54 protein-coding genes and 1 tRNA gene are annotated in these 56,428 nt (G+C 72.6%); 15 read left to right on the plus strand and 40 right to left on the minus strand.

The window, feature by feature from the left end:
- Positions 1-166 precede the first annotated feature (166 nt).
- A complete protein-coding gene (locus tag Ae505Ps2_RS06205; RefSeq protein ID WP_020622377.1) occupies positions 167-748 on the plus strand; it encodes a hypothetical protein in 582 nt (193 codons plus the stop codon).
- Here Ae505Ps2_RS06205 and Ae505Ps2_RS06210 read toward each other — a convergent pair whose 3' ends face one another.
- The 8 genes from Ae505Ps2_RS06210 to fbaA form a co-directional block, all read right to left on the minus strand.
- Positions 749-2,167: a WXG100 family type VII secretion target gene (locus Ae505Ps2_RS06210; RefSeq protein WP_075334003.1), complete on the minus strand. Its 1,419-nt coding sequence runs from the start codon at positions 2,165-2,167 to the stop codon at positions 749-751. It abuts the gene before it with no gap.
- A gap of 10 nt (positions 2,168-2,177) precedes the next feature.
- Positions 2,178-2,507 (minus strand): PE domain-containing protein, encoded by a 330-nt coding sequence (locus tag Ae505Ps2_RS06215; protein ID WP_075309456.1) that lies wholly within the window; start codon positions 2,505-2,507, stop codon positions 2,178-2,180.
- Positions 2,508-2,867: 360 nt separating this feature from the next.
- Positions 2,868-3,692 carry a transposase family protein gene (locus Ae505Ps2_RS06225; RefSeq protein WP_075553479.1) on the minus strand — a complete coding sequence of 275 codons (825 nt, stop codon included), beginning with the start codon at positions 3,690-3,692 and terminating at the stop codon, positions 2,868-2,870.
- 76 nt (positions 3,693-3,768) lie between these two features.
- The gene (locus Ae505Ps2_RS06230) at positions 3,769-4,137 is read right to left on the minus strand and encodes a hypothetical protein (RefSeq protein ID WP_075553480.1); all 369 of its coding nucleotides are present in this window, start codon (positions 4,135-4,137) and stop codon (positions 3,769-3,771) included.
- Positions 4,138-4,211: 74 nt separating this feature from the next.
- Entirely contained in the window at positions 4,212-4,889 is a 678-nt protein-coding gene (locus Ae505Ps2_RS06235) for a lysophospholipid acyltransferase family protein (RefSeq protein WP_075309452.1), read from the minus strand.
- 120 nt (positions 4,890-5,009) lie between these two features.
- On the minus strand, positions 5,010-6,149 hold the full coding sequence (locus Ae505Ps2_RS06240; RefSeq protein ID WP_249265224.1) for an FUSC family protein: 1,140 nt from the start codon (positions 6,147-6,149) through the stop codon (positions 5,010-5,012).
- A 5-nt stretch (positions 6,150-6,154) separates the two neighbouring features.
- Positions 6,155-6,568, minus strand: a complete 414-nt coding sequence (locus tag Ae505Ps2_RS06245) for a DUF3151 domain-containing protein (protein ID WP_020623386.1) — start codon at positions 6,566-6,568, stop codon at positions 6,155-6,157.
- A 71-nt stretch (positions 6,569-6,639) separates the two neighbouring features.
- Entirely contained in the window at positions 6,640-7,668 is a 1,029-nt protein-coding gene (gene fbaA, locus Ae505Ps2_RS06250) for a class II fructose-bisphosphate aldolase (protein WP_075309450.1), read from the minus strand.
- Between the two features lie 224 nt (positions 7,669-7,892).
- Between fbaA and Ae505Ps2_RS06255 the strand changes: the two genes are divergently transcribed.
- The 3 genes from Ae505Ps2_RS06255 (at position 7,893) to Ae505Ps2_RS34185 (ending at position 9,997) form a co-directional block, all read left to right on the plus strand.
- A complete protein-coding gene (locus Ae505Ps2_RS06255) occupies positions 7,893-8,582 on the plus strand; it encodes a sigma-70 family RNA polymerase sigma factor (protein WP_075554190.1) in 690 nt (229 codons plus the stop codon).
- Positions 8,579-8,923: a hypothetical protein gene (locus Ae505Ps2_RS06260; RefSeq protein ID WP_075309448.1), complete on the plus strand. Its 345-nt coding sequence runs from the start codon at positions 8,579-8,581 to the stop codon at positions 8,921-8,923. The genes Ae505Ps2_RS06255 and Ae505Ps2_RS06260 overlap by 4 nt, the downstream gene beginning before the upstream one ends.
- A 69-nt stretch (positions 8,924-8,992) precedes the next feature.
- The gene (locus tag Ae505Ps2_RS34185; protein ID WP_083695394.1) at positions 8,993-9,997 is read left to right on the plus strand and encodes a DedA family protein; all 1,005 of its coding nucleotides are present in this window, start codon (positions 8,993-8,995) and stop codon (positions 9,995-9,997) included.
- A 47-nt stretch (positions 9,998-10,044) separates the two neighbouring features.
- On the opposite strand, the gene Ae505Ps2_RS06270 is transcribed toward Ae505Ps2_RS34185, so the two are convergent.
- From Ae505Ps2_RS06270 to Ae505Ps2_RS06280, 3 genes are read right to left on the minus strand one after another with little or no spacing between them, the layout of a single operon-like run.
- On the minus strand, positions 10,045-10,692 hold the full coding sequence (locus Ae505Ps2_RS06270; protein WP_075309446.1) for an RNA methyltransferase: 648 nt from the start codon (positions 10,690-10,692) through the stop codon (positions 10,045-10,047).
- Positions 10,689-11,249, minus strand: coding sequence for an orotate phosphoribosyltransferase (pyrE, locus tag Ae505Ps2_RS06275; protein ID WP_020625733.1), 561 nt, complete (start codon positions 11,247-11,249; stop codon positions 10,689-10,691). The genes Ae505Ps2_RS06270 and pyrE overlap by 4 nt, the downstream gene beginning before the upstream one ends.
- Complete coding sequence (locus Ae505Ps2_RS06280; RefSeq protein ID WP_020625732.1) at positions 11,246-12,019, minus strand: SDR family oxidoreductase; 774 nt, start codon at positions 12,017-12,019, stop codon at positions 11,246-11,248. The genes pyrE and Ae505Ps2_RS06280 overlap by 4 nt, the downstream gene beginning before the upstream one ends.
- A 153-nt stretch (positions 12,020-12,172) precedes the next feature.
- Here Ae505Ps2_RS06280 and Ae505Ps2_RS06285 point away from each other — a divergent pair, with 153 nt between their 5' ends.
- Positions 12,173-13,774, plus strand: a complete 1,602-nt coding sequence (locus Ae505Ps2_RS06285) for an NAD(P)/FAD-dependent oxidoreductase (protein WP_139318887.1) — start codon at positions 12,173-12,175, stop codon at positions 13,772-13,774.
- A gap of 15 nt (positions 13,775-13,789) precedes the next feature.
- A complete protein-coding gene (locus tag Ae505Ps2_RS06290) occupies positions 13,790-14,317 on the plus strand; it encodes a MarR family winged helix-turn-helix transcriptional regulator (RefSeq protein WP_020625730.1) in 528 nt (175 codons plus the stop codon).
- Between the two features lie 4 nt (positions 14,318-14,321).
- On the opposite strand, the gene Ae505Ps2_RS06295 is transcribed toward Ae505Ps2_RS06290, so the two are convergent.
- The 10 genes from Ae505Ps2_RS06295 to Ae505Ps2_RS06340 form a co-directional block, all read right to left on the minus strand.
- Positions 14,322-15,305 carry an amidohydrolase family protein gene (locus Ae505Ps2_RS06295; RefSeq protein ID WP_075309444.1) on the minus strand — a complete coding sequence of 328 codons (984 nt, stop codon included), beginning with the start codon at positions 15,303-15,305 and terminating at the stop codon, positions 14,322-14,324.
- Between the two features lie 74 nt (positions 15,306-15,379).
- A complete protein-coding gene (locus Ae505Ps2_RS06300) occupies positions 15,380-16,372 on the minus strand; it encodes an adenosine deaminase (RefSeq protein WP_075309443.1) in 993 nt (330 codons plus the stop codon).
- Positions 16,373-16,402: 30 nt separating this feature from the next.
- A complete protein-coding gene (locus tag Ae505Ps2_RS06305; RefSeq protein WP_075309442.1) occupies positions 16,403-17,395 on the minus strand; it encodes an SDR family NAD(P)-dependent oxidoreductase in 993 nt (330 codons plus the stop codon).
- A gap of 89 nt (positions 17,396-17,484) precedes the next feature.
- The gene (locus Ae505Ps2_RS06310) at positions 17,485-18,132 is read right to left on the minus strand and encodes a hypothetical protein (RefSeq protein ID WP_020627000.1); all 648 of its coding nucleotides are present in this window, start codon (positions 18,130-18,132) and stop codon (positions 17,485-17,487) included.
- 80 nt (positions 18,133-18,212) lie between these two features.
- Positions 18,213-19,085, minus strand: a complete 873-nt coding sequence (locus Ae505Ps2_RS06315; protein ID WP_075309440.1) for a hypothetical protein — start codon at positions 19,083-19,085, stop codon at positions 18,213-18,215.
- The gene (locus Ae505Ps2_RS06320) at positions 19,082-19,420 is read right to left on the minus strand and encodes a type VII secretion target (RefSeq protein WP_075309439.1); all 339 of its coding nucleotides are present in this window, start codon (positions 19,418-19,420) and stop codon (positions 19,082-19,084) included. The genes Ae505Ps2_RS06315 and Ae505Ps2_RS06320 overlap by 4 nt, the downstream gene beginning before the upstream one ends.
- On the minus strand, positions 19,417-19,803 hold the full coding sequence (locus Ae505Ps2_RS33965; RefSeq protein ID WP_283160355.1) for a YbaB/EbfC family nucleoid-associated protein: 387 nt from the start codon (positions 19,801-19,803) through the stop codon (positions 19,417-19,419). The genes Ae505Ps2_RS06320 and Ae505Ps2_RS33965 overlap by 4 nt, the downstream gene beginning before the upstream one ends.
- Positions 19,800-22,421: an ATP-dependent chaperone ClpB gene (clpB, locus tag Ae505Ps2_RS06330; protein WP_075553482.1), complete on the minus strand. Its 2,622-nt coding sequence runs from the start codon at positions 22,419-22,421 to the stop codon at positions 19,800-19,802. Before clpB ends, Ae505Ps2_RS33965 begins: the two co-directional genes overlap by 4 nt.
- Before the next feature lie 224 nt (positions 22,422-22,645).
- Positions 22,646-22,975, minus strand: coding sequence for a hypothetical protein (locus tag Ae505Ps2_RS06335; RefSeq protein WP_020626996.1), 330 nt, complete (start codon positions 22,973-22,975; stop codon positions 22,646-22,648).
- A gap of 205 nt (positions 22,976-23,180) precedes the next feature.
- Positions 23,181-24,005 (minus strand): pyridoxamine 5'-phosphate oxidase family protein, encoded by an 825-nt coding sequence (locus tag Ae505Ps2_RS06340; protein WP_083695397.1) that lies wholly within the window; start codon positions 24,003-24,005, stop codon positions 23,181-23,183.
- 314 nt (positions 24,006-24,319) lie between these two features.
- On the opposite strand from Ae505Ps2_RS06340, the gene Ae505Ps2_RS06345 reads away from it, so the two are divergent.
- Entirely contained in the window at positions 24,320-25,492 is a 1,173-nt protein-coding gene (locus tag Ae505Ps2_RS06345) for a globin domain-containing protein (RefSeq protein WP_020626994.1), read from the plus strand.
- An 82-nt stretch (positions 25,493-25,574) separates the two neighbouring features.
- Here Ae505Ps2_RS06345 and Ae505Ps2_RS06350 read toward each other — a convergent pair whose 3' ends face one another.
- Genes Ae505Ps2_RS06350 through Ae505Ps2_RS06365 form a run of 4 tightly spaced genes read right to left on the minus strand, consistent with a single transcriptional unit; the run spans position 25,575 to position 29,748 of the window.
- Positions 25,575-26,384: a TauD/TfdA family dioxygenase gene (locus Ae505Ps2_RS06350; protein WP_158071546.1), complete on the minus strand. Its 810-nt coding sequence runs from the start codon at positions 26,382-26,384 to the stop codon at positions 25,575-25,577.
- 57 nt (positions 26,385-26,441) lie between these two features.
- Entirely contained in the window at positions 26,442-27,299 is an 858-nt protein-coding gene (locus tag Ae505Ps2_RS06355) for an ABC transporter permease (RefSeq protein ID WP_075553483.1), read from the minus strand.
- Complete coding sequence (locus tag Ae505Ps2_RS06360) at positions 27,296-28,237, minus strand: ABC transporter permease (RefSeq protein WP_075309436.1); 942 nt, start codon at positions 28,235-28,237, stop codon at positions 27,296-27,298. Before Ae505Ps2_RS06360 ends, Ae505Ps2_RS06355 begins: the two co-directional genes overlap by 4 nt.
- On the minus strand, positions 28,234-29,748 hold the full coding sequence (locus tag Ae505Ps2_RS06365; RefSeq protein ID WP_249265225.1) for an ABC transporter substrate-binding protein: 1,515 nt from the start codon (positions 29,746-29,748) through the stop codon (positions 28,234-28,236). The genes Ae505Ps2_RS06360 and Ae505Ps2_RS06365 overlap by 4 nt, the downstream gene beginning before the upstream one ends.
- Before the next feature lie 311 nt (positions 29,749-30,059).
- On the opposite strand from Ae505Ps2_RS06365, the gene Ae505Ps2_RS06370 reads away from it, so the two are divergent.
- Positions 30,060-31,250 carry an MFS transporter gene (locus tag Ae505Ps2_RS06370; RefSeq protein WP_139320138.1) on the plus strand — a complete coding sequence of 397 codons (1,191 nt, stop codon included), beginning with the start codon at positions 30,060-30,062 and terminating at the stop codon, positions 31,248-31,250.
- A 97-nt stretch (positions 31,251-31,347) separates the two neighbouring features.
- On the opposite strand, the gene Ae505Ps2_RS06375 is transcribed toward Ae505Ps2_RS06370, so the two are convergent.
- The 4 genes from Ae505Ps2_RS06375 to dnaK form a co-directional block, all read right to left on the minus strand.
- On the minus strand, positions 31,348-31,803 hold the full coding sequence (locus tag Ae505Ps2_RS06375) for a helix-turn-helix transcriptional regulator (protein ID WP_283160292.1): 456 nt from the start codon (positions 31,801-31,803) through the stop codon (positions 31,348-31,350).
- Between the two features lie 5 nt (positions 31,804-31,808).
- Positions 31,809-33,041 carry a molecular chaperone DnaJ gene (dnaJ, locus tag Ae505Ps2_RS06380; protein ID WP_075334008.1) on the minus strand — a complete coding sequence of 411 codons (1,233 nt, stop codon included), beginning with the start codon at positions 33,039-33,041 and terminating at the stop codon, positions 31,809-31,811.
- Between the two features lie 88 nt (positions 33,042-33,129).
- On the minus strand, positions 33,130-33,816 hold the full coding sequence (grpE, locus tag Ae505Ps2_RS06385; protein ID WP_075312626.1) for a nucleotide exchange factor GrpE: 687 nt from the start codon (positions 33,814-33,816) through the stop codon (positions 33,130-33,132).
- Positions 33,817-33,854: 38 nt separating this feature from the next.
- The gene (gene dnaK / locus Ae505Ps2_RS06390) at positions 33,855-35,726 is read right to left on the minus strand and encodes a molecular chaperone DnaK (protein ID WP_075309431.1); all 1,872 of its coding nucleotides are present in this window, start codon (positions 35,724-35,726) and stop codon (positions 33,855-33,857) included.
- Between the two features lie 275 nt (positions 35,727-36,001).
- Here dnaK and Ae505Ps2_RS06395 point away from each other — a divergent pair, with 275 nt between their 5' ends.
- From Ae505Ps2_RS06395 to Ae505Ps2_RS06410, 4 genes are all read left to right on the plus strand, one after another.
- Positions 36,002-36,526, plus strand: coding sequence for a DUF3558 family protein (locus Ae505Ps2_RS06395; protein WP_158071547.1), 525 nt, complete (start codon positions 36,002-36,004; stop codon positions 36,524-36,526).
- Positions 36,527-36,603: 77 nt separating this feature from the next.
- The gene (locus Ae505Ps2_RS06400; RefSeq protein ID WP_075550158.1) at positions 36,604-36,930 is read left to right on the plus strand and encodes a PE domain-containing protein; all 327 of its coding nucleotides are present in this window, start codon (positions 36,604-36,606) and stop codon (positions 36,928-36,930) included.
- Positions 36,931-36,961: 31 nt separating this feature from the next.
- Entirely contained in the window at positions 36,962-38,329 is a 1,368-nt protein-coding gene (locus Ae505Ps2_RS06405; RefSeq protein ID WP_075334011.1) for a PPE domain-containing protein, read from the plus strand.
- Positions 38,326-39,147, plus strand: a complete 822-nt coding sequence (locus Ae505Ps2_RS06410) for an ESX secretion-associated protein EspG (protein ID WP_075309423.1) — start codon at positions 38,326-38,328, stop codon at positions 39,145-39,147. The genes Ae505Ps2_RS06405 and Ae505Ps2_RS06410 overlap by 4 nt, the downstream gene beginning before the upstream one ends.
- 234 nt (positions 39,148-39,381) lie before the next feature.
- On the opposite strand, the gene Ae505Ps2_RS06415 is transcribed toward Ae505Ps2_RS06410, so the two are convergent.
- Genes Ae505Ps2_RS06415 through Ae505Ps2_RS06445 form a run of 7 tightly spaced genes read right to left on the minus strand, consistent with a single transcriptional unit; the run spans position 39,382 to position 47,383 of the window.
- Positions 39,382-39,777, minus strand: coding sequence for a hypothetical protein (locus tag Ae505Ps2_RS06415; RefSeq protein ID WP_226361536.1), 396 nt, complete (start codon positions 39,775-39,777; stop codon positions 39,382-39,384).
- A gap of 28 nt (positions 39,778-39,805) precedes the next feature.
- Positions 39,806-40,831 (minus strand): C40 family peptidase, encoded by a 1,026-nt coding sequence (locus Ae505Ps2_RS06420; RefSeq protein ID WP_075309419.1) that lies wholly within the window; start codon positions 40,829-40,831, stop codon positions 39,806-39,808.
- Entirely contained in the window at positions 40,828-41,424 is a 597-nt protein-coding gene (locus Ae505Ps2_RS06425) for a hypothetical protein (protein WP_075312624.1), read from the minus strand. Before Ae505Ps2_RS06425 ends, Ae505Ps2_RS06420 begins: the two co-directional genes overlap by 4 nt.
- Positions 41,414-43,324 (minus strand): hypothetical protein, encoded by a 1,911-nt coding sequence (locus Ae505Ps2_RS06430; RefSeq protein ID WP_075309417.1) that lies wholly within the window; start codon positions 43,322-43,324, stop codon positions 41,414-41,416. The genes Ae505Ps2_RS06425 and Ae505Ps2_RS06430 overlap by 11 nt, the downstream gene beginning before the upstream one ends.
- Positions 43,321-46,422 carry an ATP-binding protein gene (locus Ae505Ps2_RS06435; RefSeq protein ID WP_249265226.1) on the minus strand — a complete coding sequence of 1,034 codons (3,102 nt, stop codon included), beginning with the start codon at positions 46,420-46,422 and terminating at the stop codon, positions 43,321-43,323. The genes Ae505Ps2_RS06430 and Ae505Ps2_RS06435 overlap by 4 nt, the downstream gene beginning before the upstream one ends.
- On the minus strand, positions 46,409-47,101 hold the full coding sequence (locus Ae505Ps2_RS32485) for a hypothetical protein (protein WP_075309415.1): 693 nt from the start codon (positions 47,099-47,101) through the stop codon (positions 46,409-46,411). Before Ae505Ps2_RS32485 ends, Ae505Ps2_RS06435 begins: the two co-directional genes overlap by 14 nt.
- Before the next feature lie 3 nt (positions 47,102-47,104).
- Positions 47,105-47,383 (minus strand): hypothetical protein, encoded by a 279-nt coding sequence (locus Ae505Ps2_RS06445; protein WP_020622502.1) that lies wholly within the window; start codon positions 47,381-47,383, stop codon positions 47,105-47,107.
- A gap of 512 nt (positions 47,384-47,895) precedes the next feature.
- Between Ae505Ps2_RS06445 and Ae505Ps2_RS06450 the strand changes: the two genes are divergently transcribed.
- Positions 47,896-50,379, plus strand: a complete 2,484-nt coding sequence (locus tag Ae505Ps2_RS06450; protein WP_075309413.1) for a (Fe-S)-binding protein — start codon at positions 47,896-47,898, stop codon at positions 50,377-50,379.
- 63 nt (positions 50,380-50,442) lie between these two features.
- Here the strand turns inward: Ae505Ps2_RS06450 and Ae505Ps2_RS06455 are convergent, their stop codons facing one another.
- Complete coding sequence (locus tag Ae505Ps2_RS06455; protein WP_075553484.1) at positions 50,443-51,612, minus strand: hypothetical protein; 1,170 nt, start codon at positions 51,610-51,612, stop codon at positions 50,443-50,445.
- A 31-nt stretch (positions 51,613-51,643) separates the two neighbouring features.
- Positions 51,644-52,024, minus strand: coding sequence for a nuclear transport factor 2 family protein (locus tag Ae505Ps2_RS06460; protein ID WP_020621990.1), 381 nt, complete (start codon positions 52,022-52,024; stop codon positions 51,644-51,646).
- Positions 52,025-52,129: 105 nt separating this feature from the next.
- Here Ae505Ps2_RS06460 and Ae505Ps2_RS06465 point away from each other — a divergent pair, with 105 nt between their 5' ends.
- A complete protein-coding gene (locus tag Ae505Ps2_RS06465) occupies positions 52,130-52,429 on the plus strand; it encodes a helix-turn-helix domain-containing protein (protein ID WP_020621989.1) in 300 nt (99 codons plus the stop codon).
- A gap of 2 nt (positions 52,430-52,431) precedes the next feature.
- Here the strand turns inward: Ae505Ps2_RS06465 and dcd are convergent, their stop codons facing one another.
- Both dcd and Ae505Ps2_RS06475 read right to left on the minus strand, forming a co-directional pair.
- On the minus strand, positions 52,432-53,016 hold the full coding sequence (gene dcd / locus Ae505Ps2_RS06470; protein WP_075309409.1) for a dCTP deaminase: 585 nt from the start codon (positions 53,014-53,016) through the stop codon (positions 52,432-52,434).
- A gap of 26 nt (positions 53,017-53,042) precedes the next feature.
- Complete coding sequence (locus Ae505Ps2_RS06475) at positions 53,043-54,224, minus strand: UDP-N-acetylglucosamine 2-epimerase (RefSeq protein WP_075309407.1); 1,182 nt, start codon at positions 54,222-54,224, stop codon at positions 53,043-53,045.
- Between the two features lie 163 nt (positions 54,225-54,387).
- On the opposite strand from Ae505Ps2_RS06475, the gene Ae505Ps2_RS06480 reads away from it, so the two are divergent.
- Positions 54,388-54,461, plus strand: a tRNA-Gly gene (locus Ae505Ps2_RS06480).
- Positions 54,462-56,428: the final 1,967 nt, after the last annotated feature.

Raw genomic sequence — 56,428 nt, forward strand, 5'->3', positions numbered from 1 at the left:
GGACCCGGGCGTGATTTCCGGTTTCCGCGGCGAGGAGGGTACTCGATCAGTGGTTCCGACCGATCCCGAAGCGGTGCTCCTCGACTGCCTGCCGCAGCGGCGTCACCGTCTTCCCTTCCACGGTATCCGGCCCGGCGCGCGGCGGGAACGCCCACCGTCGTCGCTGGTGTCCGATCCCGCGGTGCGTTCGGTCACCGTGGGTCCGCGCCCCGGGAAGGCGGAGGTCGACGCCCTCCTCCCGGCGCGGCGGCTCATCGTGCACGGTGACGACGCCGACCTCGCCGCCGTGCTTGTCCGGTTGCTGCGTCGCGACGCCCTCGACACCGAGGTCGCCTACCTGCCGGTGTCGCGCCGGTCCCGCGCCGCCGCGAACTGGGGACTCCCGACCCGGTTCGACGACGCCGTCGCCCTGGCCCGGTCCGGCGCCGCCCGCGAGATGCCGCTGGTGCGCGACGACAACGGCGGTGTCCTCGCCGGCCGCGGGGAGATCCCCGACCTCTACGGCGAGGCCTACTGCGATGCGACGCGGGTGCTGCACGGCCGCGTGAAGACGCTCGTCGTCGACGCAGGGCCGGAGGGAGTCCAGGTGCGTGCGGGGCGTGGGGTGACCGGAGCGACCGGGCGGGCGATCCAGATCGGGACGACGGGTGCGACGCCCGTCCGGGACGGCGTCCCGCACCCGCGGGAGATCAAGCGCTGGGCCTGGTACAAGCACACCGAGCCGTGGCGACCGGTGCTGCCGGGCTGATCAGCGGCCGGGGTCCTCGGGGGCGAGGACGGCGTCGGTCGCGGTGACACCGACGTCGAACACCTCGTCGGTGGGGACGACGTAGCGGTTGCGGTGGTCCTGCCCGTCCGCACGACCTCCCGGGACGCCACCGGTCATCGGGCCGTAGCCGGCGGCGCCACCCCGTGCCTCCGACGCCCGGGTGCCGGTCCACGGTTCGGCCGCACCGCCGCTCCGCGGGCCGGTGGTACGGGGCTCGGTACCCCACGCCGTCCCGGACCCCACACGGCTCCCCGGCGAGTGCGGCTCGGCCGAGCCCCCCGGCAGCCGCGCGGTGCCGCGGGACTCGCCGAACGGGGAGCCGTAGCCGCCCCGGCCCGCACCGGTGCCGCCACCGTAGGAGCCGGTCCCGCCGGGGCGGGGCTCCGCGACGGGCCGGACGAGCTGCTGCCGCCGGGCCTGGTCACCGAACCGGCGTGCGAGGTCCTCGCGGGTACGGGCGGCATCCGGCACCGGGGCCCGGGGCGGGATCCGCGTGCGGTCCGGAGCGGGCGGGGTGCGGAAACCCGGGGCCGGGACACCCCCTCCACCGGTGCTCGACGCCGGTCCGTTCGCCAGCGGAACGACGGGCGAGGGCCCGCCACCGGATCCGGCCGCGGGTCCGGCCGCCGGTCCGGGACTGCCACCCGGCCCTCCCCCGAGGGCTCCGCCTGCCCCGCCGACCGCCGGGCCGGGGGGCGCCGAACCGCCCGGGGGAAGCCCGATCCCGGCCGGTCCCGGCACCGCGGCGGAGCCGCTGTCCGGAGGGACGGGGACGTTCGCGCCGACGGACACGCCGGGCTGCGGCCCCGATGCCCCGCCGCCCCCGGACGTCGCATCCGGGGTCGAGCCGGCCGGGGGCGCGGCGGCGGCCTCGGTGGTGAAGCGGTCGTCGATGGCCGAGGTCTCGGACTCGTACTGCTGGAGCGCGCGGTTCGCGATCTCGTCGTTGATCTGGTTGTGCTCGGCGATGGTGACGTGGTCCGTGCCCCGGCCCTGGAGGGACTGCCAGGCCTCGCTGATGTTGTCGCCCGCGCGCTGGATCCAGGAGAACTCGGCCGGGTCCATGAACCGGACCTGACCGCGCATGCGCTCGAACGCGCTGCCGTGGTCGAGCATGCGGTCGGCGCCGTTCTGGGCGACGGTCGCGGTGCCGTCGACGCCGGTCGCGGTGCGGTCCAGGGATTCCTGGGCCGCCTGTGCGGCGGGGCCCTGCCACGAGATGCCGAGGTCGGCCATGCCCCGGTCGAGGGTCTGCTTGGTCGCCGCCATGTCGTCGACGAGGGAACGCAGGCTGTCCGCCGTCTGCCGGGTCGCCTCGGCGCCCGGTTTGCCGAGGATCCATGCCGACTTCGTGGCAATGTCGAAGGCTTCGTAGTTGTAGCAGCGAGGAAGGGGCACGGTCGGGTCCCTAACGCTCGAGCAGCGGGCCGGTGGACGGGGGAGCGGTGGACTTCAGGGCCGCCGTGTTCTCGTCCTCGATCAGGCCGTACTCCTGGGCGGCCTGCTTGAGTCGGTCACGCGCCTCCTGAACCTCGTCCATGTAGTCGACATGAGCACTCGTGATCGAATCGATCTTCGGCTGGAAGACGGCAACGGCATCGAGCGAAACCGGGTCTGCCCCACACGGCGGAACGTTCTTCAGATTGGCCACCTGTTGCCGACTCTTCTGCATTGCCCTGAACTGCTCATCCATTCGCCGATATACGCCCATGATGTTGCCCGGATCAATCTGCAACATGAGCGAATCACTGGCCGACCCCCGCGGTTCTTGAGCAGACCTCTTCATACGGTGAAGAGTAGGCCGATCAACGTGCGGCGAGGCGACATCGGCCACGAACGTTCGCAACCGCAAATCTGATCAGCGCGATCGGGCAGCATCCAGGTAGCTCTGAGCCAACGCTTCAGCTCGGGCACAGACATCGTCCATCGATCCGCGAGTCTGCTCGTCGTACCCGAAGTCCTGAACCTGAACTCGGACGCTGGCGGTGTCTGCCGCGTCCAGGTAGAGGCTGCACAACGGCGCCGAGTCCTCACTCTCAACCATCCGCACGGCCCCGAAACTACCGACGACAGTGAGGTGTTCTCAGTAGCGGGTTGATCATGTCGTGCGGTCGTACTCGGTGTGGAGTAGTACGAGCGCAGCTGCGGTGATCGCGCCGGTGCGCCAGGGACATAGCGTGACTCGCCGCAACGCGGCGAAGGTGGTCTTGAGCAGGGCGTTTCCGCGTTCGGCCAGAGCACGAAGGGCTGAGTGCAGGGTGTTGACGGTGCGCTGGTTGACCGTCTGCCCGCGGCCGGGGGCGAGTTTGATGGGCACGGTGAGCCGGTCGGCTTCGCCTTCGTAGCCCAGATCGCCCAGCGCGGCGTGGGTGTCGTCGGTGAACGCGGCCAGGCCCTCGAGCAGCCCGGGGTGGGTACGGGCGCAGCGGGTGTCGTGCTCGCGGCCCGGCCGCACGTCGCTGGTCCATAGCGGCCATCCATCAGGTGCGGTGAGGACCTGGATGTTCCCGCCGTGGCGGCGGTGCTTGCCCGACCACCACAGGTCGACCCCGGGGGTGAGGCCGAGCGCGCGGCACCGGTCGGTGGCGATCAGGGTGCCGTCGAGATTCACGTGGGTGTGCCCGGCTGTGCGGGCGGCGAGCAGGGCTCCGTGCAGGCCGGGTGCGGCCGCGGCGAGGACGTCGATGCCTTCGTGCAGGTAACGGCAGGCCGTTGCAGTGCTGATCGCGTTGTCACCGGCCGAACATCGGACCCGGGTAGCATCACAGAACCAGCGGATCACCAGCACTGCCTGGGCGAACGGGGTCAACGCCCGCCGCCGGGTGCCACGTCGACGGCGTTGAAGGACCAGGAGCCGCGCCAGATAGGCCACGGTGCGCTCCCCGATCGGGAGGACAGCGGTGTAGGTGACAGGATCAGACATGCAGGACCTCGGTGACGGTGTCGATCTGTGCTGGACCGAACCGATCTACCGGGGTCCTGCCCCGTTCCCGCTCATCTCACCACCCTCGGCGTGTCGCCACGACCTGCCACCCCGCTACTGAGAACACCTCAGTGACCGTGGCGCCCTGTGCCGTCACGATCTTCGATGCTGCGGTCTGAATCGTCTGGACGCTGTAGTTCTCCACGGTGTCGTAATTGCCCCACCCGCACACACGACTGGGACCGTCCGCGAGGGCAACAACCGAGGGCTCATCGCCCTCGACACCGAAGCGTTGTCGAAGCTCGGGGGTCATCGCCACACAGGGATCAATGTTCGCCACGTCGATCTCCGCCGGCCGCGGCGGAAACGGCCCCTCCGGCTCCGCAGCCCCACACCCCACGACCACCCCGCACACCACCAGCAGGACGAGAACGAGTCGGACCACCAGCGACGCTCCCCCCGACAGGAACAGGACCGCAGCAGGCTAGCCCGCCGCCGTCGTCCCCGGGCCCGTTCCGGTCAGGCCGCGGCCGCCGAGTCGTCCGGACGCCGGTGGTAGCTGTCCACATAGGTCTGCTCCGACAGGTCCGCGATGGCGTCCATGATCTCGTCGGTGACCGCGCGCCGGATCGCCGGCGCGCCCTCCAGCCCGTCGTAGCGGCTGAACTCCAACGGCCGCCCGAAGCGGATCTCGACGCGGGCCAGGCGCGGGAACAGCCGTCCGATCGGCTGCACGCGCTCGGTCCCGATCAGGCCGACGGGCACGACGACGGCTCCCGTCGACAGGGCCAGCGACGCGACGCCGGTGTGCCCGCGGTGCAGCTTGCCGTCGAGGGAGCGGGTGCCCTCCGGGTAGATGCCGAACGCACCGCCGCGCTCCAGGACCTCGCGTCCGGCCGCGAGTGCGGCGAGACCGGCACGAGCGTTGGCCCGGTCGACCGGGATGTAGCCGAGCGCTCCCAGGAACGCCGCCATCAGGCGTCCGCGCAGGCCACGACCGGTGAAGTACTCGGCCTTGCCGAGGAAGGCGACCTTGCGCGGGGCGACGAGCGGGATGAACGCCGTGTCGACAGCCGCGCGGTGGTTCGCTGCGAGGATCACCGGCCCGGTGGCCGGGATGCGGTCCGCCCCGCGCACACAGGGCCGCCACACGAGCCGGACGACTGGCGCGAGGACGTAGCGGATGAACAGCTGCACCGTGAACCTCGATCGATGAGCGACGTCCACAACTCCGTGCAGGGGGACCCGACGTCCCGGCGCCGAACGACGCCCGATTCTGCTCCGTGACCGACCGGTGACGGAAGCCCCGCAGCCCGTTCAGTCCACGTCAGGATCGGCGAACTGGGCCCGCAGCGCCCGCAACGCCTCGCTGCGGGTCATCCCGGTCGCCTGCAGCAGGTCGATCGCGATCGAGCGGACCTGCGCGACGAGCACCGCCGCCGACCCCGCGGGCGCCGTCTGACCCTCCGCCGGCCGCACGACGACCGCACCCGGGTCGGCGAGGACCGGCGCGTGCTGCACGGCCTCCAGGATCGGGCCGCGGGCCTTCTCCCGGTCGCCGTCCTGCCCGAGCTCCCCGATCAGCGCCTCGACGGCGGCGGCCAGCTCGGTGATGGCGTCCGGCAGACCGGGCGGGACCGGTTCGCCGTCCTCGATCGCGGTCATCGCGCGCCGGGCGAGCACCCGGGCGTTGCGGTGGGCATAGTCGGCCCGTTCGGCGAGGGTCCGGTAGCGGCGCAGCATGGCCCGGCGCGGCCGGTGCATCGGCGAGACCGTCACGACCTCGCCCGCGGAGCTGACGGCGGTGCGCAGCTCGTCGATGACGGCCTGGGTGTCGCGGGCCCGGGCCAGCGCCCGCGACGCGTTCTCCCGGTCGCCCTCGCGCAGCGCCGTCGCGGTCTCGGTGAGCACGGTGACGAGGTCGTCGAGCACCCGGCGGGCGACCCGGCGGACGATCCGGACCGGGTGCGCGGGGATGACCGCGGCCACCAGGATCCCGGCGAGGCCGCCGATCAGTGCGTCGATGCAGCGGTCGATCCCGCCGGTCTCGGTGGGCGGGAGCAGCGTCGTCACCAGCACCGCGGAGACCGCGGCCTGGTTGACGAACAACGTGCCGCCGTCGGTGAAGACCGCGACGACCAGCGCGAGCGCGACGACGAGCACCAGCTGCCAGAGGCCGCTGCCGATCCGCGCGATCAGCAGGTCACCGACCAGCACCCCGATGCTGACCCCGACGACGAGCTCGGCGGTGCGGCGCAGCCGCGAGTTGAGCGACATGCCCAGGCTGAGCACGGCCGCGATCGGCGCGAAGAACGGCCGCGTGTGACCGACCAGGTCACCGGCCACCCAGAGGGCGAGCCCGGCGGCCATGGAGCACTGCAGGATCGGCAGCCACGACGCGCGGACGCGCCGGGCGCCGGCCCGGCCACGTGAGCGGATCCGGTCCCACGCGGCCACGGGCGTCAGGACACGCCGAGGGCGGCGAGCGCCTCCGGGTCCGAGTCGGAGATCAGCGTGCGCAGCCGCTCGACCTCGGGGGCCTCCCCGATCGCCGTGGCGGCGCGCAGCAGCGCCCCGCAGGACCGCAGGAAGCCCTGGTTCGGCTCGTGCGACCACGGGACCGGGCCGAAGCCCTTCCAGCCGTTGCGGCGCAGCTGGTCCAGGCCACGGTGGTAACCGGTGCGGGCGTAGGCGTACGCGGCCACGGTCTCGCCGGCGTCGAGGGCGCGCTCGGCGAGCACCGCCCAGGCAATCGACGACGACGGCGACCCCGCCGCCACCTCCGACGGGTCCTTGCCCGCCGCCAGGTCCGCCGCCGCGGGGTCGACCGGGAGGCGCGTGTCGTCGGGCTCGAGCAGGTTGCCGTGCAGACTCATGGCGCCATCCTGGCGCGTGCCCACCGGTCGTCGCCAACCGGTGGGCACGCGAGGAGGATCCGGACCAGGGCTCAGAGGGCCTTGCCGGCCGACTTCAGGGACTCGCAGGCCTCGATGACGCGCTCGCTCATCCCGACCTCGGCCTTCTTCAGGTACGACCGCGGGTCGTAGACCTTCTTGTTGCCGACCTCGCCGTCGATCTTGAGCACGCCGTCGTAGTTCTCGAACATGTGCGACACGATCGGCCGGGTGAAGGCGTACTGGGTGTCGGTGTCGACGTTCATCTTCACGACGCCGTAGGTCAGCGCCTCGTGGATCTCCTCGAGCAGCGAGCCGGAGCCGCCGTGGAAGACCAGGTCGAACGGCTTGGCGCCGGCGTCGAGACCCAGCTTCTGCACGGCCACCTCCTGGCCCTGCTTGAGGATCTCCGGGCGGAGCTTCACGTTGCCCGGCTTGTAGACGCCGTGCACGTTGCCGAAGGTCGCGGCCAGCAGGTAGCGGCCCTTGTCGCCGGCACCGAGGACGTCGACGGTGCGCTCGTAGTCGCCGGGGGCGGTGTAGAGCTTGTCGTTGATGTCGTTCGCGACGCCGTCCTCCTCACCGCCGACGACGCCGATCTCGACCTCGAGGATGATCTTCGCCTTGGCCGCCTGCTCCAGGAGCTCGGCCGCGATCTTCAGGTTCTCCTCGAGCTCGACCGCGGAGCCGTCCCACATGTGCGACTGGAACAGCGGGTTCTGCCCCTTGTCCACGCGCTCCTGGCTGATCGCGATCAGCGGACGCACGAACGAGTCCAGCTTGTCCTTGGGGCAGTGGTCGGTGTGCAGCGCGATGTTGACCGGGTACTTGTCCGCGACGACGTGCGCGAACTCGGCGAGCCCGACCGAACCGGTGACCATGTCCTTCACCCGGGTGCCGGACAGGAACTCCGCACCACCGGTCGAGACCTGCACGATGCCGTCGGAGCCCGCCTCCGCGAACCCGCGCAGCGCCGCGTTGAGGGTCTCGGTGCTGGTCACGTTGATCGCCGGGTAGGCGAACTCGCCGCTCTTGGCGTTGTCCAGCATCTGGTTGTAGATCTCGGGCGTGGCGATGGGCACGGGGCCTGCCTCCTCGTCGTCGGCGGTCGCTGCTCCGCGCAGCGCTCCTTGTCTCCGGGTGAGTATCACGTACCCACGGCGAAGGGGGAGCCATCGTCGGTGATGGGCCTGGTCTCACCGCGGACGACGTCGCCGACCGCCGCAACGGGTGACACTGCTGCGTGAGACTGCTGCACCGGGCAATGCTGCGAAGGCTGTCGGTGGTGGTCGCTAGGGTGGTGGTCGTGGAGGAGGAGCGCGCCGAGAACGCCGTCGACCGGACGCTGGGCCGGTTGCGCGCCATCGACAGCCGACCGGCGCCCGAGGGCACCGGGCCGCATCAGTTCGCCCCGGGCACGGCGTCCGACCCGGTCGACGGGCCGGGTGGATCCGGGGCCCGGCAGGGACCGGACACGCCGCTGACCCTGGCCGACCTCTACCGCGACCACCGGCTGCGGCTCATGCGCCTCGCGATGCTGCTGGTGGACATCCCGGCCACCGCGGAGGACGTGGTGCAGGAGGCGTTCACCGGCCTGCACCGGCACTGGTCCGGGCTGCGGGACGAGACCGCCGCCGTCGCCTACCTGCGCGCGGCCGTGGTGAACGGGTCGCGCTCGGTGCTGCGGCGCCGTCGCACGGCGCGCGAGTACGTGCCCCCGCACGCGGCGAACGCCCGCTCGGCGGAGTCGCTGGCCATGCTGTCGGCCGAGCACCAGTCGGTCGTCGACGCGCTGGCCCAGCTCCCGCCGCGCCAGCGCAAGGTCCTCGTCCTGCGCTACTACGGCGGGCTGACCGAGTCCGAGATCTCCGAGGCCGCAGGGATGAGCCGCGGCACGGTGAAGTCCACCGCCAGCCGCGCGCTCGACGCCGTCGCCCGGATCATGGCCGAGCGCGCCGGGACCGAGGCCGTCCGGCGCCCGGGAGAGCTGCGATGACCGGCCCCCAGCCGCCGCAGCCCGGCCGCGACGACGCCGCCCGCCGGATCGGCGAGGCGCTCCAGGCCCAGGCCCGCGGGCGCCCGATGCCGCAGCGTCCCGCAGCGGGCCCGGCCCCCGTGCCACCGCGCGTTCCCGGCCGGATCCCGCCACCGGTCCCGCGTCCCGCGCCGCCCCCGCAGCGCCGGCCGCAGCAGGCCCCGGCGCCGGCGCCCGCCCGTTCGGCGACCGGCCAGATCGTCTGGGCCGCCGTGATCGCGCTGCTCCTCGGTGCCCTGCTCGGCGGGGGTCTCGCGCTGGTCTCGGTGCTCCTGCCGGGTGCGCTGCCCGCCCTCGGCTGAACCGCTCACAGCACCTCCACAGCGACGGCCGCGTCGGTCCCCGTCACCCGGCCGGTACCGTTTCTCGACGTGACGGTTCTCGCCGCGACGCAGACGCTCGCCCTCGGTCCCGACTGGCTCGACCCGGCGGTGATCATCGAGTCCCTGGGACCGTGGGCCCTGGTGGGCGTCGCCGCGATCATCTTCGCGGAGTGCGGGCTCCTGCTCGGGTTCTTCCTCCCGGGCGACTCGCTGCTGTTCACCGCGGGCCTGTTCGTGGCGCAGGGCGCGATCGACGTCCCGCTGTGGCTGGTCAGCCTGGTGCTGGTGGTGTCGGCCTTCGCCGGCAACGCCGTCGGCTACGGGATCGGCTACCGCGCCGGCCCGGCGATCTTCGACAAGCCCAAGTCGAAGCTGTTCAACCCCAAGCACGTCGAGAAGACCCACGAGTTCTTCGAGAAGTACGGCAACCGGGCCATCGTCCTGGGCCGGTTCGTGCCGATCGTGCGGACCTTCATCACCGTCAGCGCGGGCGTCGCGCGGATGGACCCGAAGCGGTACCTGACGTACTCGCTGATCGGCGGCGTCGCCTGGGCGGCGGGCGTGACGGTGCTGGGCTACTTCCTCGGCCAGTTCACCTTCGTCCGTGAGCACATCGACCTGATCCTGATCGCGATCGTGCTGGTCTCGGTGCTGCCGATCGTGTTCGAGGTGCTGCGGGCGCGGGCCACGTCGAAGCGCGGGGGTCCCGCCGGCCCGGTCGACGGCGTCGCGGGCGCCGCGGCCGGTGCTGCCGCCGCCACCGTCACCGGCCACAGCGCCGACGACGACCCGGCCGCGGTCACCATGCAGATGCCCGCCGTCGGGAACGGCCCGGCGCCGCAGCACGGGCAGCCCCGGGACGGTCGGGCCCCGCACGCACCGCAGCCCGGTCGCGCACCGCAGTCCGGTTACGCCCCGCAGAGTGGTCACGCCCCGCAGCACGGCGGGCCCGCGCCCCGGCCCGGCGCCGGGCCCCGTCCCCAGGACGGCACCGAGCCGCCGTACCGCCACACCACCGGCCGTCCCGCGATGCCGCCCCGCGCGGGCGGCTGAGCGTCGACCGGCACGTTTCCGCCCCCGGCGGGGCGGAAACGTGCTGATCACCAGGCGTCGGACAGGTCCGCGTGCTCGCGGATCCAGCTGTGCATCACGATGCCGGACGCCACGCCGGCGTTGACCGAGCGCGTCGAGCCGAACTGGGCGATCGACACGACCAGGTCCGCGGCGTCACACAGCTCCGGGGAGAGTCCCGGACCCTCGGCGCCGAACACCAGCACGCAGTCCCGCGGCAGCGACGTCCGCTCCAGCCGGGCCGCCCCCGCGACGTTGTCCACCGCGACCACGGCCAGACCGTGCTCCCTGGCGAACGCGACGAGCCCGCCGGCGTCGGCGTGGTGGTGCAGCCGCAGGTAGCGGTCGGTGACCATCGCGCCGCGCCGGTTCCACCGCCGTCGTCCGACGATGTGCACGCCGGCGACGCCGAAGGCGTTCGCCGTGCGCACCACCGTGCCGATGTTGTGGTCGTGGCCGAGGTTCTCGATCGCCACGTGGAACGGGTGCGCCCGGCGCGCCAGGTCCGCCGCGACCGCCTCGCGGCGCCAGTAGCGGTAGCGGTCGACGACGTTGCGCCGGTCCCCCTGCTCCAGCAGCTCCGGGTCCCAGTGGTCGCCGTCGGGCCACGGCCCGGCCCACGGGCCCACCCCGACCTGGCCGGGGACCGACCACTCGCTGGGCCCTGGCTCGCTCATCCCAGCTGCAGGTCCGCCAGCCCCAGCAGCGCGCGGTACGGCACGCCCTCGGCCTCGACCGCCTCCCGGGCGCCGGTGTCGCGGTCGACGACCGTGCACACGCCGACGACGTCGGCGCCGGCCGCCAGCACCGATCGGACCGCGGTCAGGACCGAGCCGCCGGTGGTGGAGGTGTCCTCGACGACCAGCACCGGGAGACCGGCGATGTCCGGGCCCTCGATGAGCCGCTGCATACCGTGCTTCTTGGTCTCCTTGCGGACGACGAACGCGTCGACCGGGTCGGTGTCCGGCTCGGCCGCCGCCGCGTGCAGCACCGCCGTCGCGACCGGGTCCGCGCCGAGTGTCAGCCCACCCACCGACCGGTAGGTCCAGTCCGCGGTGAGCTCGCGCAGCAGCCGCCCGATCAGCGGGGCCGCCTCGTGGTGCAGCGTGACGCGGCGCAGGTCGATGTAGTAGTCGGCCTCCGCGCCGGAGGAGAGCGTGACCCGCTCGTGGACGACGGCGATCTCCCGGACCAGCGCGGCCAGCCGGGAACGGTCGGTGTGTGCGGAACTCATGTGCGATCCCTGTCGAACGTCGCCGTGATGCGTCGCAGCAGGCCCCGGGGCAGCACCCCGGTCGCCCCCACGATCGCCTTGTACTGCCGGGAGGGCACCGAGACGACCCGGCCCCGGCCGAGGTCGGCGAGCGCCTCGTCGACGACCTGGGAGGCCTCCAGCCACAGCGGGCCGCGGCGGGCGCCGACGTCGATGCCGGCACGCTCGTGGAACTCGGTGCGCACGTAGCCGGGACACAGCACCATCGCGCGCACCCCGGTGCCCTGCAGCGACGCGGCGACGCCCTCGGTGAAGGAGATGACCCACGCCTTGTCGGCCGCGTAGGTGGAGCCGCGCCCGGCCAGGAAGCCCGCGACGCTGGCGACGTTCAGCACCGCGCCGGTGCCGCGGTCGACCATTCCGGGCAGCACGGCCCGGGTCAGCTCCAGCACGGCGGCCACGTTGACCTGCAGCTGCCGGGCCAGGTCGGCGGCGTCGTTGTCCAGGAACGACGAGCCCAGCGCGAGCCCGGCGTTGTTGACGAGCAGGTCGACCGGGGCGAGGTCGGGATCGGCGAGGCGGCGCACGACGCGGGCCCGCTGGTCCGGTTCCGACAGGTCGGCGGGCAGCACCTCGACGACCACGCCGAGGTCGCGGTAGCGCTGCGCGGCGGCCTGGAGGCGGTCGGCGTCGCGCGCCACGAGCACGAGGTCGCGGCCGTCGGCGGCGAGCCGATCGGCGAACGCGGCACCGATCCCCGACGACGCGCCCGTGATCATGACGGAGGGCACGCGGAGAGCCTAGTGCGTCCGCACCCGACCGGCGCAGGCGCGACGGTGGCCGACGGGCCCGGTGTGACCCGCACGACACGGGTGTCCGGCGACCTGCGTGAGACCGGCCGCTCTCGCGTGCCGGTGCACCACGAAGCCTTTACCGTCGAGGCCATGACGTCCGAGGCGCTGCCGATCCAGCGGCCGGTCGATCCCGCCGCTCCCCCCGGCTCCTGCGACGGACCGCACGGCCCGTCACCCCGTCATTCGAGGGTCGCGGTCGTGGGGGCCGGGTTCACCGGACTCGCCGTGGGCCTGGCCCTGCTACGGCGGGGTGTGCACGACTTCGTCCTGCTGGAGCGGGCCGACGACGTCGGCGGCGTGTGGCGCGACAACACCTATCCCGGGGTCGGCGTCGACACGCCGTCGCCGCTGTACCAGCTGCGGGCCATGACCAACCCGGACTGGAGCGACCTCTACGCACCCGGCCACGAGGTGCAGGACTACGCACGGCGCCTGGCCCGCTCGACCGGTCTGCTCGACCACGTCCGCTTCGACGCCGACGTGCTGTCCGCGCGCTGGGACCCCGCGGACGCCCGCTGGCGGATCGCGACCCCGTCCGGCGAGTTCACCGCGGACGTGCTGGTCAGCGCGGCGGGGCTGGTCGCGGACCCGAAGCTGCCCGACGTCGAGGGCCTCGCGGACTTCCCCGGACCGGTGTTCCACTCGGCCCGCTGGGACCACGACGCGGACCTGACCGGCTCGCGCGTCGCGGTCGTCGGGACCGGGGCGACGGCGGTCCAGCTCGTCCCCGAGCTGCAGCCGCGCGTCGCCGAGCTGCACGTCCTGCAGCGCACCCCGGCCTGGATCCTCCCCAAGCCCGAGCGGCCCGTCGGTGAGCGCACCCGTCGCACGCTGGCGGCGAACCCGCTGCTGTGCCGGATGCAGTTCGACGTCATGTACGTCGGCGCCGAGCTGCTCGCCGCCACCCGCCGGTCGCGGCTGCTGCGCGAGGCGCTCACCCGGGTCGGCCGCCGGCACCTCGCCGCCCAGACACCCGACCCGCAGCTGCGTGCCCGGCTGACCCCCGACTTCGACTACGCCTGCAAGCGGCCGCTGGTCTCGAACGACTACCTGCCCGCGATGAGCGCGCCGAACACGACGCTGCACACCGGAGGACTCACCCGGGTCGAGGGGCGGACCGTCGTCTCCGGCGACGGCAGCCGCGCCGAGGTCGACGCGATCGTGCTGACCACCGGGTTCGAGGTCGGCGCGACCGCCCCGATCGCGCGCCGCATCCACGACGCGCACGGCCGCTCGCTGCACGACCACTGGGGTTCCTACCCGCGCGCCTACCTGGGGATGAGCTACCCCGGTTTCCCGAACCTGTTCCTGATGCAGGGTCCGAACGCGACCAGCGGGGCCAGTTCGACACTGCTGTTCTCCGAGGCCCAGGCCCGCTACGTCGCCGACGCCGTGTGCCGGATGGCGGCCGAGGGCATCCGCGCGCTCGACGTGAAGCCCGCCGTCGAGGAGCGCTGGACGCGGCGGATCCGGCGCCGGTCGGCCCGCACCGTGTACGAGACCGGCGGCTGCTCCAGCTACTACCAGAACGACGAGGGCGTCAACGTCGTGATGTGGCCGGCCAACACCGCGGAGTACCAGCTGCGGACCCGCCGGTTCCGGCTGTCGCCGTTCGACGTCGAGCGGGGCCGGACCGGTGCCGGGCGCCCGCTGCACCCGTTGCGCCCGGTCCGGCTCGCCGCGACGGCCTGACCGTAAGATCGGCCGGTGCCCACCGGAGGCGACCGCACACCCGAGCCCGCATCGCCGGACCTGGTCGGCTCCTTCTCCGACGCCTGCGAGGCCGTCTACCGGCGGATGCACCGTAACCGGGCCCGTGCGTCGGCGTTACGGGCCGACGGTGCGTCCCTGTCCGATGCCGAGTTCGCAGTGATCACCCCGCTGACCGAGGCCCCGGGACTGACCGTGGGCAGGCTCGCGGCCGAGGTCGGGGTCAGCTCGCCGACGCTGAGCCGGTCCTTGTCCAGGCTGGAGGACGGCGGGCTCGTGGTGCGCGAACGGGTGGGTCCGTCCGGGCACCGGGTCGAGGTGCGGGTGACCGACGCCGGGCTCCGGGCGTGGGCGCAGGCACGCGACCGGACCATGGCCCGCCAGCGGCAGGCGCTGGAGATGCTGCCGCCCGGGCGGCGCGACGCCGTCGTCGTCGCGCTGCGGGAGCTGGCCGCAGCGATCGACGCGGCGGACGCCGCGGGGCCGGACGGCACGGCGCCCGGCACCCCGGTCCGCCCGGCCTGAGCGCTCAGAGCCCGAGCAGCCGTTCGGCATTGCCGTGCGCGATCCGGGCCAGGTCGGCGTCGTTGAGCTCGAGGCGGTCGAACCAGGTGGCCGCCTCGCGCATGTCCTCGAAGGGGTGGTCGGCGGAGAACAGCACCCGGTCCGCGCCGATCTCCTGCAGCGTGTTGAGCAGCGCCGGGGTGCGGAAGTTGCCGCTCGTCGTGACGTGGAAGTTGGTCCGCAGGTAGTGGCCGAAGCCGTGCCGGACGTCGAGGCCGCGCGGTGCGACGGCGAGGCGGTGCTCGACCCGCCAGATCACCCACGGGAGCACCTCGCCGAGGTGCCCGAGGATCACCTGCAGGCCGGGGTGGCGGTCGAACAGACCGCTGCCCATCAGCCGCAGCGCGTGCGTGGCGGTCTCGACGGTGAACGCCCACGCCGAGCCGTAGAGCCACGGGTGGCCGTCGTACTGCGGGCTCGTCGACTCCAGCGGGTCGCGGGGGTGCAGGTAGAGCGGCACGCCCAGCTCCTCCAGCGTCGCCCAGAACCCCGCGTAGCGCGGGTCGTCGAGGTAGACGACGGTCTCGGCGTCGCCGACCTGGGAGAAGCCGTTCACGAGCGCACCGACCAGTCCGAGGTCCTGCACCGCACGACGGAGCTCGGCGGTCGCCGCGTCGGGGTCCTGCATCGGCAGGGCGGCGAACGCGGCGAACCGGTCCGGCCGCTCGGCGACCCGGGCGGCCGCGTAGTCGTTGAGCCGGCGGGCCCAGTCGACGGCCCGGGGTGCGTCGTGCAGGGACTGGATGCCGGGGGAGAGCAGCGACAGCACCGACTTCTCGATGGCGCACTCGTCCATCAGCGCGAGGCGCTCGTCATGGATGTCGAGCAACATCGCCCGGTGCCGGGGCCACTCCTGCGGGGTGAAGTGGGTCTCGGACTGCTCGACGATGTCCGGTTCGGTGGCGCCGAAGTGCTCCTCCAGCGCGATCTTGCGGATTGGGGTGGTCATGGTCGCCTCCAAGTCGTTAGCTAACTAGATAGTAGCTAGCTAACGACTTGTCGACGAGAGGTGTGACTGGTCCGTCAGCGCCAGGCGTGCACCTCGGCGAGCAGCCGCTCCGTCGCCGCGTCGTCGAGGAACGACGAGCTGAACGAGTTCGCAGCCAGCGTGCGGAGCTGGTCGTCGGTGAAGCCGAGGCCCTCGCGGACGGCGGCGTAGTTCGCGTCGGCGTAGCCGCCGAAGTAGGCCGGGTCGTCGGAGTGCACCGACACGTTCAGCCCGGCCGCGAGCATCTCCGGCAGCGGGTGCAGCCCGATCCCGGGGACGCAGGCGAGCCGGACATTGGACAGCGGGCACACCGTCAGCGGGGTGCGGTCGCGGACCAGGCGGGCGACCAGCGCGTCGTCCTCGATGGCGCGGATGCCGTGGTCGACGCGCAGCACGCCCAGCTCGTCGAGGGCCTCGGTGACGTAGCCGGCCGGACCCTCCTCCCCGGCGTGCGCGACCGGCTTGAGCCCCAGCTCGCGGGCGCGGTCGAACACGGCGGTGAACTTCGACGGCGGGTGGCCCACCTCGGCCGAGTCGAGCCCGACCCCGACGATCCGGTCCAGGTACGGCTCGGCGGCCCGCAGGGTCTCCTCCGCCTCGGCCGCCGAGCGGTCGCGCAGGAAGCACAGGATCAGCCCGGCCGACACGTCGCCGGCGTGGGCCTCGACCGCGTCGGTCAGGCCGCCGATCACGTCACCGATCGCCACGCCGCGAGTGGTGTGGGCCTGCGGGTCGAAGAACATCTCGACGTGCCGCACGCCCTGCTCCGGGCAGGTCCGCAGGTACGCCGACGCGAGCTCGGCGAAGTCGTCACGGGTCCGGAGGACGGCCATGTTGGCGTAGTAGACGTCGAGGAAGGACTGCAGGTCGGTGAAGTCGTAGGCGGCCCGCAGGTCCTCCACCGAGGCGTAGGGCAGCGCGATGTCGTGCCGCCTGGCCAGCTCGAACACGGTCTCGGGTTCGAGCGTGCCCTCGATGTGCAGGTGCAGCTCGGCCTTCGGCAGCGGCGGGGTCCCGGTGGTCGTCACCGCGACATCATCCCGCGCCGTCCCGGACGGTCAGGAGCTGGTGACCGTCGACGTCATGTAGGCCGAGATCCGGTGGCCACGGGAGCGGTCGCGGGCCGCGGCGCTCGCCCGGGCCCGCTGCGCGGCGGTCCGCACCGGACCGGCCGCCCAGTGCCGCCCGCAGTCCCCGGCCGCGACGACGGCGCGTCCCGCACCCGGGCGGGACGGCAGGTCCGGCAGCCGGGCCGGCTCCCGGTACCCGGCACCGCCGAGCAGCTCCTCGGGCGTGGCCGGCCGGGCCTGCGCGGCCGGGCTCGCGACGGCCGGGGCGGCAGCGTCCGGGGCGGCAGCGGCTGCGGGGCCGGTGGGCTGCCAGGTCGCGTCGGCGAACAGCTCGACGGCGCGCCGGGCCACCCGGACCCCCGCGGCGACGGCGCGCCGGGCCGGGTCCGGACGGGCCGGTGCGGTCTGCGGGGCGCTCACGACGACGCCGGCGTCGAGATCGTCGAGCACCGCGTCGGCGGCGTCGGCGGTCCACTCCGGCCGGTCGTCGCCCCGGACGGCGACGACGTGCACCTCGCCGGTCAGGGTCGGGGCGAGTGCGGTGACGAACGAGACCGCCCACGCAGCCGACTGCTCGTCCCCGCTGATCGCGACGACCCCACCGGCGCCGCGGCGCAGCATGCCGGGCAACGCGGCGTGGGTGAGACGCATCGTCGCGGTCGTGCCGAGGTCGACGCCCACCTGTCCGGCGTCCGACGCGGCGGCCGCGTCGGCGAGTGCGTCGTGCACGAGGATGTCGACGGCCGGGGCCTCCGGGCCGGCGAGGTGGGCCTCGAGCCGGAACAGGCCGTGCCGGGTGCCGAGGTCCGCGACGAGGACGTCGGCACGCACCCCGTACCGGGCGGCGAGCTCCCGGGCGCTGGGGGCGACCCGCTCGGGGTCGCGGGTGACGAGCAGGAGGTCGTGTCCGCGCGCGGCCAGTCGGTCGGCCAGAGCCGCGCCGAGTCCCGTACCGCCGCCGGTGATGAGAGCCAGAGCCACACGATCAGGCTAGCGGTACCCGTTCGGCTTAACGCGTTCGGGTGGTCACATCGCGTTGTGATCAGTCAACGCTGCGTAGATGTCGCAGGTCAGGAATCGATCGTGGGACGCCGGGCGTGCAGCCCCTCCTCCAGAGCGGTGGCGACCTCGGCCAGGTCGGCGAGCAGGTCCTGCATCCGATCGGCGGAGATCCCGACGGGCGCGGCGGCCAGCACCCAGGCGTCCTCGGCCCAGAGCAGCTCGACGTCCTCGCCGACCGCGTCGCTGGCGTCGGCGACCCGCGGGGTCAGCAGCGGACGGACGGCGTCGGCGTCGCTGACGAAGGCGTAGCGCTCACCGACCGGCTCGAGCAGGTCGAGGCCTGCGTCGTCGGGCAGCGGGGCCGAGGGCAGCCGCAGCTCGACGGCGGCGGGCAGCGACTCGTGCACCTGCACGGCGCAGAGCACCGAGCTGATCCGGCCGGCCTGCTCGTGGTCGAACGCGTAGGCCTTGCGCGGGCCGTCCGGGGTGGGGACGTCGCCCGAGACCAGGTTGCGGGCCACGCCGGGGCCGCCCTGGTGGATCGTCCCGTAGCGCCAGCGGCTGGGCAGGACGGGATCGGACTCGAGGTACTCCCACTCCCGCATGGAGGCCCAGCGGCGGCGGTCCCGCGTCGCACCCCCGCGGAACCGGTCGAACAGCAGCAGACCGACGCCGAGGACGATCGCGACGAGGGCGATGACGAACCAGACCGACATGCCGGGGAGCGTAGTCCCGACCGGGCTCGTGGAGTGGTAACGCCACGACACGGACGTGCACGTTCGGCGCGGTCGGGGTCTCAGCCGGATGCCTCCTCGTCCCACTCGGCCGCCGTGGCCCGGCGCGCCGCGTCGTTCTTGCCGTACTCCAGCACCGTGTCCTGCCCGAGGGTCACGGTCTCCTCGACGGCTTTCCGCGCCGCCGGGTCCGCGATCCCGGGCAGCAGCCCGGTCCGCATCGTGTCCTCCAGCCGGCGTGCCACCGCGGCGGACTCCTCCAGCAGCCCGATGACCTCTTCGACCCGGCGGACGATCGTGCGCGCCAGGTCGACGGCGTCGAGGACGAGGACCGCGATGCCGACCGGCGCGGCGACCCCCACCGTCACCACGGCGCCCGCGGCCCACGCGAGCAGCTTCGGAATGAGCCGCACGACGAACTCGGCGATGATGTCGCGTACGACCGCGCGCTCGGTACCGACGATCGAGGCCGAGGTCAGCACGACGTCGGCCACCTCGTGGGCGGTCTCGGACAGGCGTCGCGCGGCCTCGACGCGTGTCGCGGCGGCACCGTGGAACGCGTCCCCGGCCGTGCCGGTCCAGGCGCCGGGGGCGGCGAGGACGGTCTCGATCTCCGGGACGAGGGCGGCCAGTTCGCGGGAGATCTGCTGCCAGTCCTTCGCCCGGGCCTCGATCTGCTTCGCGTCACCGCAGAGCCAGTCCAGCGGTTCGCGCAGGAAGTCGACGTGCTCGATGGCCCAGCCGACACCGGCCGCCCCGAGCTCCTTCAGCGGGTCGGCGACCACGCTCAGCGTGTCGAGCCCGGCGACGGCCGTGGCCGTGACGATGCCGCCGGTGTCCTGCTCCCCGACCGCCTTCCCGACGTCCTCGAACGAGGAGAACACCCCTGCACCCTCGAGCGGGCCGGGCCCCTCCACCTCGACCGGCGCCGTCACCGGTCCGCCCCGACCGGTGACGGGGCCGTCGGGACGTCGACGCCGAGCAGGCCGTCGACCACCCGGCTCTCCACCTCGAGATACGCGGTGACGGACTCCCGTGCCGCGGTCGCCAGCTCGTGCAGCTCCGAGGCGAGGCGGTCCACGGCCTCGACCCCGGCCCGCATGGCCGAGGTGGCCTGGGCGGAGAAGAAGTCGCCGATGACCCCGTAGGCGTCGGAGTCGAGCTCGGCGAGCGACGGGCGCATCCCGGTGACGGTGGAGCCGGCGTCGTCGAGAACCCCGGCATGGGTCGAGACCGTGTCGGTGTCGACCGAGAAGCCGGGGCCCGTCACCGCCCGCCGCCCGTCGTCAGCGGCTCCACGATGGCCGCCACCTGCGCGGCGGCGTCGGCGGCGGCCTCCCGGCTCAGCCGCAGGACCGTCTCGGCGAGCCGGGCCCGCGGCAGCTCCTCGGCCCGTACGCCGAGCTGCAGGTCGGTCAGCGTCCCGGACGCGTCGACGGTGACGACGACCGCGCCGTCGCGGGTGCGCGCGGTCGCCGTCACCGTCGCCACCCGGTCCCGGGCCTCCTCGGCCCGGAGCCGGATCGTGTCGATGCGGGTGCGGTACTCGTCCAGCCAGGTCCGCCCGGCGGAGGGCTGCTCGGCGGTGAAGGACTCCGTGGGCCCCGACGATGACGTGCACCGTCGGGGCCCACGGGCGAACCGGTGGATCAGTTCGCGATCGCGACCGGCTCCAGTGCCTTGCCGACGACCAGGGCACCGGTCCCGCCGTCGGCCGAGGGGTCCAGGTCCACCCGGACCGTGTCGCCCTCGCGGACGCCGCCGGACAGCAGCTCGCGGGCGAGCTGGTCGCCGATCGCGGACTGCACCAGCCGGCGCAGCGGACGCGCGCCGTAGACCGGGTCGAACCCGTTGAGGGCGAGCCACTCGCGGGCCGCGTCGGTGACCTCCAGCGAGAGCCGCCGCTTCGCGAGCCGCCGCGCCAGCACGCCGACCTGGATGTCGACGATGTGGGTCAGCTCCTCGGTCGACAGCGCGTGGAAGACCACGACGTCGTCGAGCCGGTTGAGGAACTCCGGCTTGAAGTGCGACCGGACGACCGACATGACGGCGTCCTTGCGCCCCTTGTCGTCCAGCGAGGGGTCGGCGATGGCCTGGCTGCCCAGGTTGGACGTCAGCACCAGGATCGTGCTGCGGAAGTCCACCGTGCGGCCCTGGCCGTCGGTGAGCCGGCCGTCGTCGAGCACCTGCAGGAGCGTGTCGAAGACGTCCGGGTGGGCCTTCTCGACCTCGTCGAGCAGCACGACGCTGTAGGGACGCCGCCGCACCGCCTCGGTGAGCTGACCGCCCTGGTCGTACCCGACGTAGCCGGGAGGGGCACCGACGAGGCGGGCCACCGAGTGCTTCTCGGAGTACTCGCTCATGTCGATGCGGATCATCGCCCGCTCGTCGTCGAACAGGAACTCGGCCAGCGCCTTGGCCAGCTCGGTCTTGCCGACGCCGGTGGGCCCGAGGAACAGGAACGACCCGGTGGGCCGGTTCTCGTCCGCGACGCCGGCACGTGTCCGGCGCACCGCGTCGGACACCACGCGCACGGCCTCGGCCTGGCCGACCACGCGCCGGCCCAGCTCGTCCTCCATGCGCAGGAGCTTGGCGGTCTCGCCCTCCAGCATCCGGCCGGCGGGCACGCCGGTCCAGGAGCTGACGACGTCGGCGACGTCGTCCGGGCCGACCTCCTCCTTGAGCATCACGTCCTCGTGCTTCTCGACGACGGCGGTCTTCTCCGCGAGCTCCTTCTCCAGCGCCGGGATGCGGCCGTAGCGCAGCTCCGCGGCCCGGCCCAGGTCGCCGTCGCGCTCGGCCCGCTCGGACTCGCCGCGCAGCTGCTCCAGCTGCTCCTTGAGCTCGCGGGTCGCCTCGATGGCGCCCTTCTCGTTCTGCCAGCGCGCGGTCAGCGCGGCCAGCTCCTCGCGCTTCTCGGCCAGCTCGGCGCGCAGCGCGACGAGCCGGTCGGCCGAGGCCGCGTCGGACTCCTTCTCCAGCGCCATCTCCTCGATCTCGAGGCGACGGACGGCCCGCTCCACGGTGTCGATCTCCACCGGGCGCGAGTCGATCTCCATCCGGAGCCGGGACGCGGCCTCGTCGACCAGGTCGATGGCCTTGTCCGGCAGGAACCGGGCGGTGATGTAGCGGTCGGACAGGGTGGCGGCGGCGACGAGCGCGGCGTCGGTGATCCGGACGCCGTGGTGCACCTCGTAGCGCTCCTTGAGCCCGCGCAGGATGCCGACGGTGTCCTCGACCGACGGCTCCCCGACGAGCACCTGCTGGAAGCGGCGCTCCAGCGCCGGGTCCTTCTCGATGTGCTGGCGGTACTCGTCGAGCGTGGTCGCGCCGACCATCCGCAGCTCACCGCGGGCGAGCATCGGCTTGATCATGTTGCCGGCGTCCATCGCGCCCTCACCGGACGCGCCCGCACCGACGATCGTGTGCAGCTCGTCGATGAAGGTGATGACCTCGCCCGCGGAGTCGGTGATCTCCTTAAGGACGGCCTTGAGCCGCTCCTCGAACTCGCCGCGGTACTTCGCGCCGGCCACCATCGACCCCAGGTCGAGGGCGACGACCCGCTTGCCGCGCAGCGACTCGGGCACGTCACCGGCCACGATCCGCTGGGCCAGGCCCTCGACGATCGCGGTCTTGCCGACGCCCGGCTCACCGATCAGCACCGGGTTGTTCTTGGTGCGCCGCGACAGCACCTGTACGACGCGGCGGATCTCGGTGTCCCGGCCGATGACCGGGTCGAGCTCACCCTCGCGCGCGCGGGCGGTGAGGTCCTGGCCGTACTTCTCCAGGGCATGGTAGCTGCCCTCGGGGTCGGGGCTGGTCACCCGGGCGGAGCCGCGGACCTTGCCGAACGCCTCGCGCAGCGCGTCCGGCGTGGCGCCGTGGCGCTGCAGGAGCTGGGCGACCGGGCCGCCGGACCGCGCGAGCCCGACGAGCAGGTGCTCGGTGGAGACGTACTCGTCACCCATCTCGGTGGCGAGCTGCTGGGCCGCGGTGATGGCGGCCAGCGCGTCACGGGACAGCTGCGGCGCGCTCACCGACGAGCCCGAGGCCGACGGCAGCCGGTTGCCCAGCGCGGTCAGCTCGGATCGGACGGCGTCCGCGTCCGCCCCGACGGCAGCCAGCAGCGGCGCGGCGATGCCGTCGCCCTGGGCCAGCAGGGCACCCAGCAGGTGGGTGGGCCCGACATCGGGGTTCCCGGCCAGCGTCGCGGCCTGGGCGGCTGCGGAGATGGCCTGCTGGGTACGGGTGGTGGGGTTGAAGGAGTCCATGCTCCGCGTTCCTCCCGGTCCTTCTGTGCCGACGGTCTGTGCATGGGGAGCGGCACCCCGGGCCACTGCTCTCACAGTGTGCCGGAGGGTACGCCTCTCGACAGGTTCAACAGCAGGAAAGTTGAGTCTGTTCCACTCAGGGTGGGGGAGTTCGGAGGAACGACCGCGGCCCGCCCGGAAGGATCCGGACGGGCCGCGGGGTGGAACGGTGGCGCAGGGCGCGCTCAGCGGTGGTTGTCGCCGAGCACCGCGATCTGGGTGCCGTTCAGGTTGTCCTTGACGTCGACGACGTCGTTCAGGAAGTCGCTGCAGTTGCCGATGTTGGCAATCTGGTTGCCCGCGATCGGGGCGAGGACGTTGAGGCCGGCGAGACCACCCTCGGCACCGCCGCGGGCGGACGCGTCGCCACCCTCGAAGGCGCAGTTCTTGTCGCCGCCACCGTGGTGGTGACCCTTGTCGTTCCCGTAGTCGCCCGCGAAGGCGAACGGTGCGGCGGCGGCGAGGGCGGCGGCGGAGCCGGCCACGACCATGCCCAGCTTCTTCTTCGACAGCATTCCTGCTTCTCCTGTGTATCCGATTCAGGACGGGTGGTCGCGGCTCCCGGAGCCCGTGGGAGCCGCAACCCGTCCGATCGCCCGGATTCGACCAGATGTGCCCGGCCGGTGACGATCTGCAGCGATCAACGAGGCCGCGCCTCGGAAGTGACGGTCCGAACGTCACCTAATCGGCTCACTGTCGCGCCATCCTCGTCACCGCAGGTCAGCGACGGGTGGTACGACCGCGCAACGAACGTGATGCGCCCGACACCAGATGGGTCGTGCTCGGGAACCGCCGACGCGGCGGTCGCGGCACGCGCGGCGCCGTCCCCCGCGCACCGAAGAAGTCGCCGCCCTTGCGGGCCGGGTCGTCGGTGCCCCAGGCCCGCCGCTGCGTCACCCGCTCCATCCGCGGGATGTGCTTGCGGCAGTGGATGTAGGCCTCCTCGACGTCCACCACCACCCAGCGCTCGACGCGGCGGCCCGCGGCGTGGTCGTCACGCGCGCGCCCGGGGTGGACGGCGCGGAAGGCGTCGTCGTCCATGATCCGGGCGCGGCCGTTGACGTGCAGCCCGATCAGGGACTCGGTGAAGTCGACCATCAGCAGCCCGATGTGCGGGTTCTCCATCAGGTTGCCGAGGCTCGCGTAGACGCCGTTGCCCCGGTACTCGGGGTAGGCCAGCGTGTGCGGGTCCAGCACGTGCAGGAACCCGGGCGGGCCCGCCCGCAGCGAGCTGTCGCACTCGCCGTGCGCGTCGGACGTCGCGACGAAGGCCATCTCCATCCGTCCGACGAACTCGATCATCCGGGGCAGCAGCCGGTCGCGGAGCTGGTCGTCGTAGAACCGGTCGGCGCGGGCGGAGCTGCCCACCTCGGCCTGCACCGCGTGCTCACCCGCGGAGCCGGGCCGGTGCGGTCCGTCCGGGACCTCCGGGACCTCCCGGACATCGGAGGACGGGCCCCGCTCCGAGGGCGCGGGGACGACGACCCGCGGCACGGCCGGACGGCCCCGTCCGGGCAGGACGACGGCGGGGATTCGCAACGGCACAGGACAACCGTGCCATCCGGCACGGCCAGGACCAAACGATCACCATTCCGACCGGCCGGGCCACCGCCACGTCGGCTTTCCGCACGATGGGCGCTATCCTGAGCCCGGCGCCCCCCACACCATGACGAGTGACCGCCGTCCCCGAACGGATGATGAGTGACGATGCGTACCCGCTCACCACACCTTGGTGAGCCGGTCGGCGTACGCCGTACCGGCGGACGGAGTCTCTCGCGTACCCTAACCGGCGGAACGCGGGCGTCGACGCCCGGTGTCACCGCGGCACGGAGCACGACCGAGGAGAGTGTCCGCCAGGCATGACTGCTGACCAGCTGATCGCCGGCGACGTCGCCCCGCCGCGACGCCCCGCCTCGGAGGCGGATCGCACCGTCGAGCTCATCCGGACCAGCTTCGCCCTCGTCGAGCCGCAGGCCGAGGAGATCGGCAAGCACTTCTACGCCACGCTGTTCAGCAAGGCACCCGAGACGCGTGACCTGTTCCCCGTGAACATGGAGGTGCAGCGCAGCCGGCTGCTGCGCGCCCTCGTGCACGTGGTGCAGATGGTCGACCAGCCCGACGACCTCGTCCCGTTCCTGCAGCAGCTCGGCCGCGACCACCGCAAGTTCGGCGTGCTGTCCCAGCACTACGACGCGGTCGGCGCGGCGCTGCTGTCGGCGATCGCCACGTTCGCGGGCGAGAACTGGACCCCGGAGATCGAGAAGGCCTGGGTCGGCGCGTACGGGATCGTCGCGGACGCGATGCAGCAGGCCGCCGCGGCCGAGCGCGGGCCGGCGTCCTGGCTGGGCCGGGTCGTCGAGCACCGCCGGATCGGCTGGGACCTGGCCGTGGTCACCGTCGCGACCGACCAGCCGGTGCCGTACCAGGCCGGCCAGTACGTCTCGGTGGAGACGCCGCACCGCCCGCGGCTGTGGCGCTACCTGTCCCCCGCCAACGCGCCGCGTCGCGACGGGACCATCCAGTTCCACGTCCGCGCGGTCGAGGGCGGCTGGGTCAGCCGCGCGATCGTCGCGCACAGCCGGGTCGGCGAGACCTGGCGGATCGGCCCGCCGATGGGCCGGATGGCCGTCCCGCAGAACACCCGGCGCGAGCTGCTGATGGTGGCGGGCGGCACCGGCGTCGCGCCGATGAAGGCCCTGCTCGACGAGGTCGGCCGGCGCCCCCAGCCGCCGCGCACCCAGGTCTTCGTCGGCGGCCGGACGTGGGACGACCTGTACGACTTCACCTCGCTGCGCAAGCTGTCCTACAACTACCCGTGGCTCGATGTCATCCCGGTCGTGGAGTACGAGGACGAGCCCTCCGGCGCCGAGACCGGCACCCTGGCCGACGTCGTGACCCGGTTCGGCGCCTGGAGCGACCACGACGTCCTGGTCTGCGGGTCGCCAGCGATGATCCGGTCCACGGTGTCGCGGATGCTGGTCGCGGGCACGCCGCTCGACCGCATCACCTACGACCCGTTCACGATGGACTGAGCGATGGACTGAGCGGCTCCGTACGTCACGACGGCCGCCCTCCCGCACCGGGAGGGCGGCCGTTTGCGTCGGGGGGTGGGGCTCAGAACGCCTCGGTCGTCCGCACCGAGAGCACGTGCAGCTCCCGGGTGCCGGTGAACGCGTCCCGGCCGTGCAGGAAGCGGTAGTTGTCCAGGACCAGCAGGTCGCCGCTCTCCAGCCGGAACCGCGGCGCCGCGTCGAACGCGGTGGCGAGCACGTCGGCGTAGGACTCGATGTGCGCGAGGTGGGCGTCCCAGTACGGCTCGCGCGGCACCGGCAGCACGTAGTCGCTCGCCCGGACCGCGCGCCGACCACCCCGGGTGTGCTCGATCATCCGGCGCAGCAGCGGCGTCAGCGGGACCCCGCGCGGCGGGTTCGTGCGGCTGCCGAAGAAGTCGACGTCGCTGCCGGTCAGGAACCCGTACAGCGACGGGTGCTCCGCGGCGAGCCGGTCGGCCAGCGCGTAGCCGTCGACGAGCACCGAGTCGCCCCCGGACGGCGCCGGCGACGTGCAGTGCATGAACAGGAAGTCCTCGTCGGGGTCGCGCAGCCGCACGGTGCGGCCGTGCACGTCGGCCTCCAGGTAGGCGCCGTCGTTGTGCAGACCCAGGACCGGGGAGTCGGTACCGCCCTGAGGCCGGATGCCGAACAGCTCGCGCAGCCGTCCGCCGAGCAGGGTGGCCGCGGCGACGACCATCGCCTCCGGGTCCGGACCGGCGCCGGGGATGTGGACGACGCCCTCGCGGGCCAGCACCTCCCGGGCCTCGCCGAGCTCCGCCGCGCGGGGCACCACCCCGGTCTCGTCCACCAGGCTCTTGAGCTCCGGGCGCGCCTCACCCGTGCGCCGCCCGTCGATTCCGATCCTCGCCACGACGTACCTCCTGCCGTTCACCCGTACTCGCAGCAGTCTGGCAGGAACGAAGCGATGTCAGAACTGTCCGGTCGGACCGGTCGTCCACCGGCGTTCCAGCCCGCGGCCGAGTGCGGTGACGAGCAGCGCCGTCCCGACGACGGCCAGCGCGGGCAGCAGGACGAGCTGCGGGGCGTTGAACAGGAACTGCCGGCCGGCGGCGAGCATCGCCCCCCACTCCGGGGTGGGCGGCTGCGGCCCGAGCCCGAGGAAGGACAGCCCGGCCACGGTCAGCAGGACGTTCGCGAACCGCAGGCACAGGTGCGACAGCAGCGGCCGGGCGAGGTTCGGCAGCACGTGCCGGAACGCGATCCGCAGCGGCCCCGCGCCGACGGCGACGGCGCCCTCGACGTACTCGCGGGCGCGTTCGCGCACCACGAGCTGGTAGGTGAGCCGGGCGAACGGCGTCCACCCGGCGACGACGATCGCCACCAGCAGCGACCACACCCCCGGGGCCCCGCCGGACGCGGCGACCACCACCAGCCCGATCAGCACCGCCGGGATCGCGACGAGCACGTCGATGGTGCGCTGGAACAGCTGGCCGACCGCCCGTCCGCACCAGGCGGCGAGCACGCCCAGCACCGTCCCGATCCCCGCGCACAACGCGAGCGCGACCAGGGTGAACCCGACCGAGAGCCGAGCGCCGACGGCCAGCCGCGCCAGCACGTCCCGGCCGAGCTGGTCGGTGCCGAGCGGGTGCGCGGCCGACGGCCCGGCGAAGCGGTGGGACAGGTCGTTGGCGACCGGGTCGAGCGGCAGCAGGGCGAACAGCACCAGCACACCGAGCAGGACCAGCGCCCCGACCTGCAGGACCGCCGCGCGCCGGGTGGTGCGCGCGGCGGCGCCCGCGGGGCGGGCCAGCACCGAGGCGGTCACCGGACGGCGCTCCGGGCCACCGGGTCCAGCGCGAGCGCGAGCAGCTCGGCGAGGATCCCGGCGACGGCGGCGATCAGCACGATCGCGAGCAGCCCGGCCTGCACGACCGGCAGGTCCTGGCCGAGGACGGCGTCGTAGAGCAGGCGGCCCAGGCCGGGGATCGCGAACAGCACCTCGACCACGACCGAGCCGCCGAGCAACCCGCCGAGGAACAGCCCGGACAGCGAGGTGACCGAGGTCAGGGCCAGGCGGCCGCCGTGGCGCCACAGGACCCGCCCGTCGCTGATGCCCTTGGACCGCGCGACGGCGACGTGCGGGCGGGCCAGCGCGTCGACGGTCTCGGCGCGCACCAGCTGGGCGGCGAGCGCGGCCGGGAACGCGGCCAGGGTGACCACCGGCAGCACCGCCTGGTCCACGTCGCCCCAGCCGGTCGCGGGCAGCACCGGCACGGTGACGGCGAAGGCGAGCACCAGCGCCGTCCCGAGCACGAACTCGGGGATCGCGACGCCCAGCACCGATCCGGTGGTCAGGGCCCGGTCGAGCCGGCCACCGGGGCGACGCGCGGCGCGCACCCCGAGCGGGATCCCGACCAGGGCCGCGAGTACCAGCGCGGCGACGGTGAGGGTCAGCGACACCCCGAGCGCGGGCCAGAGCAGGCCCGAGACCGGGGTGCGGCTGGTCCAGGAGATCCCGAGGTCGCCGCGCAGCAGCGCGCCGGCCCAGCCGGTGAACTGGTCCCACCAGGTGCCGTCGAGGCCGTACTGCTCGCGCAGCGCGGCCAGGACCGACGGGTCCGGGTCGGACTCCCCGGTCCGGCTGCGCAGGATCGCGAGCGCGGTGTCCTGTCCGGAGAACCGCGGGAGCAGGAACACCAGCACCGCCGCGGCCACGGCGACCAGCGGCAGCGCCAGCAGCCTGCGTGCGACAAGTGCGGTCACTCCGTGGTCGCCAGCCCGGGGACGACGAGCGACTTGGCCAGCGGGTCGACGGTGTAGCCGGTGACCCGGTGCCCGACGCCGTTGGCGTTGGTGTGCACCAGCGGGACTCCGACGACGTCGGCGTTCAGCTTCGCCGCGGCCTCGGTGAAGACCTTCTGTCGTGCGGCCGGGTCGGTCTCGTTGGCCAGCGGGGCGAGCAGGGCGTCGAACTGGGGCGAGCAGTAGTGGTTGAGGTTGTAGGAGCCCTGGCAGGTGTAGTCGGTGGCCAGCGTGGCGCCGGCGTCCGGCACGTCGACCAGGTAGCTGCGCGAGAGCAGGTACATGTCGAAGTCACCGGCGAGCAGCTGCGGCTCGCGGGCGTCGTAGTCGCCGATGCGCACGGTGACCTCGATGCCGGCCCCGCGGAGCATCTCCTGGACGGCGGTGACCAGCGTCGGGAGCTCGGGGCGGGCGCCGTAGGACCCCAGCTCGATGCGCAGCGGGTTGCCAGGGCCGTAGCCGGCCTCGGCCAGCAGCTGCCGGGCGCGCGCGGGGTCGGCCGGCGGCGGGGCGTCCTGCGAGCCCCACGCCACGGCCGGGCCGAACAGCTCCGAGGCCGGGATCGCCGACCCGGCGAGCGCCTGCTCACCGAGCGCGGTGCGGTCCACGGCGGCCGCGACGGCCTGCCGCACCCGGATGTCGGCGAAGGGCCTGCGGGACTGGTTGAGGACCAGCGACGCGGTCCGGGGCGCGGCGACGGTCTGGTTCACGTACTCGTCGCCGGTGAACTCCAGCGCGCTGGACTCGGGGAGCTCCTGGGCGATGTCGGCGTCGCCGGCCCGCAGGGCCAGTGCGCGGGCGGCCGGGTCGGGCACGAAGTTCGCGGTGACACCGGCCAGCTGCGGGCGCTCACCCCAGTAGCGGTCGTTGCGGGCGAGGGTCACCGACTGGGTGCCGTTCGTCCGGGTGATCGTCATCGGGCCGGTGCCGGTCTGCTGGACCGACGGCGGCGTGGCCCGGTACGCCGACGGCGCCAGGATCGCTGTGTTCACGCTGGACAGCCGCAGCGGCAGGATCGGGTCGGGCTTCGCCGTCGTGACGCGCACGGCAGCCGCGCCGTCCGCGGCGGCCTGCAGGCCGATCCCGCGCACCGCGCGCGGCGGCGCGGCGACGCCGGCCACCCAGTTCAGGGCGGTCGCGGCGGCCTGCCCGGTGAGCGGCTCGCCGTTCTGGAAGGTCACGCCGGGACGCAGCTCGAACCGCCAGGTCCGCGGGTCGGACTGCTGGGCCCACGCCGTCGCCAGTGCGGGTCGGGGCTGCCCGTCCGGGCCGGACGCCACCAGGGACTCGGTCACCCCGAGCTGGGAGAGGACGAACGCGTCGTCGGTGTCCACGCCGTAACCGGCCGACGGGCCGAAGGCCATCGCGATCGTGGCCTGCCCGTCCGGCACGACCCGACCGCTCCCGCCACCGGTGCCGCCGCACGCGGTGAGGACCGCGGCGCTCACCACCAGGGCGGCGGCGACCCGCAAGCGGGAACGACGGGGTGCTACGACGGCGCGCACGGCGGCGGGCATCACGACCTGGCCTCTCCGGCGCCCTCGACCGTGTGTCACCCGGCGCCCGGGAGATCTTCGGTAAGCCTGTACATACGGTCAAGCATCTTCACGCATGCGCATATGTCGTTGTTGCCATCGAGTCGCGACTGCCGACGGCGACCTGGTACCACTTCGTGGTGCTCCGCAGCCTGCTCCGCCGACCCGCCGATCCCGAGTCGGACCCGCGTCCCCCGACGCCGCTCCGACCGGGCCGGTGGGCCCAGTTCCGCGGGCTCCCCCCGGTCATGAAGCTGCTGATCAGCACCCAGATGGCCTTCAACGTGGGCTTTTACATGGTGCTGCCCTACCTGGCGACGCACCTGGCCGAGGACCTCGGGCTCGCCGCGGCGGCCGTCGGGCTGGTGCTGGGGCTGCGGACGTTCAGCCAGCAGGGACTGTTCGTGATCGGCGGGACCCTGACCGACCGGTTCGGTGCGAAGCCGGTCGTGCTCGTCGGGTGCTCGCTGCGCGTGATCGGTTTCATCCTCCTCGGCGCGGCCGGATCGCTGCCCGCGGTCATCGGTGGGGCGCTGCTGACCGGGTTCGCGGCGGCCCTGTTCTCGCCGGCGGTCGAGTCGTCGCTGGCGCGGGAGGCCGGGGAGCGGGAGCGCGCCGGTGAGGGCCCGGCGCGGACCGAGGTGTTCTCGATGTTCGCCGTCGCCGGTCAGGTCGGGACCGTCACCGGGCCGCTGGTCGGCACCGCGCTCATGGTGGTCGACTTCCAGCTCGCCTGCCTGGTCGCCGCCGCCGGCTTCGTGCTGGTGGGTCTGGCGCACTGGCGGTGGCTGCCGTGGCGCGAGCCCGAGCAGGCCGGGCAGCCGATGCTCGCCGGCTGGGGCGAGGTGCTGGGGAACCGACGCTTCCTGCTGTTCGCGGTCGGCTACTCGGGTTGGCTGCTCTGCTACAACCAGCTCTACCTGGCCCTGCCCGACGAGCTGGAGCGCGTCGGGCGCACCGCCGCGCTCGGCTTCCTGTTCGTGATGATGTCCGTGCTGGTGATCTGTCTGCAGATGCGGGTGACGGCCTGGGGGAGCCGGATGGGGGCGGGCCGCGCGGTGGTGCTGGGGTTCTGCCTGATGGCCGCGTCGTTCACCGTCGTCGCGGTGGCGCGGCTGCTGCCGGACCTGCCGGGGTGGTGGGCGCTCACGCCCGCGGTGCTGATGGTGCTGCTGCTGACCTTCGGCGAGATGTTCGCCGTGCCGGTCGCGCAGGATCTCGTCCCGCGGCTGGCCGGGGAACGCAGGCTGGGCGCCCACTTCGGGGTGCTCGCCTCGTTCGGCGGGCTGATGGTGCTCGTCGGCTCGACGGGGGTCGGGGCGCTGCTCGACCCCGCGTTCCCACCCGCCCTGCCGTTCCTGGTCCTGGCGGCGGTGCCGCTGGCCGGAGCCGTGATGCTGGGCCTGCTGGCCCGGCGCGGAGCGCTGACGGCCGCCTGACCGGCTCGTGGCCCGGGCACGACGGTCGTCGCCGCGCGAGGCCCGGTCCCGCACCCCGGTTCCGACGGAGGACGCCGGGGTGCGCGACGGAGCGGGTTCAGCCGTCGTCGGCCGGGCGCCAGCGCACGACGGCCTGACGCCGGTCCACCGGCACGAGGTCGCGCCGGTAGGAGCGGTGCACCGCCGCGGTGGCCTGCGCAGCGGCGGCGCGGACCGCGTCCAGCTCGGCGGTCACCTCCTCGAGGCGCGCCGAGAGCTGGTCGACCATCTGCTCCAGTTCGATGATCCGCTTGACGCCCGCGAGGTTCACGCCCTCCTCCTGGGAGAGCCGCTGCACCTCGCGGAGCAGGGCGATGTCGCGCTGGGAGTAGCGACGTCCGCCGCCCGCGGACCGGCCCGGGCTGACCAGGCCGATCCGGTCGTAGCTGCGCAGGGTCTGGGCGTGCAGGCCGGACAGCTGCGCGGCGACCGAGATGACGAACACCGGGCTGTCGTGTGCCACGTCGACCGTCGGCGGTTCCTCCCCGTCACGGGGGGTGCGTCGTCCGGACACCGCCATCACCTCCTGGCGCTACCGAGCAGGTCGGCCCGCGGGTCGAACGACGACGTCGCCTCGGCGTAGGCCTCCAGCGCGCTCCTCGCCGCCTCGTCCAGCTTCTGCGGCACCGCCACCTCGACGGTGACCAGCAGGTTGCCCTTCTTCCCGTTCTTGCGTTCGACCCCACGCCCCGACACCCGGAACGTGCGGCCGCTGGTGGTGCCCGGCGGGATCCGCAGCGAGACGGTGCCGTCGAGTGTGGGCACCGTCAGGGTCGCGCCCAGAGCGAGCTCGGGGAAGGTCACCGGCACGGTGAGGGTCAGGTCGTCGGGGTTCTTCGACGACCGCCCGAAGATCCGGTGCGGGGTCACGCTCACGGTCACGTAGAGATCCCCGGCGGGGGCCCCGCCGCGCCCGGGCTCGCCCTGTCCGGGGAGCCGGATCTTCTGACCGTCGTCGACGCCCGCGGGGACCCGGATGGACAGCGACCGGGTCCGGGTGGACACGCCGTCGCCGTGGCACTCGGGGCACGGGTCGTCGATGATGCGCCCGGTCCCGCGGCAGTCGCGGCACGGCTCGGAGAACGAGAACGCGCCCTGGCTGCGGTTCACCAGGCCCTGACCGGCGCAGGTGGGGCAGGTGCGAGGGGTGCTGCCGGGCCGGGACCCGGTGCCGCCGCAGCGCTCGCACCGCCCGGGCGAGGACAGCTTGATGGGCACCGTCGCGCCGCGCACCGCGTCCTCGAAGGAGATGGTCAGGCTGCTCTCGACGTCCTGGCCGCGGCGGGCACCGGCCGTGCCGTACCCGCCCGCACCGCCGGCGCTGTTGCGCGCGGCGCGGCCGAAGATGTCGCCCAGGATGTCGCTGAAGTCGCCCGCACCGGCCCCGGCACCGCCCGCGCGGCCGGCCTGGCCGAACAGGTCGTTGATGTCGAAGCCACCCTGGCCGGCGCCACCGGGTCGCGCGCCGCCGGGGAAGCCACCACCGGTGCCGAACCCACCGAAGCCGCCGCCACCGGCGAACATCGCGCGGGTCTCGTCGTACTCCTTGCGCTTGGACTCGTCGCCCAGCACGCCGTAGGCCTCGGAGACCGCCTTGAAGCGGGCCTCGGCCTTCTCGTCGCCGGGGTTCGCGTCCGGGTGCAGCTCGCGGGCGAGCTTTCGGTACGCCTTCTTGATCTCGTCCTGGGACGCCGTCGAGGAGACGCCCAGCTCGCGGTAGTAGTCCTTCTCGATCCAGTCGCGCTGGGTCACTCCGCCTCCTTTCCGTTCACGCCCGCGACGCGGCGGGAGACCGGTCGTCTCCCGCCGCACCGCGTGGTCACGTCCCTACCCGTCCTGGTCAGGCCGGGTTCTGCGGCTCGCCGTCGCCGGCGTCCGCGCCGCCCGCGGCGTCGGTCTCGGCCTGTGCCTCGGCCTCTACCTCGGGGCGGTCCTGCACGGTCACCATCGCCGGCCGAAGGACCCGGTCGGAGATGCGGTAGCCACGACGCAGCACCGTCGACAGCACGGTGACCGTGGGGCCGGAGCCCTCGGCCGGCTCGTGCTGCACGGCCTCGTGGAGCTGCGGGTCGAAGGGCTCGCCCTCGGTCCCGAACGGCTCGAGACCGAGCTTCGTCAGCACCGCGGTGACCTTGTCCGCAGCGGCCTTGAAGGGTCCCGTGAGGTCGCCGTGCTGGGCGGCGCGCTCGAAGTCGTCGAGCACGACCAGCAGGTCGTTCGCGAAGGAGACCTTCGCGTCCACCTTCGTCTGCTCACGGTCGCGGTCGGCTCGACGCCGGTAGTTGGCGTACTCGGCGCTGACCCGCTGCAGGTCCGCGGTGCGCTCGGCGACCTCGGCCCGCAGCTTCTCGACCTCCGGGTCCTCCCCGTCGGCCGGGCCCGCGACCTGCTCGCCGTCCCCGGCCGGGGCCGCCGTGTCGGCGGCCCCGGTCGCGTCGGCGTCGGGACGGACCTCGCCGGTCTCCGGGTCCACCTTGCGGCGGTCCCGGAACGTCACCGGCTCCTCCTGCTTCTGTTCGTCTGCCATGTCGACCGTCCTGTCGTCCCGTGGATGGCCGCCGGCCGTCACTTGCCGCCCTTGGCGTCCTTGTCGTCGTCCACGATCTCGGCGTCGACGACGTCGTCCTGCGCGTCGGAGGCACCGGTCGCGCCGGCACCACCCTCGGCACCGGCACCCGCGGCGCCCTCGGCACCGGGCTGCGAGTACAGGGCGGACCCCATCTTCTGGGACTCGGTGGCGAGCTTCTCCATCGAGGACTTGATCGCCTCGTGGTCGGTGCCCTTCAGCGCCTCCTGGGTCTCACCCAGGGCGGCGTTGACCGAGTCCTTGACGTCGGAGGGGAGCTTGTCGTCGTTCTCCTTGACGAACTTCTCCGTCTGGTAGACGAGGGTCTCCGCCTGGTTGCGGGTCTCCGCCTCCTCGCGACGCTTGGCGTCTTCCTCGGCGTGCGCCTCGGCCTCCTTGACCATGCGGTCGATGTCGTCCTTGGACAGCGCCGACCCGCCGGTGATCGTCATCTCCTGGCTCTTGCCGGTGCCCATGTCCTTGGCGGACACGTTGACGATGCCGTTGGCGTCGATGTCGAAGGAGACCTCGATCTGCGGGACGCCGCGCGGGGCCGGCGCGATGCCGGTCAGCTCGAACATGCCGAGCTTCTTGTTGTACGCGGCGATCTCGCGCTCGCCCTGGTAGACCTGGATCTGCACCGACGGCTGGTTGTCATCCGCGGTGGAGAAGATCTCCGAGCGCTTGGTCGGGATCGTGGTGTTCTTCTCGATCAGCTTGGTCATGACGCCGCCCTTGGTCTCGATGCCCAGGGACAGCGGGGTGACGTCCAGCAGCAGGACGTCCTTGACCTCACCGCGGAGCACACCGGCCTGCAGCGCGGCACCGGCGGCGACGACCTCGTCCGGGTTGACGCCCTTGTTGGGCTCCTTGCCGCCGGTCAGCTCCTTGACGAGCTCGGTGACGGCGGGCATCCGGGTGGAGCCACCGACGAGCACGACGTGGTCGATCTGGTTCACCGAGATGCCGGCGTCCTTGATGACCTGGTTGAACGGCTGACGGGTGCGGTCCAGGAGGTCCTGGGTGATCCGCTGGAACTCCGCGCGGGACAGCGTCTCGTCCAGGAACAGCGGGTTCTTCTCGGAGTCGACCGTGATGTAGGGCAGGTTGATGCTGGTCGAGGACGAGCTGGACAGCTCGATCTTCGCCTTCTCCGCGGCCTCGCGGAGCCGCTGCATCGCCATCTTGTCCTTGGTCAGGTCGATGCCCTGGGAGGACTTGAACTTGTCGACGAGCCAGGTGACGATCCGCTCGTCCCAGTCGTCACCACCGAGGTGGTTGTCGCCGTTGGTCGCCTTGACCTCGACGACGCCCTCGGCGATCTCCAGCAGGGACACGTCGAACGTGCCGCCACCCAGGTCGAAGACCAGGATGGTCTGCTCCTTGTCGCCCTTGTCCAGGCCGTAGGCCAGCGCGGCCGCGGTCGGCTCGTTGACGATGCGGAGCACGTTCAGGCCGGCGATCTGACCGGCCTCCTTGGTCGCCTGGCGCTGCGCGTCCTCGAAGTAGGCCGGCACCGTGATGACGGCGTCGGTGACCTCGTCGCCCAGGTAGGACTCGGCGTCCCGCTTGAGCTTCTGCAGGACGCGGGCGCTGATCTCCTGCGCCGCGTAGGTCTTGCCGTCGATCTCCGGCGTCTTCCAGTCGGTGCCGATGTGGCGCTTGACCGAGCGGAAGGTGCGGTCGGAGTTGGTGACGGCCTGGTTCTTCGCCGACTGGCCGACGAGGACCTCACCGTTGCGCGCGAACGCGACGATCGACGGAGTGGTGCGGGCACCCTCCGAGTTCGCGATCACCGTCGGCTCGCCACCCTCGAGGACGGCGACGACGGAGTTGGTGGTCCCGAGGTCGATACCGACCGTACGAGCCATGGTGACTGCCTCCGAGATGTGTGGGGTATGAGTGCGTCCGGCTCAAGTTGTACCAAACCGGGGAGCAGCTCGCGCATCGCCCTTGAGTGGGCTCTGCTCAACTTGCTCTCGTGGGGGTCAACGGACCACCCGAGAGACTTGTTCCCGGGGGACTCAACTTTTATCCGCGACGTTCACGTGTGCAGGTCCGTGGGGCGGGCTAGCCTGTGGCCGGTCGATCGTCGACGGAGGATCACGTGCTCGTACCGGCTGCGCGTCGGCTCGTACTGGGGTCGTTGGCCGCCGTCCTCACCGCCACGGCCACCGCCTGCGGCTCGGGCGCCACGCCTCCGGGGCCGGACCGGCCACCAGCGGCCGGACCGAGTCCGATCGACGTCACGAACAAGCATCCCTGCGATCTCCTGTCCGCACAGATGCTCGGGGCGCTCGAACTCCGCGACCCCCGGAAGAACGACGCGGCGATACGCGGGACGCGGGCCCCGTCATGCGGCTACTTCGGGACCGGGAACCCGCGGATCGACATCAACCTGCAGTTCCTTCCCATCCCCGCAGCAGATCTCCGGTCGGCGGGTTCCTCCTCCGGTCAGGCCCGGGGATATGACGTGATCGAGAACGACCGGTCCACTTCCCGGCTGACCGTGTGCGAAGCCGTGGCCGACAGCGGCCCCTCGACGTCCGTGCGAGCTCAGGCCTCGGTACCCACCGACGAACTGCGCCAAGCCGGTAGTGCCGTACGCGCACCCTGCGACAGGGCGCACGAGGTCCTCGACGAGGCTCTCGCAGTGCTGGCACCGAGCTGACCCTCGCGATTCACGACCGCGAAGCAGTCGCTCGGACGACCCACGTTCGCCCGGATCGCCGACTACTTTGCCCGCTCATGAGTCCGTCGGCTGCACCGAGCTTGAACAACCTGATCAGTCAGGTGTCTCCCGACAACGTCCTCAGCGTCGGACGCTCACTCGCGCAGCAGGCTGAGGCCATTCGCGCCGCCCTCCAGAACGCGCTCGGCTGCACGGTCGGCCCGTGCGGCGAGGACCCGATCTCAGGGATGGCGACACCTGTGTTCGACGAGAAGTTCGCGGCGATCATCGATCGTCATATGGCCCACCGGGCCGAGCTGGAACAGGCCGTCACGTCGCTGCGTGCTGTTGCCTCGTCGTACCGGATCGACGAGGCCGCGATCGAGAGGTCCTTCCGGATCTGACCGTCGCTCCACCCATCACGAGGACACGGGAATGGCGTTCCACCAGGGCTTCAACTTCGCTGCCAAGTCCCTCCAGGAGAAGTACGCCTGGGTGGTCGGCAAACCCGGCTCGTCCGCGGTCGTCGACGCCGCGTCCGCGCTCCGGACCGCGGACACCGAACTCCGTGCCGCGGCCGACGAGGCCAGGAAGCGCATGACCGAGCTCGGCGTCTCCTGGCAGGGCCCCGCCGCGGCCGCCGCCCAGCAGTCCCTCGACGGCATCACCACCTCGATGACGTGCACCGCCCCCGTCACCGCGAACGGCGCGACCCAGCTGGACGCCTACGGACAGTCGTTCGACCGCACCCAGGCCGCCATCGCCGCCCTGGACCCCACCCCGCCCGGCATCTTCACCAGCGGCGTCCGCAACGCCCACCTGCTGGCGGGCGCCCCGTTGACCGGTCTGGGCGCCACCGTCGCCGACTACGTGACCTCGCTCGAACGCGACCAGCGGCACAGCGAGGAGGCCGACCGTGTGCTGCAGGAGCACCTCGCCACCGCGTCGGCGATCGACGACCGCTTCCTCACCGTCGACCCGGCCTCGGCCGCGGCGCCCACCGGTGCCGGAGGTCCGCCGCCGAGCTCGGACGGGGCCGGCGGGTTCGGCCCGGCCGCCGTCGGGGACGGCGGCGGAGCCGCCCGTGTCGGCGGCGGAGGACCGGGCGGCGTCGCACCGGGTCCGCCGGGCGCCGGGCCCCGGCCCGGACCGGGCGGCGTCGAGGCTCCCGGCGGGCGGGGAGTCGGCGGGCGGGGGAGCGGTGGGTCGGGAGGTTCGGGTCCCGGCACGCCGGACGTCGGGCGACCCGCTGGCCCCGACGGGCCCGGGACCAGCGGGGACGGCACCGACCGGGACCACACCGGGCTGCCCGGACCGGCCGACGTCGTCGCACCCCAGCGCCTCGACCCACCGACCACGCCCGCCCCGGACCCGTACCGGCTCGCGCCACCCCAGGGCGCGTACCCCACGTCGACGGCACCGGGCCCCGATCCGTTCGGCACCCGCGTCGACCTCGGGCGCCAGTTCGGCGAGCGGACCCGGGCGCAGCCACTCCTCCCGCCATCGGCCCGCGGCCCCGGGTACGGCGAGCGCCTCCCCGGCGGGACGGGGTCCGGTGGCGGACGGCCGTTCGAGCCGTTCGGCCCCGGCAACCGGTCCACCGACCCGGCCTGGTCCGCCCGCCCCGGCGAGACCACCGGACGGGGCACCGGCCCGAGCGGCTACGGCCCGATGGCCGGCGGCGCGGGCGGCCGCGACGCCCAGGACCACCGCAACCGCTACGTCGTCCCCACCGACGAGGTGTTCGACATCGAGATCGCCGCGACCGACGCCGTCCTGGCACCCGAGGAGCCCCACCGATGATCGACTGGAACCGCGCCACCGTCCTCACCGCCGCCGAGTTCGACGTCGCCCGGGACCTCCTCGACCTCGGTCGCAACCCCGCGGTCCTGGAGCTCCTCAGTCCCGGGTTCACCGACGTCGAGCGGGCCCGCCTCGTACGGGGGTGCCTCGACACCCTGGCGGCGCGGGGCCTGTTCACCGGCACCGTGTTCGAGCCGAACCTGGTCGACGACCTGCGCACGGTCGTCGCACCGGAGTTCCAGCACGACCTCGTGGTCGCACCCCCGTCGTGGCAGCGTGCGCTGGTCGCGCGGCGGGCCGGGCGCGCGGTGCTGGCCACCCGGATCGACGACGACGTCGCGCTCGTGCGCGTCCGGCCCGACGACGCGTCCACCGTCCTGGTCGAGCTGCTCGGCGAGGTCGTCCCGGGCCCCGGTGTCGGGGTGCAGATTCCCGTCGCGGTGCTGGGGGACGCCGTCGAGCGCGCCGACGGCGACGCCGACCGGCTCGTCCACGAGCTCCTCCGGCGGGGCTGCACCGCGGCCGAGGCCGAAGTGCCGCGGCGGATGGGACGGACCGAGGGCGTCGCCCAGCTCGGTGCCGGGCGCAAGGGACCCGACCCGTGCCGCGCGCCGGGTGTCCTGCTGGTGCACGCCACCCCGGACGGCTGCTACGTCCAACGGCGCCCGACCCCGGACGTCGTCGGCGGCCCGCTGCCCGACGACGCCGTCGTGCACGCCGGACCGGCCGACGCGACGTACCTGGTCCGTGAGCTGGACCGGCTCGCCGACGCGGCCCGGCGCCGTCGCGCACCGGTCGGGGCGCACCGGACATGGTGACGGGCAGCCCGGAACTCGCTTACCGGGTAAGCGAATTCCGCAGGGGAGGTATCCCTGTCGCACCGCGAGATGCAGCTCAGCGGGCCGTGGGGATCGACGATTCCCGCTGAGGTGCATCTCGCCGTCGCCCGGCCACGGAGCGCGCAGATCCCCGGAACCGACCGGCGCGAGCAGCATGATCGGCTCAGCAGCATGATCGGCTCAGCGGCGTGAGCGCAGCGGGGTCCCGTGAAGTCAGCGCAGGACGACGGTCCCCCGCGGCACCTGCCCCGCCGACGCCGGCGGCACCGTGTCCGGCACCTCCACCCGGACCGGCAGCGACCCCGGGACCACACGGTCGTCGACGTCGCGGTACTCGAGATCCCCGTCGGGACCCAGCTCGGTGACGTAGCCGTGTGTCGCGAGCTGGGCGTCGTCGAGCTCGGTCAGGGGCTCGGCGCGCACCGCGGACACCGCGTACTCGGGCCAGACGACGTCGGGGTAGGCCTCGTGCAGGTCGGTGAGCAGCCCGACGAAGACCTGCTGCCAGCGCAGCGGCATCGACTGGGCCAGTGAGCGCGGCACGACGAGGTGGTCCGGGCAGGCACCGGGCACCGCGGAGTCGAGGTAGTCCGAGAGCGGGGAGCGCATGCCGCCCATGATGGCGCCTCGACCCCGTTCAGGCCGGGTTCGGCGTGGTCCCCGGCCGGGTGGCGAGCGGCACGAGGTCGGCGAAGTCCCACGGGACCGGCTGCACCCGGACGGGGAAATTGCGGTTGGGCGCCTCGACCATCTTCCCGTCGCCGATGTACATCGTGACGTGGTAGATCGTGCTCGGATCCGACGGGTCGTGGGCGTAGAACAGGAAGTCGCCCGGCGCGACGTCGCGCACCGGCAGGTGCCCGCCGGACTTGTACTGGTCGCGCGAGACCCGCGGGATCGTGAGCCCGGCGGCCTCGTAGGCACGCATGAGCAGGCCGGAGCAGTCGTAGGCGTCCGGGCCGGTCGCGCCCCACACGTAGGGCTTGCCGAGCTCGCCGAGCGCAAACCCGATCGCTGCGCCGGCGACGCCCGGGGGCAGCGCGCCGGTCGTGCCGGGGGCGCAGCCGGTCGGGTTGGCGACGTCGCCGATGTTCTGGACCAGCGACGCGGCCAGGCCCTCCCACTTGGCATAGGCGTCGGGGAAACCGGAGCGCTGGACTCTCTGAGCTGCCACTGTCACCGGCAGCGAGTCCCAGCCGGGCACCTCCATCAGCCGCTCGTAGAAGATCCGGCTGCTGTAGGCGGGGTCGGTGACCTGCGCGGGGGTCCCCCACCCCTGCGACGGACGCTGCTGGAACAGCCCGAGCGAGTCCCGGTCCCCGTAGTTGATGTTGCGGAGCGTCGACTCCTGCATCGCCGTGGCCAGCGCGATGAGCCAGGCCTTCGGCGGGAGCTGCATGTCCTTGGCGACCGAGATGATCGCGGCGGCGTTCTGCTTCTGCTCGTCGGACAGCGTCTCGAAGGTGGCTCCTCCGCCACCGCGGCCGACCGTCGCCGTCGAGATGCCGGTGTCGCACCAGGCCGCGTTCGACCGACCGCCGCCGAGGTTGGGGCTGAACGCGAGGAAGCCGACCGTGAGGAACAGCACCAGCGCCATCCCGATCGCGACGAACGGCAGCAGCAGCCGCAACGGCCGCAGCGCACGCGTCAGCGGGGTGCTCATGCCCGGTCGTAGCGGGACACCTTCCAGCCCGCCTCGGTGTCGACGATCAGGATCCGCAGGGTCAGCGTGTCGGTCGGCACGGTGACCTCGATGCTCTTCGGCGCGACCCGGGTCGGGGTGGCCGGCCCGGTGACCCGGGAGGCGGGCACGTTCGACGGGTCGACGCTCGCGAGCACGCCGAGGAACTCGTCGGTCGTGTACGGCCGCAGCCCGGCGACCCACTGCTGGGAGGTCATCCCGTCGGGGTGGTTCACCCAGGCCGACGCCCACACCCGGGCCGTCTCCAGGGCCTGCTGCGGTGCCTGCGACACCGGCAGCGCCTCGGGGGTCAGCTCGGGGACCGGCGGCAGCAGGGTCGGGGTGGGCGTCGCGGAGACCCCGGACGAGCCGCTGTCCCACCGGTTGCCGCCGGAGCCTCCCCCGGCGACGAGCCCCCCGGACGCCGCACCGCCGGAACCTCCGAGCGAGACCAGCCCGAACACGAGTCCGCCCAGGACCACCACCGTCACGGCGAGCCGGACGGGGGAGCGCAGCGGCCACTGCCACACCGCGCGGTAGGCGCCGGCACGGCCGCGGGAGGACCTAATCGGCACGGTCACCGCCGGTGTGGGCCGCCCGCGGTCGGTAGATCTTGTAGACGGGCACGCCGTCGACGAGCTCCGGGGTCACCGGGGCCGGGTCGCCGGGGCGACGGGGGCCCGTGTCGTCGCGGCGGTAGATGGAGCGGTCGTCGACCTCGCCGGGGTCGACCCGCGTCGCGAACCCGGTGTCGGGCCGCCCGGACACCCCGACCGGCAGCGCCCCGCGGCGTGGCTCGGCAATCCGGGCCGCCTGGGGGGAGGGCACGTCCGTCGCCGCGCGACGACGGACCCGGGCCCCCGGCCCGGCAGCGGTCTCGGCCTCCGGGCGCACCGCGCCCGGGTCGCCGGACCCGCCGTGGCCGCCGCGCTCGGACCACCAGCGGGACTGGCGCTCGTCGGCGTCGTTCGGGCCCCGCATCCGGTTCCAGACGCGCGACACCGGGCCGCCGTTGATGCCGGGGACGATCCCGCCGAACTGCTCGCGGGTGAGCGTCACCATCGACACCAGCCGCCGGAACGGTCGCGCGACGGCCCACAGCACGAGCGTGACCACACCGGTGACCAGCAGCGCGAGCCACAGATCGACCCCGGATCCGGGTGCGAACAGCGACACGACCAGCAGCGCGTGCAGCCCGGCCAGCGCCCCGACGACCAGCGTGTTCACGATCGCCGCGCCGCCGACGCGCAGGATCGCCGGGATGACGTCCGGTTTCAGCAACGCGACGACGGCGATCGCCGGCGCCGTCACCACCATCAGCCGGATGATCAGCAACGCGACCAGCACCAGGACCTTGGACAGCAGCTGAAACAGCGCGATGCACGCGGCCTGGATCAGCGCGAGCGTCCCGGCTCCGATCCGGCTGCCGGACGCCCCGGTGAAGTACGGGTAGCGGTCGCCCATGCGGTCGGCGATCGCGGCGTACTCGCTCTTCTTGCGCTCGGCCGTCTCGCTGGTGTCCTCGCCGCGGTCGATCTCGTCGATGGTGAACGCCTGGGCCCGCAGCAGGTCCCGGCCCAGCTCCTGGGCCTGCGGGACGTCCGGTGCGCCGAACGTCCCGCGCAGCCAGTTCTGGTAGGCCACCTGGTCGACGAGCACCGTGGGGAGGGTGTCGCGGGTGCCGAGCCCGACCTGCCCGAGGAAGCCCTCCTGCATCTGCGTGACGCCGTCGAGCAGCAGGTTGTCCGCCGCGCGGGACCAGTCGACCGGTGCCAGATAGGCGGCGGAGCCGATCATCAGCGCCAGCACCGCGATGCCGGTGCGCTGGGCCTGGCGCGCGAGCTCGCCGCGCATCGCCAGCAGCAACACGATGATCGCGAACCCGAGCAGGCCGAGGCCCACCCAGGTGGTGAACACCGTCTCGTACATCGCCCGGGTCGCGGTGGTGATGACCTGGTCGAGCGGCTCGAACAGCGACCCGCCGTCGGCGATCAGGTAGTGCGCCCAGTTCACCCCGCCGACGGTCAGCTTCGCCAGGTTGAAGACCTGGTTTCCCAGCCAGGTGTCGGTGGTGACCGAGGGGTTCAGCACGCCCGACGCGGCGCAGCCCAGGTCGTAGTTGTGCCAGACGAGACCGGCATAGCCGACCTCCTCGTAGACGCTGCCTGCCTCCCCGTGCAGCGCCGAGGGCCGGTCGAGCGAGCCGACCAGCCCGGTGCCGGGGCGGTCCGGCTCCGGCGGGGTCTTGCAGTCCAGCGCCTGCGCCATCGCGGGCGAGCCGAGCAGGAGTGTGCCGCCGGCGATCGCGGTGACCACGAGGATCGCCGTCCGACGGCGACGGCGCCGGGTGGTCCCCGGGGTGTCCGGCCGGCGTGCGCGGCGCGTCCTGCGCACCGACACGACGACGGCCGCGAGCAGCACACCCAGGACGACCCAGATCCCTGCGCCGCCGGACGGGTCGAGCCCCGCCGTCACCGTCCGTCCCCGTCGGGGGGCGTGGGCGGGGTGTGGCCGTTCGTGCGAGCAGCCCCGTCCGAGGGCGCGCCGTGCGGGGCCGTGCCGTTCGGGGCACCACCGTTCGGGGGCGTCCCGTTCGAGGGCGCCGCGTTCGGGGGCGTCGCGGCGGGCTCGTCGACGATCCAGTCGTCGTCGAGCTCGTCGAGCAGGTCGAGCTGCTCGTCGTCGTAGAGCTCCGCACGTCCGACGGCGGCGTCGGTCGCGGCGACCGACACGACCTGTACCCCACCGGCGCGGATCCCGCCGGCCAGGACGGGGTCGGCGTCGCCGGGGCCGATCCGGGTGTCGGTGATCAGGTCGATCTCGTCGCCGTCGAGGTCGGGCACCGCCACCGGGGCCGGGGCGCGGCGCGCGGGCAGCGGGCTCGGCTCGTCGGGCGCGGTCATCTCGGGGCTCCCCGGCCCGGTGAGCGCCGGCCCGCCGGGCGGACGCGGGGCGACGACCCGGGCGGCGTCGGGGTTGGTGTCGAGCGCCTCGCGGACGTGCTCCAGGTGCGGCGCCTCCAAGTCGATGCGCACCTTCTCCACACCGCCGTGGCCGTCGGCGAACACGAACTGGCGGGGCGCGTCGTCGGGCCGGTCGTCGTGGCGGGGGCGCGGGGACAGCGTCCCGAGCATCTCCTCGTAGCCGACACCGGTGGGCACGCGCAGCAGCCGCAGCGCCTCGGACTGGGCCTCCTCGTCGTCGGTCCGGCCGACGAACACCGCGTTGACCAGCGACGCGAAGCCCGACACCCGCAGCAGGTCGCCGGCCAGCTGGGAGGCGAACAGGGCGCGGACGTTGAACTTGCGGGAGTCGCGGGCGAGCCGGTCGATGAGGACCTTGCCGGTCGGCACCTGGGACAGGAAGTGCGTCTCGTCGAGCGCGACGCCCTTGCGGAGGTTGCGGTCGGCGTCGTAGATCGTGCGCTGGGTCAGCCAGGAGGCCAGGTTCAGCAGCTCGACGCCGAGCGACTCGTTGTCGGTCCACTCCTCGCGCGGGCTGCCCGGACGAGGCAGCGACAGGCCCTGCATCGTCAGCACGGTGAGCCGGTAGTCGCGGTCGGCCTGCCAGGGGTCCGCCCGGGTCTCGTCGGGGAACAGCAGCGCGGCCTGCGGCAGCTCGCGCCGCTCGTCGAGGAAGTCCGCGACGACGCCGGCGTGGTCCTCACCCTCGGTGGCGTGCCTGCGCAGCGCGTCGATGACCATGCCGGGGTGCCGGTCGGGCGAGCCGCCGACCTCGCGCACCGCCCGGAGCAGCACGATCCGGGTGTGCGGCTGGCGGGCGATCTCGTAGGGCAGCAGGCCCGACAGCACGTCGAGCACCAGGCGGCGACGGGTGGCCGCGGCCAGCGACCGCTCCCGCTTCCAGGCGCGCTCGGGGTCGTCGTCGTCGAGGAAGTGGTCCGGGCGCGGCTCGGCCACCACCCGGTAGGGGTTGAGGATGCCGGGGTCGGCGCGGAGCAGGTTGATGTGCCGGGAGAACGGCGCCAGCTCCGGCAGCCGGGTCAGCTCCGCGAGCGGGCCGGACGGGTCGAGCACCGTCCAGCGGGCCCCGGCACGCAGGGTCTTGTAGACGACCAGACCGGTGAGGAACGACTTGCCCGATCCCAGACCACCGACGATCGCGGTCAGGCCGGACGCGCGGCGGACCTCCTGGGCCAGCCACGGGTCCCAGGCCACCGGGCGCCGGGTCGCGGTGCACGTCTCGCCGAGCATGATCCCGCGCCGGTCGCCCACGCTGGCCGTCGCGGCCGGGACCGCGGCCGCCGCCCAGGTGACCGACCCGCGTCGCCGGTAGGCCGTCGCGGCCAGCGGCTCGCCGGGGATGAACTCGCGGGCGTAGCGGTACTGCGCCTCGGGGTGCTCGATCTGGACCTTCGGCCGGTACAGGTCCACGACCTGCTGGGCGCGGGTGGTGGCCTCGGCCTCGTCGCGACCGGAGACCGCGATCCGCCACCAGCCGTAGAGGCGGGTGTTGAGCTGGGTCAGCCCGGTGGTGAGCTCGTCCTCCACCTCGAGGACCCGGTCGGCCTGGCGGGCCAGCGACATCGGCGGGTCGAGGTCGTGGTCGTGGGTGTAGTGCCGGATCTGGCTGCGCACCTTGCCCATCTGGCGCTGCAGCTCGCCGGTGACGTCCTCCGGGCGGCGCACGTAGATCCGCGCGGACCACTCCACCGGGAACGGCAGCCGGTCGGAGTGCTGCATCCACGGGTCGTCGATCTCGGGGATGCGCAGGCCCTCCATCAGCCCGACCGAGAGCACCGCGACGTTGCGGGTGACGGTCTGGCTGCGCATCCGCCCGACGACCTGCACGGTCGGCGCGTAGGGCTCCTGGTGCAGGTCGACGCCCTCGGTGAACGCGGCGAGGTCCTCCGGCTCCCAGGTCGAGACCCCGCGCGGCACCGACGACAGCCCGCGCGGCGCGGGCAGCCCGAGCGCGACCGAACGGTGCATCAGCCAGGCCATGTCCTCCGCACCTGCGGGGACGGCGTCGAGCCCGGACCCGGCGACGAGCACGTCGAGATGGTTGATCTCGGTCTCCAGCGCGGCGAGCTCGGCCTTGACCGCGGACGGCACGAGCCGGTCCAGGACGGGTGCGGCGTGCTCCACCCAGCGGTCGAACAGCCCGCGGCCGGACACCTCGATGCCGAGGAAGACCTCCTTGTCGGCCATCGACAGGCCCATCAGGTGTCGCTGCTCGCCCTCCAGGAAGCCGTCCCAGCCGAGTGCGCCGGGGACGTCGGGCATCCGGCCGATCGCGTTCTGGTCGAACGACTCGGCCCACATGTGCACGGGGTAGGGCCGGGTCGTGACCCGCAGGTGCAGCCAGCGCCCCTGCAGATCGCCGAGCTGCGCGGCGATCTGGCGGATCAGCACCTCGCGCTGGTTGTCGCTGCGGAAGCTCCACGCCTGCGCCGCGAGCCGGTACCAGGCCATGACCTGGCCGTTGGTGCGGGTGATGTGACCGTCGATCGAGCGCAGCGCGATCGACGGGGTGTAGTCCGAACCGCCCTCGCCGGCACGGGCCCGGCCACGCCGAGCCCTCCGGCGGGGGGTCCGCTCAGGTGCGGCCACGGTGGCCACTCCGGCGCCACGGGTCGGGACGGCCGGTGCGCGCGGGGAGGCTCGCCCCACGACCGCTGCCGCTGCCGCGGGCCCGGCGGAAACGGCCGCGCCGCGGCGCGCTCCCCGGCTCCGGCAACGGCGGGACCACGCGCGTGGGTGCCGCAACCGGGGCCTCGAACCCCGGGACCACCGGGCCGGCGGTGTCGGGGACCGACTCCACGAGGGTGCCGGACGCGGGGCGCGGCGTGGCGTCCGCCGCGCTCAACGAGGAGCGGCGGGGGGCACCGAGTGCGCGGGCCCGTCCGCCCGAGGAGGGGGTGCCCGGGTGGGCACGGGTGGTGTGGACACGCACGTGGGACGCGCGCACCGAGCCGCCCGCGGCCTTGCGCCCGGCCCGCGGACCGGTCACCTCGGCCCAGAACTGGGCGAGCACCTGGCCCAGCGGCCGCTCGTAGTCGATCTTCTTGCCGAGCAGGCGGGTGATCGCGATCGTGCCGACGAGCGCCCAGGCCACGGAGAAGAAGTCCAGCCCGATGCCGAGCCGGCGCTGGACGAACATGATCAGCATCATGACGAGGAGACCCACGCCGTAGCTGACGTAGCGGGCGCGCCAGGGGAACGTGGCACGCGGCGGCCCGAGCCAGACGGCGTCGACGCGGTAGACCTCGTCGTCCGTGCGAACGAGCACGGGTCAGCCCGGGGTCACGAGCAGGTTGGCCAGCGCCTGTCCGATGGCCGGACCGCTGCCGGTCACGGCGATGCCCAGTGCGATCAGACCCACCAGCAGTCCGATGCTCCGCCGGGCCACGCCGGCGTTGTCACCACGACCACCGATCCACAGCAGGATGACGGCGATCGCGAGCAGGATCAGCGGCACGATGTTGTTCGTGATCCAGTCGCGGAGGTTGACCGTGGTCAGCTGTCCGCCCTGGGCGAGTACCAGCTGGATCGCCTCGTACGAGGTCTTCACAGCTCCTCCTTGCGGCAGTCCATTTGTCCCGGTCGCTCCCGCAGGCGAGTAGACCACGAGACCCGTACGTGATCCTAGGGGCTGAGCCACCCGGCCCACGCGTGCGCCACGCTGCGCGATCGGGTCGACACGGTCGGAGCAGTGTCGATCGGGCGTGACTCGTATCTCCCCGGCACCCCGCCCCCGGCCCGAGATGTCATGGTCGGCTTTGTCTACTGTTCGGTAACAAGTATGGCCCGACCGTGACGGGGTCGGGCGACCCACGGCCGGGCGCACTACCCTTCGCCCGACCGTCGTCGCACCCCACCACACCAGTGCGACGACGAGGTCCGAGGAGGCACTGCGATGACGAGGCCCGTCCGGTCCCGGCGGCACGGTACGCCGTGCGCGCACGACCGCACCCCCGCCTCCGCACGCCCCAGGACCGGTTCACCGTTTCCCGTCCCGATCCGTCACGGCAGCACCACGCTCCGGCAGGGACCGCTGGGTGTTCTACAGGGAGGTTCCTCCAGATGACCTGGGTGCAGTACACGCTCGGCATCATCACGGTGCTGTCGGCAGTGGTCGCCGTCGCGCTCGTGTCCATGACCGTGACCCGGATGGTCCGGATCATCCGGCTCGGTCAGTCCGACCCGACGCGCAACGGCCCGTTCGGGCCGCGGCTCGTGACCATGCTCAAGGAGACCCTGGGCCACACCAGGATGCTCAAGTGGACCAAGATCGGCATCCTGCACTGGCTGGTCATGGTGGGCTTCCTGGGCCTGATCCTGGCGTTGGTCGAGGCGTTCGTGGAGGTCTGGAACCCGACCTTCCACCTGCCGCTGATCGGCGTGTGGTCGGTGTACTCGATCTACGTCGAGTTCCTCGGCGTCGCCACGGTCGTGGGCATCGCCGCGCTGATCGTCATCCGGCAGCTGAACAACCCGCGCTCGCAGGGCCGGATGTCGCGGTTCTACGGGTCGAACATGGGCCGGGCGTACTTCGTCGAGGGCGTCGTGTTCCTCGAGGGCCTGGGCATCCTGGTGGTGCGGGCCGCGAAGATCTCGCTGAACGCCTTCGACGTGCCGGTGTGGTCGGCTCCGGTGTCCTACGCCCTGTCGACGATCCTGCCCGCCTCCACCGCGCTGGTCAGCGTGTTCGCCGCGGTGAAGGTCCTGTCGGCGATGATCTGGCTGATCGTGATCGCGGCCAAGCCCACCATGGGTGTGGCCTGGCACCGGTTCACCGCGTTCCCGAACATCTACTTCAAGCGCAACGACGACGGCTACAAGGCCCTCGGCGCGACCCGGCCGATGATGAGCCAGGGCAAGGCGCTGGACCTGGAGGAGGCCGACCCCGACACCGACACGTTCGGCGTCGGCAAGGTCGAGGACTTCACCTGGAAGGGCCTGCTCGACTTCACCACCTGCACCGAGTGCGGCCGCTGCCAGTCCCAGTGCCCGGCCTGGAACACCGAGAAGCCGCTGTCGCCGAAGCTCCTGGTCAACGCCCTGCGCGACCACGCGTACGAGAAGGCCCCCTACCTGCTCGCCGGCGGCAGCCGTGACATGGCCGGCGACGAGGTCGGCATCACCGGCGAGGGCGCCGAGGAGCGCCTGGCGGCCATTCCGGTCGACGCGCTGGAGGCCGCGGGCCGCCCGCTGATCGGCGGCGAGGACGTGAACGGCGTCATCGACCCCGACATCCTCTGGTCCTGCACCACCTGCGGCGCCTGCGTCGAGCAGTGCCCGGTCGACATCGAGCACGTCGACCACATCATCGACATGCGCCGCTACCAGGTCCTGATCGAGACCGAGTTCCCCACCGAGCTCAACTCTCTTTTCAAGAACCTGGAGAACAAGGGCAACCCCTGGGGCCAGAACGCCAAGGACCGCCTGGAGTGGACGAAGGGCCTGGACTTCGAGGTCCCCGTCGTGGAGGGCGAGCTCGACGCCGACACCGAGTACCTGTTCTGGGTCGGCTGCGCCGGCGCGTTCGACGACGGCCAGAAGAAGACCGTCCGCGCCACCGCGGAGCTGCTGCACCGGGCCGGGGTGAACTTCGCCGTCCTCGGATCGGGCGAGACCTGCACCGGTGACCCGGCGCGCCGCTCGGGCAACGAGTTCGTGTTCCAGATGCTCGCGCAGCAGAACGTCGAGGTCCTCAACACGGTCTTCGAGGGCCGTGAGACCGGGACCCGCAAGATCGTGACGACCTGCCCGCACTGCCTCAACACCCTGGGCCGGGAGTACCCCCAGCTCGACGGGCACTACGAGGTCGTGCACCACACGCAGCTGCTCAACAAGCTGGTGCGGGAGAAGAAGCTGGTCCCCGTCTCGGCCCCCGCCGCCGACGCCGCCCCGGTGACCTACCACGACCCCTGCTACCTGGGCCGGCACAACGAGGTCTACGAGGACCCGCGTGCCCTGGTCAGCGCGGCCGGAGCGACCCTGTCGGAGATGCCGCGCCACGGTGACCGGTCGATGTGCTGCGGTGCCGGTGGCGCCCGGATGTGGATGGAGGAGCGCATCGGCAAGCGCATCAACTTCACCCGCGCCGAGGAGGCCGCCGAGACCCTCACGAAGGCCGGTGGCGGCTCGGAGCCGTCCGGGACGCTGGCGGTCGGCTGCCCGTTCTGCCGCACGATGATGACCGACGGCGTGAACCAGACCGCCGGTGAGGCCGTGCAGGTCCAGGACGTCTCGCAGATGCTGCTCGCCGCGGTCAAGCGGGGCGACCCGGCTCCGGAGCCGGAGCCCGTCGCGGCCGGGACCACCGCCGAGACCACCCCCGAGACCACCGCCGAGGACGCGCCGACGACGGAGACCCCCGCCGTCGCCACCCCGGAGGCGGAGGTCGCCGAGGAGGCCGCGGCGCAGGACCCGGCCACCCCGGCCGGCTCGGACGGGGCGTCGAGCACCGGCACCCCGGCGTCGTCGGGCAACGGGAACGGCAACGGCTCGACCAACGGCTCGTCGCCGGAGCAGGCCGAGCAGCAACGCTCGAACGAGAACTGACCCACCACCGACGACGGCCGGGCACCCCGCACGGGGGCCCGGCCGTCGTCGTGTGTGCGGGGGTCAGCAGGGTGCGAAGGAGCTGACCTGGAACGTCGACGGCGTGGTCCGGGTGAGCACGACCCGGCCCAGCTGGGGCGCGGCGGCGCCCCAGGCCGAGCGGCAGGCGTCGACGGTGGTGGTGGCGCCGACCGCCACCACCGGGTCGGGGCGGCGGTCCGGCTCGGTGACCCCGGCTCCCGCCGGCACCCGGCCGTGCAGCACGGCGACGGCGTCCTCGCAGGTGGGCGCCCCGGTGGCGGCCCGCACCTGGTCCAGCGCCGCGGGCTGCACGAGCCGGCAGACCCGGGCCGGGTTCGGCGAGGCGACACCGGTGTCCAGCGAGACGAGCGCGAGCTGTGGACGGGCGACGCCGAGATCGGTGCGGAACTGGGTGCCGGCCTGGGCGTCGATCCGGGCCTGGTCCTGGCGGATCTCCGCGGAGCGGAACGAGTAGCCGACCCCGGACACGACCAGCAGGACCACGCCCAGGGCGAGCACCTTCCAGCGGGGCAGCAGCAGCGCCCCGGCGACGATCACCCCGACCGACAGGGCCAGCCCCCACGCCCACGGGTTCTCGCGTGTCCCGTTGACCAGGGCCGCGACGAGCACGACCCCGGCGACGTGCGGTGCCCAGCCCTGCAGCAGCCGGTCCAGCCGCAGCAGGGCGAGCAGGACCAGGGTGCCGAAGCCGAGTCCGACCGGGACCCACCAGCGGTCCGGGTCGTCGAGGAAGGGCAGGAGCAGCAGCGCTGCGCCGGCCAGGCCCAGCGCGGTGGCACCGCGGAGGCTGCGGGGTCGCAGCTTCCGCCACGGGGCCCAGGGGTCGTCGGGCCCCGACCCGGGTGGGTCGTCGGCACCCGGCCCGGGTCCGGAGCCTCCCGTCGCGGGCCCGTCCGGGAGGGTGAGGGCACGCGGGTCGGCCTCCGGCGGCGTCCGGGGCTGCTCCGGGGTCGGCACGACGAGCTCGGTCCCGGGCACCGGCGGGTGCACCGTGCCGCGGTCCGCGGCATAGCCCTGTCCGGTGGGACGGTCCGCAGCGTCGCCCGGCCCGGCGGGACGGTCCGCGGCGGCGCAGGCTGGCGGATCGGGGGCGTCCGGCCGGCGGGCGGCGGGGCGGACACCGCGGTCGGGTCGTCCGCTGCGGCGACGGCCGGTGGCCCACGGGTCCGGGGAGCTGCGGTCGGCGTCCATCACCTCCCAGCGTAGCGAGGCGGGAGCCCGCTCAAGCGCCGAAGAACGCGTTCATGCCCGGCTCGTCGGACAGGAAGGTCTCGATCTCGACGATCCGGCCGTCCCCGATCCGGCAGACGGTGGCGAGGTGCTCGTCGAGCACCCGGTCCCCGCGGCGGGCCGTGTTGTGCAGACCGAGCGCGACGTTGTCGGCGCTCACCAGGACGTGCTCGAGCGCGAAGTCCACCCCGTAGGAGGCGATCAGCGCCGCACGGTCGAGTACCGCCTCAGCACCGTCGACCCGGCCGGAGACCGCGTTGTTCCCGGGCAGGGTCCAGGTGACGGCCGGGTCGAGAACCGCTCGCAGCCGGTCCTTGTCCCCGGTGGTGAGGGCGGAGTGGAACTCGGTGGCGATGTGGTGACGGACGTCCATGGCTCCTCCAACTGTTCGATTTGATTCGAACCGTAGCCCTCGAACCCGGCCGTCTTCCAGATGACCGCCGCCACATCAGTTCGAACGCAGTCGTACCATCGGGGCATGCAGGACGATCCGAGCCGCGATGAGCTGAGCATCGAGACCGTGATCGCGGCACTCGACCATCCGGTGCGGATGCGGGTCGTCCGCACCCTGGCCGCCCTCGGCGAGGACGAGACGCTCACCTGCCAGGAGATCCTCCCCGACATGACCAAGAGCAGCGCGAGCCATCACTGGCGGACGCTGCGGGAGTCGGGCGTGATCGAGCAGCGGCGCGACGGCAGGGTGCTGCGGACCCGGCTGCGGCGCGTCGATCTCGACGCGCGGTTCCCCGGGCTCGTGGCGGCCGTCGTCGACGGGTGAGCTCAGCTCCGCCGGGTGTCGGTGCGGTGGAAGCTGCGGAACGCGCGCGACGGGGTCGGCCCCCGCTGCCCCTGGTAGCGCGACCCGACACCCTCGGTGCCGTAGGGCCGTTCGGCCGGGCTGGACAGCCGGAACAGGCACAGCTGCCCGATCTTCATCCCCGGCCACAGGGTGATCGGCAGGTTCGCGACGTTGGACAGCTCCAGCGTGATGTGCCCGGTGAAGCCCGGGTCGATGAACCCGGCGGTGGAGTGGGTCAGCAGACCCAAGCGCCCGAGCGAGCTCTTGCCCTCCAGCCGACCGGCCAGGTCATCGGGCAGACCGACCCGCTCGAACGTCGACCCCAGCACGAACTCGCCGGGGTGCAGCACGAACGACTCGCCGTCCGGCGTCTCCACCGGGGTCGTCAGCTCGTCCTGCTGCTGGGCGGGGTCGATGTGGGTGTAGCGCGAGTTCTGGAAGACGCGGAAGAACCGGTCCAGCCGGACGTCGACGCTGGACGGCTGGAGCATCTCGACGTCCCACGGGTCGAGCACGAGCCGGCCGGACTCGATGTCCTTGCGCAGGTCGCGGTCGGAGAGCAGCACGCCGACAGCCTATCCAGGACCGACGGTCACGCTTCGGAGGACTCCTCGGAGTCCGACTCCACCTCGCCGGAACCGTGCCGGCCGCCGCCCACGAGGTCGTCGGGCAGCTGCGGCGAGCGGGTCAGCCCGAACATCCAGGCGATGGCCTGCTCGGCCCGGGCGGCCTCGAAACCGTCCGACGCAGCGGCGCGACGCCCGTGGTCACCGTCGAGCACCTGCGCGACGGCGGCGGCCGTGTCGTGGGCGGCGATGCTGCGGATCGAGTCGCCGGGCTGCGGCACGTTCGGCCCGTCGACCAGCACCGCCAGGGTGCCGAGGCCGGGCGCGTCGACGACGAGCTCGTGATCGTCGCTGACCAGGACGGTCGCTGCGGCGAGCACGGCCAGCTGGTCGGGCAGCGGGGGCTCGGGCACGGCCGTCACCCGGGGGTGAGTGCCGAGCGATCGGGCCGTCTCCCCGGCGGCGAGCGCACCGAAGAGCACGATCTCGATCCGCGGGTAGCGCTCCAGCAGGTCCGCGACGCCGCGCAGCACCGGCGACGACGAGGCCCGCGCCAGGTCGACGACGATCAGCCTGCGGCGCTCGTCGTGCACCCGCTCCAGCGCGTCGACACAGCCCTGGTGCTGCGGACCGGGCAGCGAGTTGATCGTGTCGCCGATGGTCAGCACGTTCGGGCCGAGGGGGCTGCCCAGCGCGGAACCGCTGGTGGTGAGGAACAGCGACGCGAGCTGGCCGATGACCCGCCGGTGCGCCTCCTGCGGGAACGGGCACAGCAGGTCGTCGGTGCCCATCCCGGCCTGCATGTGCACGATCGGGATCCGCCGCCAGAACGCGACCGTCGCCGCGACCTCGGCGGCCAGCCCGCCGCCGTGCACCAGCACCGCGGACGGGTCCTGGTCGACGAGCAGCTGGTCGAGCCGGGTGAACAGCGCCGCGGCGACGTCGGCCATGCCGGGCCCGGTGTCCAGCGGCAGCAGGATCGTGATGTCGGTGGGGACACCGAGCGCCTCGAACGCCTCGTGGACGGCCATCGGGTCCGGCCCGGTGGCGACGGTGATCCCCCGGATGCGGTCCGCCGCCGCGACGGCCCCGGCGACCGGGGCGAGCCGTGCGACCTCGGGACGGCTACCGGCGATGAGCAGGACGTCGTGCTCGTGGTCCGGGGGGAACCCGGACGCATCGACCGACATCGGGTCGAACACCGTCATCGCAGTCACCTTCCGGCCGAGGCGTGACCGACGGTGCCGAGTGTGCGCGGAGCGGGTGGCCCGGTCGAGACGTGCGCGCCCGGTGGTCGGTTCGTGCGGTGGCCGGGGCGGGGAGGTCCATGACAGGTCTGCGGATCGTGGTGCTAGGGTGATCTCGCGACATGCGGATGTAGTTCAATGGTAGAACATCAGCTTCCCAAGCTGAATACGCGGGTTCGATTCCCGTCATCCGCTCCACACACGAACGGGCAGGTCAGGGGCACATAGCCGGACCTGCCCGTCCGTGTTTCGGTCGCCGTCGCCGGACCCGCCAGCAACAGCACAGCAACTAGCCGGTGGGAACGAGGGCGCCGGTCGGCCCGTCCTCGTCGCCCGACGGTCGATGCTCGTCGAGTAACGACGACAGCCGGTCCGCGATGAGACGATCAGCCTCGCTGGTGGCGCGCTGGCAGATCAACGCGGCCCGCATGTCGTCATGGCCCGTTCGCTCCATGAAGTCCCGCGCACTGAACGGGTCTGAGCCGCACAGACGGTCCCGACGCGCCGGAGGTCGTGGAAGTGCATCCCCGGTACGCCGACCTGACCACCAGCTCCGCCCACTAAACCCGCTGGCTAAATTTGCTCCGGCGCATCGCCTTGCGCTTCTGTACAGACCAAAGCAGCAATCCGCTGACGCAGATCACTACGAAGCTTTCAGAACTAGTCAACTCCACAGCCCAAACGATCGACACGCTGAGCTTCTGTGTCGCAAACCTGGCAGGTCGGGTGCCCTGTGCATGACTTACGATGATCCTGACCTCATGCCAGCAGACCTACGGGATGTGCGAAAACGACTTCTTGCCATCAACTCAGACGAGCCCACTTGCAGCCTCCAGTACAATATTGCCCTCAGCGACCCAGACACTCAAACTATTGCTAACCCACTTGGCATGCTCGTGTCTAGCCTGATCGGCTAGCTGGCGCACGAGGATTTCAGCATCCAGCATCCGGCCCCATGTCTCAGTACTTCTTTGCAGCTCGCATGGAAGGGAGCGAGGGCGCGCCAGTTGCGTCGGAAACGTTTCCCATCCTTGCCCAGATGCGGCCAGAGACTACGGCGCTTTTGCCGGCACCGCCTGCTTGACGGATCCGACACAGGGAAGTGGCCGATGGCCGTCAACGGCTAGCGCGCATCGGGGAAGCATCGACTAATTAGAGACACTCAACTAATAAGCGACGCCACCCCCGTATGGCGCATTCTCTCGCGATGTGACACAATCTAGCCGTGCTTACGATTTCAGGCGGTCTAGTAGGGGCCGGCTACGAGGGCCGATCCCTGGAGCAGTTTATCGACGAGCTAAACGCACAAGAAATGCGAGCCGTCGTTGATGTGCGCCTGAATGCGATTTCACGTAAAGTTGGCTTCAGCAAGCGGGCCCTTAGTTCGAATCTGAGCCTAGCTGGAATCGATTACATGCACCTCCCAGCGCTAGGAAATCCGCGAGACAATCGCGCTGGATTCTCCGGAGACTGGCAGGAGTTGGAGCAAGCAAGAAGCACGTACAGAGAGATACTTGGCGAACGCCACTCAATCGAAGCCTTGTCTCTGGTCATAGACATCATGACAAAGGGAACCGTAGCGCTTATGTGCTTCGAGGCGAATCAGGAGCGATGCCATAGACAAGTCACCATTCAGGAGATTATCGAGACTCAATCTCGTCGATCCGGATAAAATACACCCAGGACGCTAAATGTTTGCGCCCACTTCGCCTGATTTCCAACATAGAAGGCCGAATCCTTCCTCGCTGCACACATCTGCCCTAAGAACTTCGCTTGAATCTGCTCGATTGCTTGCACATCGCTGAAACCGCGAAGATTCCTCTGCAGTGCAACTAACTCCCAGTCGAGAAGACCTTGCCTGTGTCCTCGACACGTCAATTCGCCGCACGTGTAGCGATAGTAGGCCCGAAATCTCGGAGCTTCCAGAGGACTCCGATTGGTTCGCTCCTGATCGAAAAGGTCAGGCTGGTTCGAATATGCTTCTAGCTTCCTTCTCTCGGCGTCACTCCAGCCAGGATGCGGCTCGATATCAAGCCCTTTTACTTCACGTGGGCGCACCAGTGCAAGGGACTGCGCTGAATGTGACTCTCGCGTGCCGGCAACGATTCGGCACATAGAGTTCTCGACATGAGGAGCAAGCCAGGAAGCACGTTTCCGCCAGCCAT

Origin of the sequence: Pseudonocardia sp. Ae505_Ps2 (assembly GCF_001932425.1) — a bacterium.
Lineage (GTDB): Bacteria > Actinomycetota > Actinomycetes > Mycobacteriales > Pseudonocardiaceae > Pseudonocardia.

What these genes read in the sequence shown, in the direction of transcription:
- Ae505Ps2_RS06215 (WP_075309456.1), bottom strand. Translation starts at nt 2,507, where the DNA reads ATGTTGCAGATTGATCCGGGCAACATCATGGGCGTATATCGGCGAATG.
- Ae505Ps2_RS06225 (WP_075553479.1), bottom strand. Translation starts at nt 3,692, where the DNA reads ATGTCTGATCCTGTCACCTACACCGCTGTCCTCCCGATCGGGGAGCGC.
- Ae505Ps2_RS06245 (WP_020623386.1), bottom strand. Translation starts at nt 6,568, where the DNA reads ATGAGTCTGCACGGCAACCTGCTCGAGCCCGACGACACGCGCCTCCCG.
- Ae505Ps2_RS06260 (WP_075309448.1), top strand. Translation starts at nt 8,579, where the DNA reads ATGACCGGCCCCCAGCCGCCGCAGCCCGGCCGCGACGACGCCGCCCGC.
- Ae505Ps2_RS06270 (WP_075309446.1), bottom strand. Translation starts at nt 10,692, where the DNA reads ATGAGCGAGCCAGGGCCCAGCGAGTGGTCGGTCCCCGGCCAGGTCGGG.
- pyrE (WP_020625733.1), bottom strand. Translation starts at nt 11,249, where the DNA reads ATGAGTTCCGCACACACCGACCGTTCCCGGCTGGCCGCGCTGGTCCGG.
- Ae505Ps2_RS06285 (WP_139318887.1), top strand. Translation starts at nt 12,173, where the DNA reads ATGACGTCCGAGGCGCTGCCGATCCAGCGGCCGGTCGATCCCGCCGCT.
- Ae505Ps2_RS06295 (WP_075309444.1), bottom strand. Translation starts at nt 15,305, where the DNA reads ATGACCACCCCAATCCGCAAGATCGCGCTGGAGGAGCACTTCGGCGCC.
- Ae505Ps2_RS06310 (WP_020627000.1), bottom strand. Translation starts at nt 18,132, where the DNA reads ATGTCGGTCTGGTTCGTCATCGCCCTCGTCGCGATCGTCCTCGGCGTC.
- clpB (WP_075553482.1), bottom strand. Translation starts at nt 22,421, where the DNA reads ATGGACTCCTTCAACCCCACCACCCGTACCCAGCAGGCCATCTCCGCA.
- Ae505Ps2_RS06335 (WP_020626996.1), bottom strand. Translation starts at nt 22,975, where the DNA reads ATGCTGTCGAAGAAGAAGCTGGGCATGGTCGTGGCCGGCTCCGCCGCC.
- Ae505Ps2_RS06345 (WP_020626994.1), top strand. Translation starts at nt 24,320, where the DNA reads ATGACTGCTGACCAGCTGATCGCCGGCGACGTCGCCCCGCCGCGACGC.
- Ae505Ps2_RS06370 (WP_139320138.1), top strand. Translation starts at nt 30,060, where the DNA reads ATGAAGCTGCTGATCAGCACCCAGATGGCCTTCAACGTGGGCTTTTAC.
- grpE (WP_075312626.1), bottom strand. Translation starts at nt 33,816, where the DNA reads ATGGCAGACGAACAGAAGCAGGAGGAGCCGGTGACGTTCCGGGACCGC.
- dnaK (WP_075309431.1), bottom strand. Translation starts at nt 35,726, where the DNA reads ATGGCTCGTACGGTCGGTATCGACCTCGGGACCACCAACTCCGTCGTC.
- Ae505Ps2_RS06400 (WP_075550158.1), top strand. Translation starts at nt 36,604, where the DNA reads ATGAGTCCGTCGGCTGCACCGAGCTTGAACAACCTGATCAGTCAGGTG.
- Ae505Ps2_RS06405 (WP_075334011.1), top strand. Translation starts at nt 36,962, where the DNA reads ATGGCGTTCCACCAGGGCTTCAACTTCGCTGCCAAGTCCCTCCAGGAG.
- Ae505Ps2_RS06410 (WP_075309423.1), top strand. Translation starts at nt 38,326, where the DNA reads ATGATCGACTGGAACCGCGCCACCGTCCTCACCGCCGCCGAGTTCGAC.
- Ae505Ps2_RS06415 (WP_226361536.1), bottom strand. Translation starts at nt 39,777, where the DNA reads ATGCGCTCCCCGCTCTCGGACTACCTCGACTCCGCGGTGCCCGGTGCC.
- Ae505Ps2_RS06420 (WP_075309419.1), bottom strand. Translation starts at nt 40,831, where the DNA reads ATGAGCACCCCGCTGACGCGTGCGCTGCGGCCGTTGCGGCTGCTGCTG.
- Ae505Ps2_RS06450 (WP_075309413.1), top strand. Translation starts at nt 47,896, where the DNA reads ATGACCTGGGTGCAGTACACGCTCGGCATCATCACGGTGCTGTCGGCA.
- Ae505Ps2_RS06455 (WP_075553484.1), bottom strand. Translation starts at nt 51,612, where the DNA reads ATGGACGCCGACCGCAGCTCCCCGGACCCGTGGGCCACCGGCCGTCGC.
- Ae505Ps2_RS06460 (WP_020621990.1), bottom strand. Translation starts at nt 52,024, where the DNA reads ATGGACGTCCGTCACCACATCGCCACCGAGTTCCACTCCGCCCTCACC.
- Ae505Ps2_RS06465 (WP_020621989.1), top strand. Translation starts at nt 52,130, where the DNA reads ATGCAGGACGATCCGAGCCGCGATGAGCTGAGCATCGAGACCGTGATC.
- Ae505Ps2_RS06475 (WP_075309407.1), bottom strand. Translation starts at nt 54,224, where the DNA reads ATGACGGTGTTCGACCCGATGTCGGTCGATGCGTCCGGGTTCCCCCCG.